Source organism: Methylobacterium sp. V23 (assembly GCF_002917135.1).
Taxonomy (GTDB): Bacteria; Pseudomonadota; Alphaproteobacteria; order Rhizobiales; family Beijerinckiaceae; genus Methylobacterium.
The window spans coordinates 1-57,671 of record NZ_PDHT01000002.1 but is presented as its reverse complement, the minus strand read 5'-3'; the positions used below and the strand labels follow the sequence as shown (position 1 = coordinate 57,671).

The window sequence follows — 57,671 nt, the reverse complement described above, 5'->3', positions numbered from 1 at the left end:
GACCGGATCGCCGCCGCCGGCCGGGTCGAAGAACGTCGTGCCGAAGTTCCGATCGGTGAGGAGCATCGTGATCGCGCCGGCGAGCACCGGAAGCGACAGCAGCAGGAGGAAGGCGGTCACCAGCATCGACCAGGCGAACAACGGCATCTTATGCAGGGTCATGCCCGGCGCGCGCATGTTCAGGATGGTGGTGATGAAGTTGATCGCACCGAGGATCGAGCCGGCGCCGGAGAGGTGGAGGGCGAAGATCGCGAAATCGACCGCCGGACCCGGGTGGCCGGCGCTCGACAGGGGCGGGTACACGGTCCAGCCGGTACCAGCACCCGAGGAGCCAGGAGCGCCCTCGACGAAGAGCGAGCAGACGAGGCTCAGGAAGCCCGCGACCGTCAGCCAGAACGAGACGTTGTTCATGCGCGGGAACGCCATGTCGGGCGCGCCGATCATGAGGGGCACGAACCAGTTGCCAAAGCCGCCGATCAAGGCAGGCATCACCATGAAAAACACCATGATGAGACCGTGGCCGGTCACGAACACGTTGTAAGTGCCGGGATTGGCGAAATACTGGAGCCCGGGCTCTTCCATCTCCATGCGGATACCGAAGGAGAGGAACGCGCCCATGATGCCCGCGCAGAACGCGAACAATAGGTAGAGAGTGCCGATATCCTTGTGGTTCGTCGACAGGAACCAGCGGGAGAAGAAGGACGGCATGTGGTGGTCGTGGGCGTCGTGGTGCCCCGTATGTGCAGCGGCGTTCGCCATGGATGCAGACCTTAGTCCAGGTTTCTCGTGATCATCTCGATGGGTGGAGCCGGGCGCCGCTCAAGGGCCCGGGTCCGAAATCCGCGCCCTTACCGGGCGTCGGCGAACTTCGACGGGTCGTCGATGCGGGCGAACTTAGTCTTACCTTCGGCGAGCCACTTGGCGTAGGCCTCTTCGCTCACGACCTGAACCGTAATCGGCATGTAGGCGTGACGCGCGCCGCAAAGCTCGGAGCACTGGCCATGGTAGGTGCCTTCGCGCTCCGCCTTGAACCAGAACTGGTTCAGGCGGCCCGGAACGGCGTCGATTTTGAATCCGAAGGACGGCATCGCCCAGGAGTGCATGACGTCGGCGGCAGTGACCTGGATCTTTACGATCTTATTCACCGGCACGACCATGTCGTTGTCGGTACCCAACAGCTTCGGCTGCTTGTCCTCGTCGAGGTTGGCATCGAAGGTGAAGCCGCCGCCGTTCTCCACAGCCGGGTACTCGTAGGACCAGTACCACGCATGACCGATGACCTTCACCAAGACGTCGGCCTTGGGGTCGGAGAGCTGCGTGCGCAGGAGGCGGAACGACGGGATCGCGACGGCGACCAGGATCAGCACCGGGACGATGGTCCAGGCCACTTCGATCATGGTGTTGTGCGTGGTCTTCGAAGGCGTCGGGTTCGCCTTCTCGCTGAACCGGAAGACGCAATAGAGAATCAAGCCGAGCACGAACAGCGAGATACCGAACGACAGCCAATGCATGCCGTGTTCGAACGAATGAATGTCCCGGGCGTTCTCGGTGACCGCGACCTGGCGGTCCATCTGCCACGGAACGGGCTGGCCGATGCCGGCCGCGAGCGCGGATGAGGAAGAAGCGAGGAACGCGCCGAGCGCGGCAAGCCCCCATGATGACCGGTGTTGCGCCTGCGTCGTCCGCATGTGCCTCTCGTGGCTCCCCGTGATTGTGATCGTCGATGCCGCGCGTCTTGCTGGGTTTGTTCTAAATCGCAAGTGCATTTCGCGGATCGCGGGCCTTTCGAGGGAATGACCCACGTCTGGCCGATTGGCGTGTCAGACCACAAGGGCGTGAAGCGCGCAACCGCAACAGCGTCGCATCATGCGGCTTGAAGGTCTCGACTCAGGCCGCTGACGGTCTATCGAAATGTCGCAGGCTAGGCGACGCGCCCCTGGGAATGCTTCAGCCCAGATGAGGAGGCGTAGCCTGGCTCCAAGGCTTGCGAAGGGGCCGTCCGTGATCGATCGACTCGAATTTATCCTCGCTCTTGCGCGTGAGCGTCACTTCGGCAGGGCAGCTCAGGTCTGTAATGTCTCGCAGCAGACCCTCTCGGCCGGGGTGAAGCAGTTGGAAGAACGGCTCGGTGTGCTTCTCGTGCAACGGGGTTCGCGTTTTCAGGGATTCACTCCGGAGGGTGAGCGCGTCCTTGAGTGGGCTCGCCGCATCGTTGGTGATGCGAGGGCGATGCGCGAGGAAGTTGCGAGTCTTAGGCGCGGGCTCGCGGGAACGTTGCGCCTCGCGGCAATCCCGACTGCGACCCCGATCGTCGCCGCGCTCACGACGCCGTTTCGAGCGCGCCACCCGAACGTCCGCTTTTCTGTCCACTCCACCACCTCTGGAGAAATTGGGCGCCTGATCGCCGATCTCGAGATCGACGCCGGGATCACGTATCTTGAGAATGAGCCCCTCGGTCGGCTGACGGCTGTCTCACTCTATCGAGAGCGCTATCGCCTCCTGACCGCGATCGACGGGGTGTTCGGCGAACGGGAAACGGTCACATGGGATGAGGTCGCGAGCCTGCCTCTGTGTCTGCTGACCCCTGATATGCAGAACCGGCGGATCATCGATCGGCAACTGCTGAATGCAGGAACGACGGTCGCCCCGCTGCTCGAGTCCAACTCGATGATCGTTCTGCTAACTCACGTTCGTACCGCCAAATGGGCGAGCATCATGCCGGCGGTACTCGCCGACACCTTCCGTTTGAGTGACCGCGTGAGAGCCGTGCCAATCGTCGATCCGGATCTCAGCCACGTTGTCGGCCTCGTGGTGCCGGAACGCGAACCGATGACGCCCCTTTGTGCTGCGCTGATCGTCGAGGCGCGGAACGTTGCCGCGTCGATCAATGAAATGATCGACGCCTTGTAAAAAGACCTTGAGAACGCATTAAATCGGCCCCTGTTTACCGTCGCTTTTCGCGTCGCAACATCGTTCGCTGACAAAAAACCGTTGTCGCTTCACGGATCAGCGCGATTGATCGTTGGTTGGCGATATACCACCCTGGAATGAGAACAATCTCAGTCCGGGTAGGAACAATGGTGCCGAACGAGCCCTGGAGCGAGCCGCGTGCCGCCGGGATCATTGCCGAACACGTCCACCTCGAAGGGGCGACACTTCCGATCCTCCATGCGTTGCAGGGGACCTTCGGCTACGTCGATGAAGGCGCGGTGCCGCTTATCGCCGACGCACTGAACCTGTCGCGCGCGGAGGTGCATGGCTGCATCACCTTCTATCACGACTTTCGTCGCGCACCGGCCGGGCGCCACCAAGTTAAGCTCTGTCGGGCCGAAGCGTGCCAAGCCATGGGCTCGGACGCCCTGCATGCCGCGATCCTGTCACGTCTTGGGGTCGACTGGCACGGAACCACGGCCGACGGTCAGGTCACCGTGGAGCCCGTCTACTGCCTCGGTCTCTGCGCCAATGGGCCCGGAGCCCTGGTGAACGACGAGCCTTTGGCCCGGCTCACCGCCGCTTCCCTCGAAGCCACCCTGACGGAGATGAAGTCGTGAGCATCACGATCACCGTTCCGCGCGACGCCGTGGCGCTGGGGCTCGGTGCCAACCGCGTCGCCCGCGCGCTGTTCGCCGGCGCCGAGCGCCGCGGCCTCGACGTCACCATCGTTCGCACTGGCTCCCGAGGCCTCCTATGGCTTGAGCCGATGATCGAGGTCGCGACGGCGGAGGGCCGTATCGCTTACGGGCCGGTGACGCCAGCCGATATCGACAGTCTGCTTGATGCGGGCCTCGTCGAGGGTGGTGAGCACCCTCTCCGGCTCGGGCGGCCGGAGGAAATCCCCTATCTGGCGCGTCAGCATCGGCTCACCTTCCAGCGCTGCGGCGTGGTGGATCCGGTCTCGGTGGAGGATTACCGGGCGCATGGCGGCTACCGGGGCCTGGAAGCCGCCCTTAAGCTCGACGCTGCCGGCATCGTCGCGGAAGTGCGCGAGTCCGGCCTTCGCGGCCGGGGTGGCGCAGGCTTCCCCGCCGGGATCAAGTGGAACACTGTGATGCTCGCCCAGGCTGAGCAGAAATACGTGGTCTGCAACGCCGACGAGGGCGATTCCGGCACCTTTGCCGATCGCATGATGATGGAGGGCGACCCCTTCAATCTCATCGAGGGCATGACCATCGCGGGCTTCGCGACCGGTGCTACCCGTGGCTACATCTACCTGCGCTCCGAGTATCCGCAGGCGTTCTCGACCCTCAAGGAAGCGATCGCCAACGGTATCAAGGCCGGGCTCCTCGGCGATAACGTGATGAATTCCGGCAAGGCCTTCCATCTGGAGGTTCGCCTCGGGGCCGGTGCCTACATCTGTGGTGAGGAGACGTCCCTTCTGGAGAGTCTGGAGGGCCGCCGCGGCATCGTACGTGCCAAGCCGCCGATCCCAGCGCTGAAGGGCTTCCTCGGCCAGCCGACGCTCGTGAACAACGTGATGACCTTCACGGCCGTACCCTACATCCTGCAACACGGCGCCGAGGCTTACGCCGAGTACGGCATGGGCCGCTCGCTCGGGACCCTTGCGATCCAGCTGGCCGGCAACGTCAAGCACGGCGGCCTGATCGAGTACGCCTTCGGCATCACGTTGCGCGAGATCATCGAGGATTTCGGTGGCGGCACACGGAGTGGTCGTCCCATACGCGCGGTTCAAGTGGGGGGGCCCCTCGGTGCGTACTTCCCGGACCACCTCCTCGATACGCCTCTCGATTACGAAGCGATGGCGGCCAACAAGGGCCTCGTCGGCCACGGCGGGATCGTTGTCTTCGACGACACCGTCGACATGGCAAAGCAGGCGCGGTTCGCGTTCGAGTTCTGCGCAGCGGAATCCTGCGGCAAGTGCACGCCCTGCCGCATCGGCGCGACCCGCGGCGTCGAGACCATGGACAAGGTCATCGCCGGCATACGGCCGAGCGAGAACCTCGCCGTCGTCGCCGACCTCTGCGAGGTGATGACCGACGGCTCTCTCTGCGCCATGGGCGGCCTGACGCCGATGCCCGTCATGAGTGCGATCACCCATTTTCCTGAGGACTTCCAGCAGCGCGGGCCGATGTCCGTCGCGGCTGAGTAAGGAGGCGCGATCCATGGCCCTCATCAAAGAGATCGATTACGGCACCCCGATCCGCATCTCGGACCAGACCGTGACGCTGACGATCGACGGCATGAGCGTGACAGTGCCGGCGGGCACGTCGGTAATGGCGGCCGCGATGCATGCCGGCACGCAGATCCCCAAGCTCTGCGCCACCGATTCCCTCGAGGCCTTCGGCTCTTGCCGCCTCTGCCTCGTGGAGATCGAGGGACGGCGCGGCACGCCCGCCTCCTGCACGACGCCGGCCGAGAACGGCATGGTGGTCTCAACCCAGACCGATAAGCTCGCGAAGCTTCGCAAGGGCGTGATGGAGCTCTACATCTCCGACCACCCCCTCGATTGCCTGACCTGCGCCGCCAACGGCGACTGTGAGTTGCAGGACATGGCGGGTGCGGTGGGTCTCCGCGATGTACGCTATGGCTATGACGGGGCCAACCACGTCAAGCCGACCTCCGAGCAGTACCTACCCAAGGATGCGTCGAACCCGTACTTCACCTACGATCCGTCGAAATGCATCGTCTGCAATCGCTGCGTTCGCGCCTGCGAGGAGACGCAGGGCACGTTCGCCCTCACCATCTCCGGTCGCGGCTTCGACAGTCGCGTGGCTGCCGGACCGACCGACTTCTTCAACTCCGAGTGCGTGTCGTGCGGGGCCTGCGTCCAGGCTTGCCCGACCGCAACCCTGCAGGAGAAGTCGATCATCGAGCACGGCCAGCCGGACCATTCCGAGATCACCACCTGCGCCTATTGCGGCGTCGGCTGCTCGTTCAAGGCCGAGATGCAAGGCACCCGCATCGTCCGCATGGTGCCCTACAAGGGCGGCAAGGCGAACGAGGGCCACTCCTGCGTGAAGGGCCGGTTCGCCTACGGCTACGCCACGCACAAGGACCGGATTACCAAGCCGATGATCCGTGAGAAGATCACCGATCCATGGCGCGAGGTGACCTGGGACGAGGCGATCGATCGCGCCGCCTCCGAATTCAAGCGAATACAGGCGAAGTACGGCAAGGATTCGGTCGGCGGTATCACCTCATCCCGCTGCACCAACGAGGAGGCCTACCTCGTGCAGAAGCTCGTGCGCGCCGCCTTCGGCAACAACAACGTCGACACCTGCGCCCGCGTCTGTCATTCCCCCACCGGCTATGGGCTGATGTCGACGCTCGGCACTTCGGCCGGAACACAGGACTTCGCCTCCGTGGCGCATTCCGACGTGATCCTCGTCATCGGGGCGAATCCGACCGATGGTCATCCCGTCTTCGCATCCCGCATGAAGAAGCGCTTACGCGAGGGGGCCAAGCTGATCGTTGCCGATCCGCGCAAGATCGATCTCGTGAAGTCGCCCCACATCAAGGCGGACTTCCACTTGCCACTCAAGCCCGGCTCGAACGTCGCCTTCATCAATTCGATGGCGCATGTCATCCTCACGGAAGGCCTGGTCGACGAGGCTTATGTTCGCGAACGCTGCGACCTCGGCGACTTCGAAGCCTGGGCCCGCTTCGTCGCTGACGCGCGCCATTCGCCGGAGGCGCAGGCGGCGTATACGGGCATCCACCCGGTCGAGCTGCGTGCCGCCGCCCGCCTTTATGCGAAGGGGGGAGCCGCCGGCATCTACTACGGCCTCGGCGTCACCGAACACAGTCAGGGCTCGACCATGGTGATGGGCATGGCGAACATCGCCATGGCCACGGGCAACATCGGCATGCTCGGCGCCGGCGTGAATCCACTGCGCGGCCAGAACAACGTGCAGGGCTCCTGCGACATGGGCTCGTTCCCGCACGAACTGCCGGGTTATCGCCACGTCTCGGACGATGCCACCCGTGCGACCTTCGAGGCCCTGTGGGGGGTGTCGCTGGACCAGCACCCGGGTCTGCGCATCACCAACATGCTCGACGAGGCCGTCGATGGCGCCTTCAAGGGCATGTACATCCAGGGCGAGGACATCGCCCAGTCGGATCCCGACACGCACCACGTCACCGCCGGCCTGAGGGCGATGGAATGCATCGTCATTCAGGACATCTTCCTCAACGAGACGGCCAAATATGCCCATGTCTTCCTGCCGGGCGCCTCGTTCCTGGAAAAGGACGGCACCTTCACAAACGCCGAGCGCCGCATCTCCCGCGTGCGCAAGGTGATGCCGCCGCTCTCCGGCGTCGGGGACTGGGAGGGCACCATGCTGCTCTCCAACGCCCTCGGCTATCCGATGAGCTACAGCCACCCCAGCGAAATCATGGATGAGATTGCGTCCCTGACACCGAGTTTCTCCGGCGTCAGCTTCGCCAAGCTCGACGAGCTCGGTTCGATCCAGTGGCCCTGCAACGAGGCTGCCCCGACCGGCACGCCGATGATGCACGTGGACCGCTTCGTGCGCGGGCTCGGCAAGTTCATGATCACCGAGTACGTGCCTACAGAGGAGCGCACCGGCCCGCGCTTCCCGCTCATCCTCACCACCGGCCGCATCCTGTCGCAGTACAATGTCGGCGCACAGACCCGTCGAACGGAGAACTCGCGCTGGCATGAGGAAGACGTGCTGGAGATCCACCCTTTCGATGCGGAAGTACGCGGTATCGTCGAGGGGGACCTCGTTGCGCTCGAAAGTCGCTCCGGTGATATCGCATTGAAAGCGATCGTGTCCGAGCGCATGCAGCCCGGCGTGGTGTATACCACCTTCCACCACGCCAAGACCGGCGCCAACGTGATCACCACCGACTACTCGGACTGGGCAACCAACTGCCCCGAGTACAAGGTCACGGCGGTGCAGGTTCGGCGGACGAATCGGCCCTCCGACTGGCAGGCGCGGTTCTTCGAGGAGGATTTTTCGTTGACCCAGATTGCGACCCAGCTGAATGCGGCCGAGTGACCAGACCAGCCTGATGGCGAACGAGGGGGATGCGGCGGTCGAGACCGCCCGGCGCGTCCCGACCCTGGTCGTCGCCTACGACGATCCGGAGCCGCGCAGCGGGACCCGGCCGCTGGCTGTCGAGATGCCGGTCAATTTGGTTTACGGATCGGTGCCTTACGCCGTGATGATGACGACGCCGGCTGACCTCGTAGACTTTGCCTACGGGTTCAGCTTGACGGAGGGAATCATCGCGGCCGCCGATGAGATCCGCTCGGTTCACGTCGAGGTTGACGCGGCGGAGGGCGGAATGCGCCTTCTCGTCGATTTGGTGCCGGGGCGGCTGAGGGAACACCTCGCGCGCAAGCGCGCCATGTCGGGGCGCACCGGTTGCGGCGTCTGCGGAATCGACGATCTCGGGTCGCTACCGAGGGCCGACGCGCCCCTGCACGGCGCGGGTCGGGTTACCGTCGCGGCAATCCAGAGGGCGCTGATGGCCATGGGCGACGCGCAAGTGCTCAATGCCGAGACGCGGGCGGTCCATGCTGCGGCTTGGGCCGATCTCGACGGTAACTTGGTGGCATTGCGTGAAGATGTCGGGCGCCACAACGGCCTCGACAAGCTGATCGGCGCACTGATCCGACGACACACCGATCCCGCGGATGGCTTCGTCGTCATCACCAGCCGCTGCTCCTTCGAGATGGTCGAGAAGGTGGCAAGCCTGGGCGCGACGGTACTCGTCGCAATCTCCGCCCCGACTTCGCTGGCGATCGACCGAGCGCGCCTGAATGGCATGACGCTCTGTGCCATCGCTCGCTCAGACACCCTGACGGTCTTCACAGGCCGTGAACGCCTCGACTTGCCCGCGCAGCCCTAGCGTCACACGACTCCCGTTCCCTCGACAGAGTTTTCGTACTCATGAGCGCCCTGACGTCCGACGAGAAGCTGGTCCGCATGGCCAATCAGATCGCCACTTTCTTCCGATCCTATCCAGACGAGGAAGCTGTGGCCGGGATCCACAAGCACATCGTGGCGTTCTGGACGCCGAAAATGCGCAGAGCTCTCGAGGGCTATGGCCCCAATTCAGATAGTGGACTCGATCCACTTGCGCTGCGGGCCCTGCAGGACACGCCGGCTGCCGATAGTCCCGTTCGAGCCGCGACTCGCGACCCGCATCTGCAGGGTGCCGGCGCCAGCGACGCTGGCTGATCTGATCGCAATTCCGGAAGCGAGCACCTGGACTTCAGTTCTTTTCGGTCTCCTTCGTGGTGCCGGGCACGATCGTCGCTCCACCGATCACACGAATCGGTCGCTTGGCATCGGCCGGCACATCCTTCCAGTCCTGCGCCACCGGCTTCTCTGCCGGGGGCGGCTGCACCGACGCTGGCGTCATGGCGGCGGCTGGTGTCTCGGTCTTCGGAGGAGTAACCGCTGCGGTTATGCCAGCGGGACCAGCCTCAGCCTTCGGTAAAGTGGGGGGCACATCGGACAGCTTCTGCACTCCGGGAGCGACCGCCGGCGGAGCCGCCTTTCCCGCCGGGGCGAGGCGAACGGTTTTCCGGCGTATGTCGGACTTCGGCTTTGCCTCTGACCCGTGGGAATCGGGATTCAAACCCATGGGATTCTGATCGCCAGGCTCAGGCCTCGCCTGTGGAACGGCCCGTGACCCGGTTACCGATCGAGCCGCGAGATCCGGGCGCCCGACAGGTTCAGGACGCGTCCGCCGAGCCTGATCCTGCGGGAAGGGGATGTCTGCGGGAGGAACGATTCGCTCGGCTTCTCGAATTCGCCGACGAGGAGCCTCGTCGTCTTCCGTCCAGCCATAGCCAGGTTCACGGCGCACAACGCGCGGGATCGCGTCGAGCCCAGTGTCGAGGCGCTGGCGTCCGACGATTCGGCCGTCGCGCGCATCGACGAAGAGGCGCAGGCGTTCGCCATACGGGTTGGATGCCTCGACGACATACGCCTGCCCATCGAAGCGCGGACGCGTAACGTCCGTGAATCCGCGGTCACTGAGGCGCCACACGACAGCACGGGGCGGGAGAAGGAGATCAGGCTCGTAAGCGTATTGCGCCTGAGCGACGCTCGCAGCCCAAAGCGTCAGGAGACCCGCCGACAGACCGCGGAATGAGGAGGATGCACGCATGGGCTTCCTGCGAGACGAGACCATCGCGATGAAATTCAGAGTGATGTCGGCGCGGAGGCCTGCTGTTGGCGCAGGTCCTCCGCTCCAAGGTCCGCCGGGATTCGGGACAATCCCCGCACGCCGCTTGTGCTCGGCACGCCGTGTAGACAGCCGGAATGGGGCAAGATTGCGGGGTGACGACCGTGGGCTTCGCTCCGACGGACATCGGTCGTTCCAATCTAGCAGGGACCTGCGGCAATGAGGCCTTCCGTCTGCTCGAACCGTGCGCTCGAAAACCGCAGCGTGCTAACCGGCACACCCTTGCTGGACCGATTAAAATCTGTCACTTTTCATCGGTAGGACAGTAGAGCTGTCCCATTCCCGGCGGGGTGCCTGTCCGGATGGCTGTGAGGATCTCGCTCAGGTGACGTTGCCGGCGGCCAAACGAGATTCGAAGCCGGTCGCCATCATGGCGATCCGGGCCCGCACGGCTTGACACCAAGCCGGCGTCGAGCCCGCGAGTTGCGGGCGCTTCCTGACCGAAGAACCCGCCCAGAGCCGACGCTGTCGAGAGACAAAACCCGGACGCCTCTCAGGCTCTGGGCATGAAACATGCTCGCATGCGGGCAGGTCGGAGGCGAAAGATGGTGGACGTGGTCGCATCTTCTGAGTTCGGGGCGCTGCAGGCGTCGGTTCCCGCCACTCGCGACGGGACCGCGCCGCTCATCGTACGTGACCAGGCCCTACCGAAAGTCCAGGGGCTCTACGATCCGGCTCGTGAAAGCGACGCCTGCGGCGTCGGCTTCGTCGCCGACATGCACGACCGGCGCACCCACGCCATCGTTCAGCAGGGCCTGCAGATCCTGAAGAACCTCGACCATCGCGGCGCCGTCGGCGCCGATCCGAAGATGGGCGATGGCTGCGGCATCCTCGTGCAGATCCCGCACGCCTTCTTCAAGGCCGAGTGCGAGGCCCTCGGCATCACCCTGCCCGAGCCCGGCCATTACGGTGTCGGTCAGTTCTTCATGCCAAAGGACGAGGAGGCACGTCGCCTCGTCGAAGAGATCGTCGAGAAGGCTCTGGCCGACGAGGGTCTGCCGTTCCTTGGCTGGCGTGACGTCCCGGTCGATCCGAGCGACCTTGGGGTGATGGTCAAGGAGACGGAGCCTTGTCACCGGCAGATCTTCATCGGCCGTCCCACCACGGTGGCGGATGAGGACGCTTTTGAACGTCGACTGTTTACTGCTCGAAAGGTGATCTCGAACAAGGTCTACGGTCTGAAGGACGAGCGCGCGAACACCTACTATCCCGTGTCTCTTTCGACCCGCACTATCGTCTACAAGGGCATGGTTCTGGTCGATCAGCTCGGCGACTACTACCGCGACCTGCAGGACGAGCGCTTCGTTTCGGGGCTCGCCCTCGTGCATCAGCGCTTCGCCACCAACACCTTTCCGACTTGGCGCCTGTCGCACCCCTACCGGATGGTCGCGCACAACGGCGAGATCAACACGCTGCGCGGCAACGTCAACTGGATGGCGGCGCGCCAGGCGAGCGTCGATTCTGAGCTGTTCGGCAACGACATCTCGAAGCTCTGGCCTATCTCCTATGAGGGACAGTCCGACACCGCGTGCTTCGACAACGCCCTCGAGTTCCTTGTTCAGGGTGGCTACTCGCTGGCACACGCGATGATGATGCTCATCCCGGAAGCCTGGGCCGGCAATCCCCTGATGAGCGAGGAGCGCCGTGCGTTCTACGAGTATCACGCTGCCCTGATGGAGCCGTGGGACGGCCCGGCTGCCGTCTGTTTCACTGATGGCCGGCAGATCGGCGCCACCCTCGACCGCAACGGCCTTCGCCCGGCCCGCTACCTCGTGACCGACGACGGCCTCGTGGTGCTGGCTTCCGAGATGGGCGTGCTGCCGATTCCGGACGAGAAGATCGTCGAGTCCTGGCGCTTGCAGCCCGGCCGCATGCTGCTCATCGACCTTGAGAAGGGGCGCATCGTCTCCGACGAAGAGATTAAGAGCGAGCTTGCCGCCGCGCATCCCTACGCCGAGTGGGTCAAGAACACCCAGATCGTCCTCGAGGACCTGAAGCCGGTGATCCCACGGGCCTCGCGTTCCGACGTGTCGCTCCTCGATCGCCAGCAGGCTTTCGGCTACAGCCAGGAGGATCTCAAGCTCCTCATGGCGCCGATGGCTGTGACTGGCCAGGAGGCCGTCGGCTCCATGGGTACGGACACGCCGCTCTCGGCGCTGTCTGACAAGCCGAAGTCGCTCTACTCCTACTTCAAGCAGAACTTCGCGCAGGTCACGAACCCGCCGATCGACCCGATTCGCGAGGAGGCCGTGATGAGCCTCGTCTCGTTCATCGGCCCGCGTCCCAACCTGCTCGATATGGAAGGCGCTTCCCGCAAGAAGCGTCTCGAGGTTCGCCAACCGATCCTCACCAACGGCGATCTAGAGAAGATCCGTTCGATCTCCCATTTCGAGGACCGGTTCGATACCAAGACCTTGGACATGACCTTCCCGGCCGAGACCGGTGCGGCGGCCATGGAAGGCGCTGTCGATCGCCTCTGCGACCGGGCCGAGGTTGCCGTACGCGGCGGCTACAACATCATCATCCTGTCGGATCGCGGTGTTGGGCCGGATCGCATCGCGATCCCGGCCCTCCTCGCGACGGCCGCCGTGCACAATTATTTGATTCGCAAGGGGCTAAGGACTTCGGTCGGTCTCGTGGTCGAGTCGGGTGAGCCGCGCGAGGTGCATCACTTTGCGTGCCTAGCCGGCTACGGCGCCGAAGCGATCAACCCGTATCTCGCCTTCGAGACACTGATCGCGATGAAGGACGAGTTCCCGCCGGACCTGACGCCGGACGAGATTGTCTACCGGTACATCAAGTCGATCGATAAGGGCCTCCTCAAGGTTATGTCCAAAATGGGCATTTCGACCTATCAGTCCTATTGCGGCGCGCAGATCTTTGACGCGATCGGCCTGAACTCGTCCTTCGTGGCACGCGACTTCTTCGGCACCGCGACGACGATCGAGGGCATCGGCATGGCCGAGGTCGCGCAGGAGACCGCGCGGCGCCACGGCGACGCCTTCGGTGACTCGCCGATCTACCGCACCGCCCTCGATGTCGGCGGCGAGTACGCCTACCGCTTGCGCGGCGAGAGCCATACCTGGACCCCGGATTCCGTCGCAACGCTCCAGCATGCGGTGCGCCTTGGCCTACCCGATCGCTACCGTGAATACGCCCGGCTGGTGAACGAGCAGGAGAACCACCTCAAGACCATCCGCGGCCTGTTCCGCATCAAGCAGGCGGCCGAACTCGGCCGTGCGCCGATCGAGATCGATCAGGTCGAGCCAGCAGCCGACATCGTCAAGCGCTTCGCCACGGGCGCCATGTCCTACGGGTCGATCTCCAAGGAAGCACACGAGACCCTCGCTATCGCGGTGAACTCGTTTGGTGGTCGCTCGAATTCGGGTGAGGGCGGTGAGGAGGTCGAGCGCTTCAAGCCGATGGCGGACGGCCGCTCGCGCCGCTCGGCCATCAAGCAGGTCGCCTCTGGTCGCTTCGGCGTCACGACGGAGTATCTGGTCAATTCCGACATGATGCAGATCAAGGTCGCACAGGGCGCGAAGCCGGGCGAGGGGGGGCAGCTGCCTGGCCACAAGGTCGACGCCAAAATCGCAAAGGTCCGTTATGCCACCCCTGGCGTCGGCCTGATCTCGCCGCCGCCGCATCACGACATCTATTCGATCGAGGATCTGGCGCAGCTAATCTTCGACCTCAAGAACGTGAACCCATCCGCCGACGTTTCGGTGAAGCTTGTCTCCGAGGTCGGTGTCGGCACGGTCGCCACGGGCGTGGCGAAGGCACGCGCCGATCACATCACGATTTCGGGCTTCGACGGCGGCACCGGTGCGGCTCCACTGACCTCGATCAAGCACGCGGGCGGCCCTTGGGAAACGGGCTTGGCCGAGACCCAACAGACGCTGGTGCTCAGCCACCTGCGCGGGCGCGTCGTGCTCCAGGCGGATGGCGGCATCCGCACGGGCCGTGACGTCTTGATCGCGGCGCTGCTCGGAGCCGATCAGTTTGGCTTCTCTACCGCGCCGCTGATCGCGGCCGGCTGCATCATGATGCGCAAGTGCCACCTGAACACCTGCCCGGTCGGCGTGGCGACGCAGGACCCCGTCCTGCGCAAGCGCTTCAAGGGCACGCCCGAGCACGTGATCAATTACTTCTTTTTCGTGGCCGAGGAGCTGCGCGAGCTGATGGCGTCCATGGGCTTCAGCAAGCTCGAGGACCTAATCGGGCGGGCCGACTTCCTCGACACCCTCGAGGTGATCAATCACTGGAAGGCGCGCGGCCTCGACTTCTCGAAGCTGTTCCACCGTCCGGAGGTCCCCGAGCATGTCGCGATCCGGCATACGGAGAAGCAGAAGCACCCGATCGATACGGTGCTCGACCGTCGCCTGATCGCCGGCGCTCAGTCGGCCCTCGATGGCGGAGAACCGGTGGTGGTGCGGGATGAGATCCGGAACTCGGATCGTACGGCCGGCGCCATGCTTTCAGGAGCCGTGGCCAAGCGGTACGGCCACGAGGGTCTGCCCGACGACACCATTCAGGTGGAGCTGTCGGGCACTGCCGGCCAGAGCTTCGGCGCTTGGCTGGCGGCTGGCGTCACCCTGGTGCTTACCGGCCACGCCAACGACTACGTCGGCAAAGGTCTATCTGGCGGCAAGCTGATCATCCGTCCCTCCGACGCCCTGCGGGCGCCGGGCTCGCACACCATCATGGCCGGCAACACCGTTCTGTATGGAGCTATTGCCGGTGAGGCCTACATCCGCGGTTCGGCCGGCGAGCGGTTCGCCGTCCGTAATTCGGGCGCCATCGCGGTGGTCGAGGGCATGGGCGACCATGGCTGCGAGTACATGACAGGCGGTGTGGTGGTGTCGATCGGTGAAACCGGACGTAACTTCGCGGCCGGCATGTCGGGCGGCATCGCCTATGTCCTCGACGAGGACGGCTCGTTCTCGGCTCGCTGCAACCTTTCCATGGTCGATCTCGAACCCGTCGAGGAGGAAGACGACCTCATGCGTCGGTTCCACCAGGACGGTGACCTGGAAACGAAGGGCCGCGTCGACATCCTGGCCGACATGTCTGGCCACGATGAGGAACGCCTGTCTCAGCTGATCACCAATCACCTGAAGTACACGGGCTCTCCGCGTGCCAAGGCGATCCTCGATGATTGGGCTGGCTACCGCACCAAGTTCGTCAAGGTGATGCCGGTGGAGTACCGGCGTGCCCTGCGCGAAATGGAGATGGCGCGGATGCCGGTGGCGGCCGAGTAGGCGCGGCACGACTGATATTCTATCGAGGCGGCTCCCGGTTCATCAATGAACCGGGGGTTGCATGGGTCAGCACCGAGAGATGGCTGACGCATGAGGCAGGTCGGTCGAAGATCGATCTGCCGGGAGAGAGCGGATTAGGCCGTAGGGGCCGCCTTCCGCGCGACGGATCAGACAGACTCGCGAAAGACGGTCAGACGATGGGCAAGGTCACGGGTTTCCTCGAATTCGACCGGCAGGAGCAGAAGTATCAGCTCGCCGCTGATCGCGTTCGCCACTTCCGCGAGTTCACACTGCCTCTCGACGAGCATGATCTCAAGAAGCAGGCGGCCCGCTGCATGGATTGCGGTATCCCGTTCTGCCACGGTCCAACGGGTTGCCCGGTGCATAACCAGATCCCCGACTGGAACGAGCTCGTCTATCAGTCCGACTGGGAGGAGGCGGCACGCAACCTTCATTCCACCAACAATTTTCCGGAATTCACCGGCCGTATCTGCCCGGCTCCCTGCGAAGAGGCGTGCACGCTGAATCTCGAGAACCAGCCGGTGGCGATCAAGACCATCGAGCAGGCGATCGCGGACCGCGCCTGGAACAACGGCTGGGTCAAGCCCGAGCCCGCCGACCATAAGACCGGTAAGAAAGTCGCAGTGATCGGTTCCGGACCAGCGGGATTGGCGGCGGCGCAGCAACTCGCCCGTGTCGGGCACGAGGTCCACGTCTTCGAGCGCGAGCCGAAGGCCGGCGGCCTGCTTCGCTATGGAATTCCCGACTTCAAGATGGAGAAGCGCCATATCGATCGGCGCGTGAAACAGATGGAAGGCGAGGGGGTTCGCTTCCATTACGGCGTGAATGTCGGGGTGACTAAACTGCTCGATGAGCTCACCGCAGAGTTCGACGCGGTGCTCTTCGCTGGCGGCGCGGAGGACCCGCGGAATCCGCAGCTCCCGGGCCAGGAGCTGGAGGGCGTGCACTACGCCATGCCGTTCCTGGTCCAGTCCAACCGTCGCGTCGGTGCCGAGCCGATGCCGGGGAACGGCGAGGCTCCTATCCTCGCCACGGCGAAGAACGTCGTCGTCATCGGTGGTGGTGACACTGCTTCGGATTGCGTTGGCACCTCGTTCCGTCAGGGCGCTTTGTCCGTGACACAGCTCGACATCCGGCCGCGCCCGCCGGAGCGCGAGGACAAGCTTTCGGTCTGGCCATACTGGCCGACCAAGATGCGCACCTCCTCCAGTCAGGCCGAGGGCGCCGAGCGCGAGTTCCAAGCGGCCACGCTGCGCCTGGAGGGCAAGAAGGGCAAGCTCACCGGCGTGGTCTGCACCCGCGTCGACGAGAAGCGTCAGCCTGTCCCGGGCGGTGAGTTCACGTTGCCCGCCGACCTCGTGTTCCTGGCAATCGGCTTCGCTGGCTCGGTCCGCAAGGGCCTCTTGGAAGAGTCCGGCGTGGTCATGGACAAGCGCGGCAACGTCACGGCGAACGAACTCGACTACCGGACTTCGAACGAGAAAATCTACGCAGCCGGTGATATGCGGCGTGGACAATCCCTTGTGGTCTGGGCGATTCGCGAAGGCCGCCAAGCGGCGCGCTCGATCGACGAAGCTCTGATGGGCGCGAGCATACTGCCGCGCTGAGGGGGATGTCGAACCGGATTACGACGTCTCGCCGTCGCAGTCCGGAACACGCCGGGTCTGCGCATCATTGCTGTCCTGACACCTAAGATGTCGGGACACGCGCATGACCGAACCGATGGCCGAACCCAAGATCGAACCCTACGATGGCCCTGCGGGAGGGTGGGGTTCTGCGGGCTCCCTCGCCGAGATTCTAACGCGCGAACAAATCCCCGTCTCGGGCGCGGCCCTGCTGATGAAGCAGAACAAACCCGACGGTTTCATGTGCGTTTCGTGCGCTTGGTCGAAGCCGGCCAAGCCCAACACGTTTGAGTACTGTGAGAACGGGGCGAAGGCGACGGTTTGGGAGCAAACCGCCAAGCGGGTCGGGCCCGACTTCTTCCAGCGCTACACCGTGACGGAACTCCTGAGCTGGACGGACTACGCTCTTGAGGAGAAGGGACGCCTGACCCATCCCCTCCGCTATGACCCGGACAGTGACTGTTACGTAACGGTGTCGTGGGAAGAGGCTTTCGCGGAAATCGGGCGGGAGCTGCGTGCCCTCGATCCGAATGCGGTGATCTACTACACATCCGGCCGTGCCTCACTTGAGACGTCGTACATGTACGCGCTGATGGCGCGGATGCATGGCACCAACAACCTGCCCGACTCCTCGAACATGTGCCATGAGCCGACCTCGGTCGGCCTCAAATCCTCGATTGGGTCGCCGGTGGGCACTACCATCCTAGAGGATTTCGAGTCCACCGACCTGATCCTCTTCTTTGGACAGAACGTCGGTTCGAATGCCCCACGTATGCTCCACCCTCTCCAGGAGGCACGGAAGCGGCGCGTTCCGATCATCACGTTCAATCCGCTGCGGGAGCGCGGACTGGAGCGGTTCACGAACCCGCAATCGCCCACCGAAATGCTGACCCGCAGCTCGACCGAGATCTCGACCCAGTACCATCAGGTGAAGGCCGGAGGAGACCTCGCGGCGATCACCGGCATGTGTAAGGTCCTGATCGCCGCTGACCGAGAGGCGAGGGAAGTCGGTCGCCCGCGTATCCTTGACGTCGATTTTATCGCTGAACACACCCACGGCTTCCGCGATTTCGTCGCGTTCTGCGATTCCCAGTCATGGACAGACATTGAAACACGATCCGGGCTCACACGCGAGGCTCTGGAGGCTGCCGCTACGGTCTATGGGCGCGCCCGTTCCGTCATCGCGGTCTACGGCATGGGCCTGACCCAGCACCGACGTGGCACCGAGGGTGTCCAGATGCTCGTGAATCTCATGCTTCTGCGCGGCAATGTGGGTCGGCCAGGAGCTGGACTCTGTCCAGTCCGTGGTCATTCTAACGTCCAAGGACAACGTACAGTTGGCATTACGGAAAAGCCTGAGCTGGCCCCCCTCGATAAACTGAAAGACCTCTACGGCTTCGAGCCACCGCGCGAGAAGGGTCGCAACACCGTCGAGGCCTGCGAGGGCATCGTCACCGGCGAGGTAAAGGCTTTCATCGGTCTCGGCGGCAACTTCGTCCGTGCCGTGCCCGACACCGTTCGGATGGAAGAAGCTTGGCGCCGATTGCGCCTATCGGTGCAAATTTCGACCAAACTGAATCGCTCGCATCTCGTCCATGGTGCCGTCTCCTATATCTTGCCCTGCCTCGGCCGCATCGAGGTCGACATGCAGGCGAGCGGCCCCCAATCGGTCTCGATGGAGGATTCGACTTCCTGCTTTCACGGCTCCCGCGGACAGACGAAGCCGGTGAGCGATCAGGTGCGCTCCGAGCCGTGGATCGTCGCCGAGATGGCGAAGGCGCTGCTGCCGTCGAACCCGAAGGTCGATTGGGACGGTTGGGTCGGTGATTACGCTCGGGTTCGGGCTGCAATCGAGGCCACCTACCCAGATGTCTTCCACGACCTGAACGGCCGGATGTTTCAGCCGGGAGGCCTCCACAAACCTCTCGCGGCGCGTGACCGCAAATGGGAAACCGAAACCGGTAAGGCCAATTTCACTGTTCCGGGCGGTCTGGAAGCCGACCCAGACATGCGCAGTAACCGGCGTGACGTGCTCGACCTGATTACCCTGCGCTCGAATGATCAGTTCAACACGACGATTTACGGCTACGACGACCGCTTCCGTGGAGTGAAGGGCACGCGGATGGTGCTCTTCATGAACAGCAATGACATGGAACGTCTTGGTCTCGCTGACGGCCAGATGGTGGATCTTTCTGCCGACGCCGATGACGAGTTCTTGCGCGAGGTCAACGGATTACGGATCATCAAGTATGGCATCCCGGAGGGTAACGTCGGCGGCTACTATCCGGAGCTGAACGCGCTCATCCCTCTCTGGCATCATGACAAGCAGGCTAAAACGCCGGCTGCCAAGGCGATCCCGGTGCGGATCCGGAAGGGGACGCCGATCGCCGTCGCTGACTGACACGAAGCCGATTTTCCGGCGCCGGTCCCCTCGACGGCCGGCGCCGCAGACCCATAATCGACAGGATGGAACGCTTCGACGACGCCCATGGCCGCCGCCAAGCCATTATTGACCGGATGCTCGCCCACGCCCTGCGCTCGGCCTCGAACGAGCGAAGGCAGAGTCATGACGGATTACCGGAAGACATGCGCGCCGTAATCGACGTGCTTCTGGCCAAGGCTCAGGCTCAGCGCCAACGGCGTCTGACCTTTGACGATTTGGAGGAGGCGTTGCCACCGCGAGATGTCAGTGCGGAGGATTTAGAAGCAATTTTTTGGATCCTGTCAGAGCACGGCATTGCTATCGAAGACAGTGATCCAGGTCGAGACTGAACAGTCGAGTCGTATCTGGGATCGACAAGCGATCTTTCCAATCCAGCCTCTCGTGCGTGGTACGAATAGCAGCCCCGGCTCGTCATCTCTCGCCTCTGTCGAAGAACCGCACTATAAGCCGCGCTTCTCCGCGGGGCCCTCCGCCGTGCGGAGCCGACCGAAAGGCGGAACGGAGACGATTATGGCTGAGCGTTGGACACCGAAGACCTGGCGGAACCTGCCGATTCAGCAGGTGCCGGCCTATCCGGACGCTTCCGCGCTAGAATCAGTTGAGTCACAGCTCGCAAGCTTTCCACCCCTCGTTTTTGCAGGCGAAGCGCGCAAGCTTAAGTCGGCCCTCGCTCGTGTCTCGACCGGCGAAGCGTTCCTGCTGCAGGGAGGAGATTGCGCCGAGAGCTTCGACGAGCATTCGGCCGACAACATTCGCGACTTCTTCCGGGTGTTCCTGCAAATGGCTCTCGTGCTTACCTTCGCGGGCGGTTCGCCTGTGGTGAAGGTGGGTCGGATCGCCGGTCAATTCGCGAAGCCTCGGTCTTCACCAAACGAGACGATCAACGGAGTGACCCTGCCAAGCTATCGTGGGGACATCGTGAATGGTTTGACCTTCACGGAGGAGGCGCGCGTGCCCGACCCGCGTCGTCAGCTCGAAGCGTACCGCCAGTCGGCGGCAACGCTCAACCTATTGCGTGCATTTGCAACTGGTGGGTACGCAAATTTGGAAAATTCGCACCGGTGGATGCTCGGTTTCGTGAAGGATTCACCGCAATCCTCGCGGTACGCCGACTGCGCCGAGCGGATGACCGAGACTCTCGATTTCATGCGGGCCATCGGCATCAATCCGGAGACGCACCAAGAGGTTCGCACCACGGATTTTTACACCAGCCACGAAGCTCTACTCCTGGGCTACGAGGAGGCACTCACCCGTATCGATTCAACGAGCGGCGACTGGTACGCGACGTCAGGCCATATGCTCTGGATCGGTGATCGAACCCGCCAGCCGGATCATGCCCATGTCGAATACGCGCGCGGTATCAGGAATCCGATCGGTCTCAAGTGCGGTCCCTCGATGACCGCCGAGGATCTGATCCAACTTGTGAACCAGCTCAATCCAGCCAACGAGGCGGGGCGCCTGACGCTGATCTGTCGTTTCGGTGCCGACAAGGTAGGCAACCACCTTCCCGGCCTGATCCGGGCTGTCGAGCGTGAAGGTCGCAAAGTGGTGTGGGTCTGTGATCCCATGCATGGCAACACGATCTCAGCCGGAGGTTTCAAGACGCGTCCGTTCGAGCGTGTGATGCAGGAGATCGAAGGCTTCTTCGGCGTCCATCGTGCTGAGGGTACCATCGCGGGCGGTATCCACTTGGAGATGACCGGCAAGGACGTGACGGAGTGCACCGGAGGCGCGCGGGCGCTGACGGCCGAAGATTTGCGCGATCGCTATCACACCTACTGCGATCCACGCTTGAACGCTGAACAGGCTCTGGAAGTGGCATTCCTGACAGCGGAACTCGTGAAGCGAGAGCGCTCGGCGTTCGAACGCCCGCGCCTCGACGCTGCCGAGTAGCGCTCGGTTTAGCCGACGACGTCGGAGGAGCCGTTCAGGGTCTTCCGACGTCTCGTCCTCAGGAGTGAGAGCCCGGTTGCAGCATTGCATCTCCGAAATGCTGCACCAGGCTCATTTCGAGTTTCCCCGTCATCCCTGACAGAATCGCCAGTGCTTCTCGCGGTGGCATCGGCTTCTTGTAAGAGCGGCGCTCTGTGAGAGCCGCGTAGATGTCGCAGATCGTCAGCAACCGAACGGTGTCGCTGATCTCCGATCCTACAAGGCCATCCGGATAACCCGATCCATCCAGCATCTCGTGGTGATGGCGCACCGCGCCAAGGGTCGCCGCATCACATCCGCTTTCACGTAGGATGTCGTAACCGATCACCGGATGGCGGCGCATGACGACCAACTCGTCGGCATCGAGACGCCCGGGTTTGTTCAGGATCTCAAGCGGGATTTGCGCTTTGCCGACATCGTGCAGCAGGGCGGCACGCACGAAATGTTCGCGATCGTCGGTGCGAAAGCCGAGATGTAACACGAACTGAGCCGCAACGCCGGCAACGAGCAGACAGTGTTGATACGTTGCATCATCATGGGTCCAAACGGTCTCAAGCCAACGTGTCAGGCCGCCTTCTTTGACGGCAGCGAGGATCGGATCGAGCCCGGCATCGACCTGTGCCAGCGAAATCGGGCCGCCTCCCCGGACGCCGTCGAAGAGGCCGTTCAGAATTTCCTTGGCGCGCGTTACGTTCTGAAGCACAGGCTGTGAAACAAGATCCGCTTCTTCTGGCTTGATCTCCGCCTGAAGCGCCTGCACCACGAGGTGCGGCGCGGTATAGGCGGGAAAGCAGATCGTTGCGCCGAGGTTGCGGGCCTGACGCAAGTCATGGTCTGTCGTCGATCGAAGGAGGCAGATGACCGGCAGATCGGTCACTTTGCCGTCGTGCAGAAAGTTACGAAGACGGCTCACTGACTCGCGTCGGCTTAGAGTAAGATCGGACACGATCGCGATGGGACGAACGCTCACCGGATGATCGTCGCTGGCGGCAATGACCTCGCACGATCCGATCGTTCTGATCAGCGTTTCTAACGCGGCGCTCCGATCTGGACGATCAGTGAGCAGGTAAATGGCTCCTTGCGCCATGACGTGCAGCCTTCCTTCGACGACCTTGATCACGCATCCCGACTACGGGATGGATTCTGGCGGCACAGGTTGTTTTCGAGACACCGTTTTCAACTAGGCAAGCTTACGAAGATACTTCAATTACAAGGGAAGGCTGTCAGAAATATTTCATCCAGTGACATCCGCGCATAAAATACACTGCATCGCTGGACTTGTCATATGATACGATTGCGGGAGCCCAACGTAGTACCATCATTGCCACTAAGTGTTCTCAACGCGTAAACTCCCGATTACAAACATTAGGAACCGTCAACAACCCTGAGTCGCGTATCTATAAAAAATTCAATCTTAGGCGGAAATAAAAATAACTGTGAGACTGGGCGAAATCGAAGCTCGTTCTTGTTTCCCCTTAGTCAGAGCGAATTCTTATAATCCAATATATCTAGACCAAAACGATTTGTATAATTGGTTTGAATTTTATTAATATTGTTATGTTGATAGCTTTCTATCGATTTAAAAACTTTAACACTAGGTAGCTTGGTTCGTTAGCGAGCTTTTATCTTCGCTGATACAGCTCGTTGGCGCATGATTGGTCGCGGTTTCCAATTTAAGTGATTATGACAGACGCTTCCCGCGCATGATCCATGATGGACGAGACGAGCGAGCCCCCATGTGGCGGCTCTGGCACAGCCCTTATTCTTGTTGAGGCGCCGGTCTGCCGACTAGGCAAGTGAGCGCACACCGAAACGGAATCTCTGCGTTTGTTCACGCTACGTTGTGGTTCGTGATGTCCATGTATCTCGTGCCCGCATCCCTGTGGTGTGGAAATCCGCGGCGTGGATGATGCCAATCAGACGCTTCGCTTCCTCGAACATCGTGTCCTGCATCCTGTGAAGATCGCCATCATCGCGCATCTCAAGTTCCCGATCGCACAGCCGTTCTCGGGAGGGTTGGAGATGCACACACACCTGCTCGCGTCAGCCCTCCAGGCTCGCGGCCACGATGTGACGCTCTACGCGTCTGAGGGGTCGCAGGGCGACTTTCGGTTGGTCGCCGTCTGCCCTCCAACGGGATGCGCGTTCGACGATGTTTCGGAAGCCCGGATCGATGCAGCTGAGAATTCTGCCTATGTCAGGATCATGGATGCCGTCGTGTCCGGTGGATACGATTTCGTCCACAACAACAGCCTGCACTTCCTCCCCCTGCTGCGCGCTGGTGAACTCGCCGTTCCGATGGTGACGGCCCTGCATACGCCACCTTTTGAGCCCTTCGTCCGCGGCGTGCGGGCGCGGGCGCGAGATATGTCGTTCGCGGCCGTCTCTCCGTCGCTCGCCCGTGAATGGCATGACCTGATTGGCGATCCTCAGGTGATCGGCAATGGCATCGATCTCACGGCCTTTGCCTACGCAGCGAAGCCGCTGGGCGAGCCGCACGCGATTTGGATGGGCAGGCTCGTGCCCGAGAAGGGGCCTCATCTAGCCATCGATGCGGCGCGCGCCGCCGGCCTGCCCCTGAAGTTTGCGGGGCCACGCTCTAATCCGGCCTATTGGGATAATGAGATTGCGCCGCGCCTCGGCGAAGACGTGACCTATCTTGGGCATCTTGGACACGACGCCTTGGCGGCTCATGTCGCGAAAGCCCATGTCGCTCTCTGCACGCCGCGCTGGGAGGAGCCCTTCGGGCTCGTTCTTGCGGAATTCCTGGCCTGTGGGACGCCGGTGGCGGCGTTTCGGCGCGGTGCGATCCCCGACATCCTCGATGCCTCTTGCGGTGTCTTGGCAGCGGCGGATGATGTCGCCGACCTCGGTCGCGCTGTGAAGCAGGCCATCGGCCTCTCCCGCGCCGATTGCCGGCGCCGGGCGGAGCAATTGTTCGATGCCGACACCATGACCGATCAGTACGAAGCCCTCTACGCGCTGGAACTTCAAAGGGCAGCCAATACCGCGGTCGCTGCCCGGGTCAGCAATGCGTGAGCCGGATCTGTCCCTCGCTCGCGCGGTGGTCTGTGTTCCCGCCCGGAACGAGGCGGAGGTACTGCCCCGTCTGATACGGTCTCTCGACCAGCAGAGCGGCACCGGGGACGGCGTGTGTTTGCGCGTCGTGATTCTCGCCAACAATTGCACCGATGACACGGTGGCGACCTTGTATGCCTTGGAACGGAACGCTCAAATTCCGCACCTCGCACTGCGGATCATCGAGGCGACGATCGCATCACCCGACGCCCATGTCGGCACTGCGCGGCGTCGTGCCCTTGATGCGGGTGCCGCCTGGTTGGATCAGGAGGGCGTCACCGAGGGCGTCCTCATCAGTACGGATGCCGACGCTGTGGCACCCGCGGACTGGGTGACGGCAAATCTCCGCGCGTTGCGAAACGCCGAACTGGTGGGCGGACGCCTCGTACTTCACGGCGAGGCGCCGGCGGGTGACTCTCGTCTCGCTGCGCTCCATGCGCGGATTGAGGAGTACTGGGTGGCAGTGCGTCGCCTCGAGGAGGTCCTTGACCCGCCCACCCACGATCCAGCCCCCCGCCATGGCGATCATGTCGCCGCCAGCCTTGCCCTGCGTGCCGATCTCTATCGTCGCGTCGGTGGGTTGCCGATGCTCCCTTGTGGTGAAGACAACGCTTTGGTGGCACGGGTGCGCTGGTACGGCGGACGCGTCCGGCATTGTCCCGGGGTCTCAATCGCCGTCTCCGATCGGGGAACCGGCCGCGTGACTGGCGGAATGGCGACTGAGATGCTTCGCCGGACACGGGTGGCTCAGGGGCTCGAAACCTATAGGCTGCCGTCGGCGGCTCATTGGCGTGCGCTGATCGAGCGACGCCGCAGGCTTGCGCAGTGCTTCATGCACCCGGATGGGACAGCGGCGGCTCTGCGCGCGATGGGCGTTTCCGACGCCGATCTTGCCGCCATCGATTGCGAGACGTGCTCGAACGGAATCGCGCTCGTCGAGCGGGTCGAGGCTCAGGTGGGTGAGGGCATTCCTCAGGCGGTCCCAGTTCCTCTCGATGAGGCTTTGACCGGTCTCCAAGCGATGCTGCGCGGATCACAGCCTGCGCGTACTGCGCAGGTCGCATGAGTCGGCGTCCGGTCGGCTACTACGTTCACCACCAGGGCGCCGGACATTGGCAGCGCGCCTGCCTGATCGCTCGGGCGCTCGATCGCCCGATGACGTTGGTCGGAACGCTTTCGAATTTCGACACTGCCGAGGCACCGGGTTCAGTTCTCGATCTGCCCGATGATCGGGTTGGCAGCGACTTCGATGGGCGAGACGGATCAGCCGAGCGCCCGCATGGCTTGCACTACGCGCCTATAGGCGCCGACAATGTGCGCGCGCGAATGAGCCGCCTCGCGGCTTGGATGGACGCCGCAGATCCCGCGCTGATTATCGTCGATGTGTCGGTGGAAATTGCCCTGTTCGCACGCCTCATGTCCTTGCCGACCTTGGTCGTTCGGCTTGCCGGTACACGCACGGACACCCCGCATCTCGAAGCCTTCCGAAGCGCTGAGCGCCTGCTCGCGTTCTTCCCGCCCGAACTCGACTCGGCCGAGATGCCGGAATGGGTTCGCGCCAAGACGTTCTATGCCGGACTGCTCTCCGGTGAGCCTGCCGCGAGCCGGTCGACGAAGGCGGATGGATCGATCCTCGTCATCTATGGGCGCGGCGGGACGGGCGGGCACAGGGCGGATCTTGTTGCGGCCGCAACGGCCGTGCCAGATCGCCACTGGCACGTACTCGGTCCCGTCAACGGCGGGGGGACGGATATTCCGCCGAACCTGCACCTGCACGGATGGGTCGGCGATCCAGCCCCCTATCTCGCCCGAGCCGATCTGGTGGTCGGCGGTGGTGGCGACGGGGTCGTATCGGCGGTCTCGGCGGCGGGAAAGCGCTTCATCTGCCTTCCCGAACCACGAGCGTTCGATGAGCAGATCGAAAAATCGCGCGCCCTTTCCGCGATGGGCGCGGCACTGCATTGCGAGTCCTGGCCCGAGCCTGCCGCGTGGCCGGCGATCATCGCGGCCGCGGAACGGCTCGATCCGGGCGTCATCGGCGGACTGACTCGGCCGGGCGTGATCGCCCGCACCGTCTCTTTCATCGGCGACTTGGCGGATCGCCTCGACGCTCGTCGCCGTTAGGCGCCGAGATCTCAGAAGGGACGGTCCGCGGAAAGCCGCGTCGCGGCAATCTCTTCGGCAGCGGGTTGGCGCAAGACGATGAGATCGTCGCGCCACCGCGTGTTGATGAGTCCGCGCGCGGCAAAGGCGTCGAGCCACCCGTCCATGGGCCAGAGACCGTGCTGTGCGCGAAAGCGCGTCGCGTTCCGGACGATGTCGTCGAAGTGCTGCAACGGCGGATCGCAGGCGAGGTGGTGCTGGTGGAAGGCTTGCCCGCCTGCGCTGAACAGCACCGGGATTCCGAGGGCATCGGCGCGAAAGGCGAGGTCAGTGTCCTCCGCGCCGTAGCCGTCGAACGCCTCGTCGAAACCGCCGAGGCGGTCGAAGGTCGTTGCCCGGACTCCGAAGGCCAAGGACCAGAACAGCCCAGCATTGACGGTCCGGGTCAGTCCCTCGGCGGGGAACTGACGGACGGGATGGGCGTGGCCTACCGCGCGCAGTCCGGCCTCCGTCCATCCGTCCCCGACGGCGCCCGCTGGCAGATAGCGGATCTCGCAGCAGATCAACCCATCAGCCTCGGCCAGATCGGCGCTGAGGCGCGGCACAAGATCCGCCGAGGGAATGCAATCCACGTCGAGGAAGATCAGCCGCTCGGTGCCGGCGGCTTGGCGGCCGGCATTGCGGGCCCGAGCCAGGGGCAGGCCGTCACTGCCGAGAACGATACGGCGGATGGGAAAACCGTAATCCGGCAGGGGCGCGGGTTCGGCACCCATCTCGACGATGACGCAGGCCTCCGGATGCGGACCTCGCGCGACGCCTTCGAGCAGGCGGGCGAGGTGGGCGTCGCGGCCCTTGTTCAGGGTGATGAGGGTGGTGTCGGCGATCACGGGGTGGGTGCGTCCATGGCAACGAAGATCTCGTAGGGGCCGGTGAAGCGGGCGACCATCGCCGGCTCCAGGCGAAAACCCGTCAGGTCGTCGGAGATGAGATCGGTGGTCTGGGAGCGATGGGCGCCGATCGCGGCGGTCTTCGCGGCGCGGTGGGCACCGACATCAAGGCGCAGACCGGTGGGAGCCGGGCCGACCTCGGTGCCCTCGGGCAGGGTCCAACCCCAGACGGGATAAGCGAAAATCCGGATCGGACCGAGATGCGCCCGCGCCAGGCGGACGATAGCGGCGGCGGCTTGGTGGTCGCAATGGGGATCGTGGCCCCAGGTCACGCAGACGGCGCCGGCATCGGCATCGCGGGCGATCGCGGCGATCCGGGCGGCGGCCGCTTCCGCGATCGGACCGGCGCTCGGAACACCGGCATCGGGCAGGCGGAGAAAGGTCACGGACTCCTGAAATACGCCCAGTATACCAACAGCGTCGACCGTCTCCGTTTCGCGCAGGTCACGCAGTTTGGCCGGCGGATAGAGCACCGAATGCGTGTGCGAGCCGCAACCGTCGCTGACGATGACGACGCGGACCTCGCGACCCCGGGCGCGGGCCTCGGCCATGAGGCCGCCGCAGCCGAGGCTCTCGTCGTCGGGGTGGGGCGCCACCACCACGACGCCCTTGCCGCCGGTCAGGGCGTCGAGATCTGCGACCGGCAGGCGTTCGGCGGCGGCGAGGAAGGCGTCGGCATGCATGGGCGGGCTCGGCAGGAGCGTTCGGGAAACGCGAGCCGTCCGTTTAGCGGCCCCTGTCTGATCGATGTCTGAACGATCGGCCGCCCGGCATGCGGTCAGAGAGCGGTCCCGCTCTCCGCCGCGAAGGCGGCGATGCCGCCGGCGGTGGTGAGCCAGATTGCGTCGCGGCGGGCCGCGATGTGGGCGAGGGCGCGCCGCAGGGGCCGCAGGCGGTGCGGCTGGCCGACGATGTAGGGATGCAGGGCGATGCCCATCACCAGGGGGGCGGTGCGCGACTGCTCCAGCATCTCGTCGAAGGCCTCGACGATGGCGTCGGCGAATTGCTGGCCGGTCTCCTTGCGCGCCACGATGGCGGGGATGTCGTTCAATTCCTGCGGATAGGGCACCGCGAGGATGCGCCCGCCGTCGCGGGTGGAAAACCAGGTCGGCTGGTCGTCGTGGCACCAGTCGAGCAAGTAGGTGTAGCCCGCCTCGGCGAGGAGGTCCGGCGTCCGATGGCTCTGCGAGATCCAGGGTCCGAGCCAGCCCTTCGGCGGCTTGCCCTCCTGCGCGGTCAGGATCGCGGTCGCCTCGGCGATGAGGGCCCGCTCCTCGGCCTCCTCCCGGTCGCCCTGGCGCTCGGTGTTGGTGCGGCCATGCCCGACGATCTCGTCGCCGCGCGCCCGGAACGCCTCGATCAGGCCGGGACAATCGGCGTAGAGCCGACTGTTGACGAGAACGCTGGCGGGCATCTCCAGGGCGTCGAGGGTCTCCTTGATCCGCCAGGCGCCGACCCGGTTGCCCCAGTCGCGCCAGGCGTAATTCAGCACGTCCGGTTGCGGGCCGCCCGGCGCGAGTTCGGCGCCCAGGCCCCGGCCGAAATCGAAGCCCTCGAGGTTGAGCCCGAGATAGACCGCGAGGCGCTTGCCCCCGGGCCAGTCGTAGACCGGCCGGTCGGGCAGGGCGCTGTAGGCGTAGCGGCCGTGATGCGGCGCGGGCGTGTCGGTCATCGGGGGTCTCGACGGCGAATCTCGGGAGAACGATCAGGAGGGGTTCAGCAGCGCGGGCTTGCGCCGGGTCACCCAGCGGGTCGCGGCATCGTAGGCGGCGCCGAGCTGGAGGCAGGCGCGCTCGCCGTTGTTGGGGCCGACGATCTGGATGCCGGACGGGCGCCCGGCCGGGTTGAAGCCCGCCGGCACGTTGAGGGCGGGCAGGCCGCTCATGGTCACGGGGATCGTCGCCTCCATCCAGCGGTGGTAGGTGTCCATCGCCCGGCCGCCGACGACCTTCGGCCAGCGCTCCTCCACGTCGAAGGGGAAGACCTGGGTCGAGGGCATGAGGAGGAAGTCGTAGCGCTCCTGGAACCGGCGCACGGCCTCGTACCAGGCGGTGCGGCCCTCCTGGGCGGCGGCGACCTGATCGGCGGTGAGCGCGAGCCCGCGCTCCACCTCCCAGACCGCCTCCGGCTTCAGCTGCGCCCGGTAGGCCGGCTCGTCGTAGAGCGGACGCAGGTTCGAGGCGGTCATCCAGGCCCGGAGGGTGAGCCAGTCGCGCCAGACCTTGCCCATGTCGAAGCGCGGGCGATCCCACTCGACCTTGGCGCCCAGCGTCTCGAAAGCCGAGAGGGCGCTGCGATCGAGGTCGAGCACGCCCGGCTCGAAGGGCAGGTAGCCGCCAAGATCGTCGAACCAGGCGATCCGGGCACCGCTGAAGTCTCGCTTCAGGTCCTCCGTGAAGATCGCGGGGTCCTGCGTGTTGGCGTAGGGCACCCGCGCGTCGTAGCCGGCCTGGACCGAGAGCAGCAGTCCGATATCGGCCGGGGAGCGCCCGATCCCGCCCGAGACCCCGAGGCCGGGGGTGAAGGCGTCCTTGGTCTCGATCGGGATGCGCCCGTAGCCGGTGCGCAGCCCGAACAGGTTGTTGAAGGCGGGCGGGTTGCGCAGGGAGCCGGCATGGTCGCTGCCGTCGGCGACGGGCTGCATGTGGAGGGCCACCGCCACCGCCGCGCCGCCGCTGGAGCCCCCGGAGGTCTTGGTCGGATCATAGGCGTTGCGGGTGGCGCCGTAGACCGGATTGAAGGTCTGCGAGCCGAGGCCGAATTCCGGCATGTTGGTCCGGCCCGTGAAGATCGCGCCGGCCCTGCGCAGGCGCTTGACCATAATCGAATCGGCCGCCGCGATGCGGTCGCGAAAAATCGGCGACCCCTGCGTGAAGGGCAAGCCCTTGACGGCATCGATGTCCTTCACCGCGTGGGGAAATCCATGCAGCGGTCCGAGGAATTCGCCGCGTGCCGCCTGTTCGTCGCGTTCCTCGGCCGCGGCCAGGAGCTCGCCCCGGTCGCGCAGCGCCACGATGGCGTTGACCGTGGGATTGAGCCGATCGATCTGATCGAGACAGGCGGTCATGACCTCGACGCAGGAGACGCGCCGGGCGTGGATCGCGGCCGAGAGCTCGACGGCCCCGAGGCTGAGGATGTCGTTGTCGGAGGCTTCGCCCGCCGCCGGTTCGGCCGCGGCGATGGATGGGTCTGTGTTCATGCTCTGGCTCTGGAACGCGCTCGCACGGGCCACCGACCCTCAGGCCGGCAGACGCCGCTCCTGGAAGGCGTGGCAGGCCACGCCCTCGACCAGGGCCGGGACCTCGATGCGGCAGCGCTCGTCCGCGAAGGGGCAGCGCGGGTTGAAGGCGCAGCCCGCGGGGGGATCAATGGGGTTCGGGATCTCGCCCGAGACGGGGATGCGCTTGCGCCCGGTGAGCCCGATATCCGGAACCGCATCGAGCAGCATGCGCGTGTAGGGATGTTTCGGAGCACGGAAGAGTTCCCGTCCGTCTGCGATCTCGACCACGCGCCCCAGATACATCACCCCGATCCGGTTCGCCATGTGGCGCACCACGGCGAGGTTGTGGCTGATGAACAGGTAGGTCAGCCCCAGGCGGTCCTGCAGGTCGCGCATCAGGTTGAGGATCTGGGCCTGGACCGAGACGTCGAGGGCCGAGGTCGGCTCGTCTCCCACCAGGAACTCCGCCTCCGAGGCCAGCGCCCGGGCGATGGCGATGCGCTGGCGCTGGCCGCCGGAGAATTCATGCGGGTACTTCACCCCGTCGTCGGGATGCAGGCCGACGAGGCTGAGGAGTTCGCCGACGCGGCGGGCGATGGCGATGTCGCCCTGGAGCAGGTTGAAGGCCCGGATCGGCTCCGCGATGATCCGGCGGACGCGCCAGCGCGGGTTCATCGAGGCGTAGGGGTCCTGGAAGATCATCTGGATGCGGCGGCGCAGGCGCCGGCGATCCGCGGCCTGGCGCGGGTCGGTCATCGAGATTCCGGTGATGCGCACGTCGCCGGCGCTCGGCGGCAACAGGCCCACCACCATGCGGGCGACCGTCGACTTGCCCGAGCCGGACTCGCCGACGAGCGCGAAGGTCTCGCCCCGACGGATCTCGAAGCTGACACCGTCGACGGCGCGCAGGATCTGCCGCGGCTGGCGCTCGATGACCCGGGCGAGCCAGGGCCGCGACACGTCGAAGGTGCGGCGCAGGCCTTCGATCGCGACGTAGGGGGTGTCCGGCGCGCGGGTGCCCGGGATCGACGGCGGCATCACGGGCGCATTCATGCGGCGGAGGCCTCCGAACGATCGTAGAGGTGGCAGGCGACCCGGTGTGCGCCCACCGGAATCGGATCGGGCCGCTCCACCACGCAGCGGGCGAAGACGGAAGGGCAGCGCGGGTTGAAGGCGCAGCCCTTCGGGATGTTCGAGAGCCGCGGCATCGAGCCGGGGATCTGGGCGAGGCGGTCGGTCTCCTGGGCCAGGGTCGGGATCGCCCCCATCAGGCCCTTGGCGTAGGGATGCAGCGGGTTCTGCACCACGTCGCGCACGGGGCCGATCTCGGCGATGCGGCCCGAATACATCACGGCCACCCGATCGGCGGCCTCCGCGATCACGCCCATGTCGTGGGTCACCAGCATCACGGCGGTGCCGCGCTCGCTGCCGAGGCGCTTCAGGAGCGCGATGATCTGGGCCTGAACCGAGACGTCGAGGGCTGTGGTGGGCTCGTCGGCGATGATGAGCTCCGGCTCGGCGGCCAGCGCCAGGGCGATCACCACGCGCTGGCGCATGCCGCCGGAGAATTCATGCGGGTAGCCGTCGATCCGCCGCTCCGGCGCCGGGATGCCGACCTCCGCCAGGAGGTCGATGGCGCGATGGCGCGCGGCCTTCTCGGACAGGTCGGTATGGGTGCGGATGGTCTCCACGATCTGCCGACCGACGCGATAGAGCGGGTTGAGGCTCGTCAGCGGGTCCTGGAAGATCATGCCGATGCGCCGGCCCCGGATGCGCCGCATAGCCTCGGGCGACAGGGTGTCGATGCGCTCGCCCTGCAGCCGGATCTCGCCGCCCACGATGGCGCCGGGGGGATCAATCAGGCCGATGACGGCCGAGCCGGTCACCGACTTGCCCGCCCCGGATTCGCCGACGACGCCGAGGATCTCGCCCCGGGCGATGTCGAACGAGACGTCGTCGATGGCCGTGAGGGTGCCGCGCCGACCCGCGAAGGCGACGCGCAGGTTGCGGACCGAGAGAACGGGCTCTGTCATGTCAGATCTGTCATGGCGTCGCGGTTACTGCAGCTTGGGGTTCAGGGCGTCGCGCAGCCAGTCGCCGAGCAGGTTGATCGCCAGGACGAGGCCGGCGAGCGCCAGGCCCGGGAAGGCGACGATCCACCACTCGCCGGAGAACAGGAAGCGGTTGCCGGTGCGGATCAGGGTGCCGAGGGAGGGCATCGAGTCGGGCAGGCCGGTGCCCAGGAAGGACAGGGTCGCCTCGGTGATGATGGCCAGCGCCAGGTTGATGGTGGCGATGACGAAGACCGGGCCGAGGACGTTGGGCAGGACGTGCCGCACCATGATCACCGGCGAGGACAGGCCGATGAGCCGCCCGGCCTGGACGTAGTCCTTGTTCTTCTCGACCAGAACCGAGGACCGGACGGTGCGGGCGTACTGCACCCAGAACGACAGCCCGATCGAGAGCACGATAAGCCCGATGGCGGCGTTCGTGTCCATCTGGCTGCCCAGGGCTGCCTTGGCGACGCCGTCCACCACCAGGGCGATGAGGATCGCCGGGAAGGTGAGCTGCACGTCGGCGATGCGCATGATCAGCGTATCGACGAAGCCGCCGAAATAGCCCGCGATCAGCCCGAGCAGGATGCCGAGGACACCCGAGACCAGGACGCCGAGGAGCCCCACCACCAGGGACAGCCGGAGGCCGTAGAACACCGCCGAGAGCACGTCGCGGCCCTGGTCGTCGGTGCCGAGGGTGAAGGGCGCGAGGCCATCGGCGTACCAGATCGGGGGCAGGTTGGAGTTGATGAGCTCGAGCTGGGCCGGGTCGTAGGGATTCTGCGGCGAGATCCAGGGGGCCGCCAGCGCCAGGAGGGCGAAGAGCAGCGTCACCGCGAAGGCGCCCATGGCCAGCTTCGAGCGGCGGAAGCTGGCATAGACGTCGGAATCGAGGAAGCGGGCCAGGGCCGAGCGCTTCACGGGCGCCGGCGGGAGGAGGGGGGACTCCTGCACGGACGCGCTCATGAGGCCCGTCCCGTGGACAGGTGCAGGCGGGGATCGACGATGGTGTAGAGCACGTCCACCACGAGGTTGATGACGACGAAGATGGCGGCGACCAGCAGCAGGTAGGCCGCCATGATCGGGATATCGACGTTCTGCACGGCCTGGACGAAGAGCAGGCCCATGCCGGGCCACTGGAACACCGTCTCGGTGATGATCGAGAAGGCGATGACCGAGCCGAGCTGCAGGCCCGCGATGGTGATGACCGGCACCAGCGTGTTCTTGAGGGCGTGGCCGAGATGGATCGAGCGGGTGGTGAGGCCCCGTGCCCGGGCGAAGCGGATGTAGTCCGTGCGCAGCACCTCCAGCATCTCGGCGCGGACCAGGCGCATGATCAGGGTCATCTGGAACAGGCCGAGGGTGACGGAGGGCAGGATCAGCGCGCGCAGGCCCGAGGCGGTGAGGAAGCCGGTGGTCCACCAGCCCAGCCGCACGGTGTCGCCGCGGCCGAAGGAGGGCAGCCAGCCCAGCGTCACCGAGAACAGGAAGATCAGCAGGATGCCGATCAGGAAGGTCGGCAGGCTGATGCCCACGAGCGAGATGGCGAGGAAGATCTTGGCGAGCCAGGTGTCCCGCCGCAGGGCGCAGTAGACCCCCATCAGGATGCCGACGGTGAGCGCGAACAGCGTCGCGCAGAGCGCGAGTTCGAGGGTGGCGGGCATGCGCTCGGCCAGGAGCGACGAGACCGGCTGGCGGAACTGGTAGGAGGTGCCGAACTCGCCGCGCGCGACGTTGCCGGCGTAGCGCAGGAACTGGACCGCCACGGGATCGTCGAGCCCGAGATCCTTCCGGATGGCGACGCGCTCGGCATAGGGCGTGTCGACGCCCACGATCTGGTTCACGGGATCGCCGGCGAACCGGAACATCGAGAAGGCGATCAGGCCGACCGCGAACAGCACGGCGATGGACTGGAGCAGGCGCTGGAGGATGAACGCGATCATCGGCGGGCGATCCGGCCGTGCCGATCGCCGAGACCGGCACGCAGAGCGATCGCGGACCGCGGCGCGCCGTCGGTCCGGGGCGCCGCAGCCGCGCCCGGACTCCAGAACCGCCCACGGTGTGACGTCCGGCACCAGCTCCGTTTCCGGATCCCGGGCCCCGCCGCGCGGCCCCGGGATGACGGGGGGCTGCACGCGCCGGTTCGGCGTACAGACCAGCGGATGCAATCGCCCTTTCCCCGCCAGGCGGAGACGCGGGGCGATGCGACGTCCTGAAACCGTTCGGCCATAGCGGTCACGGCTGCTTCGAGACCCAGTACAGCATCAACATGTTGTCCGGGCGCTGGACCAGGGTGACCTTCTTCGAGACGCCCCAGGCCAGGGCCTGCTGGTGCAGCGGGATGAAGCCCCAGTCGGCCTGGATGGTGTCGAAGCCCTCCTTGATCTCGGCGTTGCGCTTGGTCTGGTCGCTCTCGGCCTCGACGGAGTCGGCGAGCGCATCGACCTTCGGGTTGCAGTAATTGCCGAGGTTCCAGTTGCCGCGGCCGGGCTTGGAGCCGTTCCGGCAGCCGGCGATCTCGAACAGGATGTTGTGCGAATCCTGGGAGGAGGGGGTCCAGCCCACCAGATAGAACGAGGTGTCGTAGGCGGGGGCCAGCACCTTGGCGAAGTACTTCGCCTTGGGCTGCGCATTGAGGTTCACCTTCACGCCGACCCGGGCCAGCATGGAGACCACGGCCTGGCAGATCGCCTCGTCGTTGACGTAGCGGTCGTTCGGGCAATCCATGCCGAGGGAGAAGCCGTCCGGATAGCCCGCCTCGGTGAGCAGCGCCTTGGCGCGCTTGGGGTCGTATTCGGGCCGCTTGAACTCGGACGCGCGGGGGAACAGCACCGGGGCGATCAGCAGGGCGGAGGGCACGGCCTGCCCGCGCATCACGCGCTTGGCGATCGTCTCCTCGTCGATGGCCCGGTAGAAGGCCTCGCGCACGCGGACGTCCTTGAATGGGTTCTTGCCCTTGACGTTCGAGTCTTTCAGCTCGTCGCGCGCCTGGTCCATGCCGAGGAAGATCGTGCGCAGCTCCGGCCCGGCCATCACGGTGGCGGTGCCGCTTCCGTTGACGCGCTGGGCGTCCTGCAGTGGCACGGGGTCGATCCAGTCGACCTCGCCGGAGATCAGGGCGGCGACGCGGGTGGCGTCGTTCTGGATGGTGGTGAAGACCGCCTCGTCGAGGTTCGAGTCCACCTTGCCCCAGTAGTTGGGGTTCTTCTTGAACACCGTGCGCACGCCGGGCTGGTGCTCGGTGATGATGAACGGCCCGGTGCCGTTCTCGTGCAGGGCGGCGTAGCTGGTGGAGGTCGCGCTCGGCAGGGTCGGGGCGACGGCGCCGTTCTTCTCGGCCCAGGACTTCGACATGATGTACCAGGTCGAGAACTGGTACAGGGCGATCGGGTTGGGGCTCTTGAGCTTCATGTCGACGGTGTGGTCGTCGATCTTCACCCACTCGGCGTCGGACGGCACGTTGGTGGTGAAGTTCGAGCCCGGCGCCCGGACGCGGTTGGCCGAGAAGATCACGTCGTCGGCTGTGAAGTCCGAGCCGTCATGGAATTTCACGCCCTTGCGTAGGTGGAAGCGCCAGCGCGTCGGCTCCGGATTCTCCCAGGACTCGGCCAGCATCGGCGCGAGGTTCAGATCCTTGTCACGCGTGATCAGCGAGTCGAAGACCGCGCCGTGCATGCCGATCGTGAAGCTCTCCTTCAGGGAGTAGGGGTCGAGCGACTTGATGTCCCCCTGGAAGGCGAAGCGGAAGACGTTCGCCGCGGCGGCCGGCGCGGTGGCGGACAGGCCCATGACGGCGGTGAGGGCGGTGGCCGAGACGAACGCTTTGACCGTGGACTTCAACAAGGCACCCATCCTCTTCGAGTCTGCTTCACACGCGACTGCCGACACCTTGGCATCGACCGTACCTTGGCATCGACGGTACCTTGGCATGGATCGGGCCAAGCCCGAACCCGGTTCTCGGCGCCGTCCACGCCGATGCTGTGGACCCGCCATCGCCCATCGACCGGGCCGCTCTGTGCTCAAAAATCGGTCAATAGCCACGGATCGGTCAAGTCCCAACCTGCTGCGGCCGGGACGCGCCGGCGTCGCGGCTGAACAGGGGCGCGGCGAGGCCGGTTGACGGAGCATCCCCGTTCACCCGTGACGCCCAGGACACCGGACCGCATGTTCGCCACCCGCAAGCCCCTCGACCAGCAGGTCGTCGTCATCACCGGCGCCTCCAGCGGCATCGGCCTCGCCACCGCCCGGATGGCGGCCGCGGCCGGCGCCAAGGTCGTCCTCACCGCCCGCAACGGCGAGGTCCTCGCCGAGGTCCAGCGCGCGATCGAGCAAGGCGGAGGCGAGGCGATCCACGTGGTCGCGGATGTGGGCGAGCGGGCGCAGCTTCAGGCCGTGGCCGACCGGGCCATCCAGCGCTTCGGGCGCATCGACACCTGGGTCAACGATGCCGGCCTGTCGATCTTCGGACGCCTCGAGGAGGTGAGCGACGCCGACCACCAGCGCCTGTTCCAGACCAATTTCTGGGGGCTCGTCTACGGCTCCCTCGTGGCCCTGCCGCATCTCAAGACGACGGGCGGGGTGCTGATCAACCTCGGCAGCGTCGCCTCCGACATCGCCTTCCCGCTGCAGGGGATGTACTGCGCCAGCAAGCACGCGATCAAAGGCTTCACCGACGCCCTGCGGATCGAGCTGGAGCAGGAGGGCGCGCCCGTGGCGGTGACGCTGATCAAGCCCGCCTCCATCGACACGCCGTTTCCGCAGAACGCGCGCAACTACACCGACCACGAGCCGAAGCTGCCGCCGCCGATCTACCGCACCGAGGAAGTCGCCAACGCCATCGTCCAGGCCGCCGTGCATCCGCAGCGCGACATCTACATCGGTGGCGGCGGCCGCCTGATGAGCAGTGCCCAGCGCATGGCGCCCCGGACCTTCGACCGGATCGCCCGTACGATGACAGCGCAGCAGCAGCGCGACGAGCCCGCCCGCCACCGCGGCGGCGCCCTCTACGGGGCAGGGTCGGGCGGCCGCGTCGCCGGGGAACACCCGGGCTACGTCATGCGCCGCAGCTTCTATACGCGTTCCGTCCTGCATCCCTTGACGACCGCCGCGGTGGTGGCCGGTGTCGGACTGGCGGCGGCGAGCCTGCTCGGGGGCCTGCGGCGCTCCTGAGGGGCGGCGCACCGGCGGGTGCAGCGGCATGACACGGGCCGGATGCCGGGAGACCGGCCGGGACGACGCTCCCCGATCGCGGGCGCCGCTCCATATGGTCCGGCACCCGGCGCGCGACGGAGCCGGCTCACCGGCGCTCGGTCGGGTCGAGTGGCGTATCCGGTGAACTGTTCCTGCGGCGCCGGTGGTGAGAGAGGATTTGGGGAGTTCGACATGGCCGATCTCGACCACACGCTACAGCGCTTCCAGGGCCTCCTGGTGGCCGAACAACCCGTCGATCTCGGCGAGGCCGAGGATGCGATCTGGGCCTATCTCTCGCAGGCCCAGGGCCTGTCCGCCCAGGTCGAGGCCCTGGAGCGGCTGCAGGAGGCGGTCCGGCCGTGGGACAGCCATTCGCCGTTCCTGCCGCAATTGCGGGCCGCGCTCGATCGGCATCGCAGCCGCCTCGCCGAGCCCTCGGCCTGACGGCGACCGCCCCGCATGCGCCTCCTCAGCTACAACATCCGCCATGGGCGCGGCACCGATGGGCGCGTCGATCTGGAGCGCGTGGCCCGCGCCATCCGGACGAGCCGCGCCGACATCGTCGCGCTGCAGGAAGTCGACCTCGGCCGCGCCCGGACCGGCGGCGTCGACCAGGCTGGGGCCCTCGCCCGGCACCTGGGCATGCGGGCGCACTTCCACGCCGCCCTCCAGGTCGAGACCGAGCGCTACGGCGACGCGATCCTCACGACGCATCCCTCCCGTCTCGTCAGGGCCGGAGGCCTGCCGGGGCTCGCCGGTCGGCCGGGTCTCGAGCCGAGGGGCGCCCTGTGGGTGGAGGTCGCCTGTGATGGGCACCGGCTCCAAGTCCTCAACACCCATCTGGGCCTCGCCGCGGCGGAGCGAAGCGCGCAGCTCGCGGCACTGCTCGGTCCCGACTGGCTCGCGGCCGCATCGGCGGCGGGACCGGTGGTCCTGGCGGGAGACTTCAACGCGACGCCGTGGTCACGGGCCTATCGCCAGCTGACCGCGCAACTCAGCGACGCCCGCGCCGCCGCGCGCAGCCGGGTGGGGCGCGCGACCTTCCCGAGTCGCTGTCCGGTGCTGCGTCTCGACCATGTCTTCGTCGGTCCGGGCCTCCGGGTGGACCAGGTGGCGGTGCTGCGCGACGGGGCCGCGCGCTGCGCATCCGATCATCGTCCGCTCCTGGCGACGCTCGACTTCGCCGAGGTGCCGCGGGCGGTGCTGCTGCCTCAGGAAGCCCTGGCCGTGGCGCCGGAGGTCTGAGCCGCCGGCGCCTCCGCCGGGCGCTCGCCCCGCCGGAACTGCTCCAGGGCGGCGGCCCGGCGCCAGGGCCGCCAGGCATCGCGCACACTGGCCGGGTCACCGAGATGCCAGGCCTCCACCAGGCGCGCGAGGGCACCGCGCCGGGAAGGCACCAGCGGGCAGAGCCGGCGCGGCGCCACGAGGGACGGATCGTCCAGCACCGCGCGCAGGGAGCCGCGACGGTGCACCGCCTCCTCGAAATCCTTGCGCGGGCAGCCGGCGTGGTGCGCGAGCAGGCCGTCCCGTAGGCGCAAGATGGCGGATCGCGCGAGAGGCGCGTCCTCGCTCGGCAGGACTTCGATGGCCAGGTCGCACTCGCTGTCGTAGCCGAGGGAGCGGTTGTTGAGGTTGGTCGACCCGATGCGCATCAGGCGATCGTCGAAGATGCCCACCTTGGAATGGACGAGGATCGGGCGTCCCTCCGCCGTATGCGGTGCCAGGATGCGGAGGCGGTCGAAGCGATCCGCCGCCCGAAGCTTGCGGATGAGTCCCCGTCGGGCGCTGTCCATGGTCAGCCGGTCGAAGGCGTTCGGGCTGCGCTCGGCCACCACGATGATGATCTCCGGTCCCTCGGCCTCGCCGAGACGCTGCATCAGCGCCGCGCCGATCAGGGGCGACGTCAGGTACTGGTTCTCCAGGTAGATGACGTGGGCGGCGCCCCGGATCGCGGTGGCGTACAACGCGGCGTTCTCGTGCAGGGCCGCGCGCTTCGGGCCGGCGGGCCGGGTGCGCGACAGGGCGATCGATGTGGCGTGGAGGAGTGGGGTCACGGAGGCCGGCCAGGGCGTCCCGTCCCGTGCGGGCGGGGGAGGCAGACGCTCGCCGGTGGCCTCGTGCCAGCGTTGGCGCGCGAGGTCACCCAGGGCCGCCGCCGCCGGGCCCTCGACCGCCATCATGATGTCGTGTCGCGGCGGATAGGTCTCGCCGCTGGGAAGGCGCCGGCGAGGGTCGCCGTCCCGATGGGCCGGCGTATCCCAGCGATTGGCTTCGAAGTCGCCCCCGCCGCAGAAGGCCACCGCGTCGTCGACGACGAGGATCTTCTGGTGCTGGCAGGCGCCGAAGGGCAGCGTCGCATCGACCCGGTAGCCGATGCCGGGTCCCAGCAGGGCGCGCACCGCCTCCGGTGTCAGGTCCCGTCCGGCCGAGAGCGGCCAGGGCATGTCCCAGATCAGGATGTGGATCGCGAGGTCCGGCCGGCAGGCGCGCAGACGGTGGAGCAGGTCCACCAGGGTTTCCCCCTCCGGGGCGTGGCTGCCATCGGGCGCGAGGCGCAGGCGCGGGTCGAAGCTCCAGCCGATCAGCAGGATCGAGTGGCGCGCCTCCAGCATGGCGCTGCGGGCGGCCGCGAAGTAGGCGGCGCCGTCATGGAGGACGGCGAGCCGATCGGCCTGCTCGATGCGCCAGCAGGTCTGGCCCGGCCGAAGCCAGCGCGCCTCGGACCGAGGCGGAGCCAGCGCGCCCGGATCGGCGGCCCGGGACGAACGGGACGCCGGATGCAGCCCGCGCGCGGCGAGCTTCGCCTGCACGCGGCGGCGCGTCACCGCGACGGCCCCGAAGGTCGCCACCAGGCCGAGCCCCAGCGGGATCCAGTGGGCGGCCGAGTCGGCCGCCGTGCGGCCGATCACGCCGAGATAGACGCAGAGGATCGTCCCCGGGATCATGCCGAGGAGGGTCGAGACGAAGAAGTCCCGCACACGGACCCGCGTCAGGCCGAGAATGTAGTTCTGCACGTTGAAGGGCACGAAGGGACTGACCCGCATCAGGGTCAGCAATTGCCATCCGCCGTCGCCCACCGCCTCCATCGTGGCGACCATCGTGGGACGTCGGGCGATGACGCGCTCGACGCGTCGTCTCAGGACGAAGCGCGCCGCGAGGAAGGCCAGGACGGAACCGACGGTCGCCGCCCCGAGGACGATCGGGAGCGACCACCACCCGAAGGCGAGCGCTCCGGCGATCGTCAGCGGGGTGCCCGGGATCACCAGCAGCGTGGCCAGGACGAAGAGGGCCGCGAAGGCGACGGGGCCGAGGGGCCCGAGACTCGCCGCCCAGGCGCCGAAGGCCTGGAGCCAGTCCTGAACCGGCAGAAGGAACCAGACCGCGGCCGTTGCCGCGAGACCGAGCAGGATGAGAAGCCAGGAACGCATACCGGTTGATGTCAAACGGCCGCGCTTGCGTCACGCCGAAAAGCGATGGACGACCCGTTTCGTTGCGTTCGTCTCACGGTGTCTGTCGCTCCACTGCCTGTGCCGCCGCGAAACACGGCACGAACACACAGCACCAACACACAGAATGCGTCGCGCGCCGAAGCGTTGCGCTGCAGCATCGACCTTTGCACCGTCGCGGCGCATCCGCTATCGCTCGCTCGCCCGCACCGAGGCTGCCGGGACAACGAGCCCGCACGCCGCGATCCCGGCCATGACCCGCGACAACGCAGGATTCCGAACCATTTCCCAGGACGCTGAGATCACCTTTCGCGGCCGCGGGCGCGGCCTCCTCCGCGACGCGGGCCTCCGGCTCGACGTCTGCCCGCTCTGCTCCCAGGCGAACACCCCGCGCGGGGCGGAGGCCGGGCGATGCGCCTGGTGCGCCTACGTTCCGTCCCTCGACGACGTGGAGCCGGTGCGCGCCGAGGACCCGTCCCACGCCGCCGAATAGCGTCGGCAACCGGTCCGCTGCGTAGGACCCGAGGCGCGGGGTCTCATTCCTCCTCGACCAGGCGCCGGTAGGCCGCCTCGGCGATGCCGTAGCTCCGTCCCGCGGCTTCCTGCAGCCGTTCCCGGTTCCGGATCGTGATCCGTCCGCGCCGGGCCCAGATATAGCCGGAGCCTTCCAGGTTCTGGACCGCCAGCGTCACGCCGGAGCGCTGAACCCCCAGCATCACCGCCAGGATTTCGTGGGTGAGGACGAGGTCGTCGCCCTCGACGCGGTCGTGACACATCAGGAGCCAGCGGGCGAGCCGGGTCTCGATGCCGAAGCTGGCGTTCACGAAGGCGGTCTGGCGCGCCTGGAACAGTTCCGCCTGGATGAAGCGCAGCATCTGCCGGCGCAGCGTGGCGCTGCGCTCCATCGCGGCCTCGAGGGCATCCCGATCGATGACGAGGGCGACGCCCGCGATCTGGACGACATGCTCATAGGGCGAATGGGTCGACCCGAGAATGACGCTGGCGGCGTCCACGAAACCCTCCGGACCGATCATTCCGACCTCGATCCGGGTCGTGCCGACCTGCAGGATGACCGAGACGAGGCCGGCCTCGACGAAGTAGGTCTGTGCGAGACCCGCCCCGGCCTGAACCAGAACTTGCCGGGCTGCCAGGTCCAGGCGACGCAGATGCGGTTGAAGCAACGCCAAATCGTCGGACGATAGGGTCCGCAGCAAACGGTTACGCGGCAAGACTTGCATTCGCTGAGGTCAGACCTTGTTCTCTCGGGTCAGAGAACCAAGCCTCTCCCGCCATGGCGCGGCCATAGCGAAGGTTGAGCACTAGATCAATCAAAGATGGCAGATCATCCTGCGAGCATCTAAACGCATCAGTAGTGGGTTCATAAACATAGGTTAAAGGTTTGAAATCATACAAATGCGGCTTGGGTGCTTACAACTGCTGAAGCGGCAGGATAAAAAATGCAAAGCCCTGCGGCCTGACCTCCGCAGTGAGCCGTAGGAGAGCAGCATGACATCGTCGGATCGGCGAGCCGACGGGGATCGCGGGGCAGGTACGCGGGGTCGACGGCGCAGTCTCGACCCGGAACGGCAGCGGAGTGGGTCGGCTCGCGCGGCCGAGGCCGGCCGTCCGGCTCTCCGGCGCGTGCCCGCACCCACGGATCGGGATTTCTGGCCGCGCCGCTCACCGATGTGTCCCCGACTCCGCGTGATGTGAGGGTCGATCGGTGCACCGCTGGTCGCGATCTCACGCGATCCGAAGATTGTTGCCAGGATTACGGACATCGTCTTGTCGTCTCATTCCTCGATCCCCCTCGCCGATTCCTCGAACCCGCTGGTGCGAAAGCTGGAGGGTTTCGGACCTCTCACCGAGGAGGAGCGGGCGGTGCTCCGGCGCATCAGCGCCAACGGTCACGTCATCGGCCCGCGCGTCGACCTGATCCGCGAGGGCGATGCCCCGGACGGCGTGATCCTGATCATGGAGGGCATCGCCTGCCGGCAGAAGCACCGCGCGAACGGGGCGCGCCAGATCACCGCCTACCTGGTTCCCGGTGACGCCTGCGACCTCGACGTGGCGCTGCTCACGCAGATGGACCACACCATCACCACCCTGTCGGCCTGCCGCGTGGTGCGGATTCCCATCGACGTCGTCAAACGGATCATGGACGAGCACCCGGCGATCGCCCGCTCCCTGCGCATGGGCACGCTGGTGGACGAGGCCACCCTGCGCGAATGGCTCGTCAACGTCGGCTGTCGATCGGCCATCGAGCGGATCGCCCACCTGTTCTGCGAATTGCTCGTCCGCCTGCAGGTGGTCGGCTTCGCGAGCGAAAATTCCTACGAGTTCCCGGTCACTCAGCTCGATCTCGCCGACACCGTCGGCCTCTCGAATGTGCACGTGAACCGGTCGCTTCAGGAACTCCGGCGCCAAGGTGTGATTGAACTCAAGGGCAGGACGCTGAAGATCCTGGATCGTCAGCGCCTGAAATCGATAGCGGAATTCAACTCGAAATACCTGCACCTGGGAACGCGGGCCGCGGCATGACCATGAAACTCGAGCCCGTTCAGATCGCGACGGGCAGCAATGACCGCGAGAGCCGGCTGGTTTTCGAGGATGGGATGCTCGTCGCCGTGCTCGTCCAACTCTCCAGCGAGCATGATTCCGAGGCGGGACATTGGTTTCTGGAAGCGGGCTTCGGGCGCGTCGAGAATGTGCACGCGCCGATCTTCGCGGATCTCGACGAGGCGCAGGCCTGGATCGGCCGGCAATTGTCGGAGCCCCGGTCCTTCGGCTGAGACATCGCGCGCTCTTTCGCGTTCTCGACCACGCTTCGTTGATGATCGCGGTGAAAACAGCCCTCGGCCGAGGCGAACCCCTGCCACGTTGATGTGTGTGAATGTGCCGGCTGCAACCGTCGGACATGCTCGACCCGTCGCGCCGTCTTCGGATCGACCGGGTCTCGCCGATACCTTGCCCCCCGATCGTATCGGCGAGACCATTTGATCGTCGAAGTACAGCGAGCGATGAAGTCGGCCTCGTCATCTTTGGATGGCTGTCGATGTTCTGCGATGCTCAGTTGCTTCGCAGTTATCGTCTCTGGATCTGACCAGATCACGGCAGCCTAGTGTCGTGTGAGCGCCACTGGCATGCGCTATGATTTTCACATTTGAAAGTCGGCGGCGCGAAAACCTATAATTTACTTTCGCGTCTCTATACTCGCGGCGCTGGCGCACCCCGGATGCGCACCGGAGCGGCGACGTGATGCAGGTAGTCCAGGTTCGCGCGAGACCGGAGACGACCCCCGGGCCGGCTGAGTCCGCTCTCGGGCCGGCACCCTATCTCGATGTGGTACGCCAGGGCTTTCTCGTCTTCGAGCGGGGCCGGCTGGTCCTTTGCACCGGGCCGGCGCGGGACGTGGTGGGCGGGTTCGGCCTGCCTGAACGTCCGAGCCTTCGTCAGGCCCTGCACACCCTCTGCCGCCTCCTGCCCCTCCGCCGGGATGCGCTGTTCGCTCAGGTCCGGTGCGCCTTGGACCGCTGCGAGGGCCTCGCCTTCGAGATCCTGCACGCGGGGCTGACGCTCGAGGTCGGCATCCAGCCCTTCGGCTGCTCCCGCGGGACCTGCCGGGGCTGGACCGTCACCCTCGAGGACGTCACCCTGCGCCGCGCCGCCGAGAGCGCGGCCAGCGAGCGGGCGCGCCTCGACCCCCTGACCGGCCTGCCGAACCGCCTGCACCTGCGCGAACGCCTGGAGGATGCCCTCGTCCAGGTGGAGACCTCCGACGGTGCCTGCGCGGTGCTCCTGGTGGACCTCGACCGGTTCAAGCCCGTCAACGACACCCTGGGTCACGCGATCGGCGATGCCCTTCTGGCCAAGGTCGCCGAGCGGCTCAGCGCCACGCTCCGTCCCTGCGATACCGTCGCGCGCATCGGCGGAGACGAGTTCGTCGTGGTCCAGCGCGGCGTGACGGACCTCGAGGAGACCCGGGTCCTGGCGCGTCGCATCGTCGACCTGATCGGCCGCACCTACATGATCGAGGGGCAGTTGCTCACCATCGGTGCCAGCGTCGGCGTCGCGGTGGCGCCGCGCGACGGCACCGACGCGGATCGCCTACTGAAATGCGCCGACCTCGCCCTCTACCGGGCGAAGCTCGAGGGGCGCGGGGCATTCCGCTTCTTCGAGGCCGAGATGGACGCCCGCATGCAGGCGCGCCGTCGCCTCGAACTGGACATCCGCCAGGCCCTCGGCCGGCGCGAATTCTCCCTCCACTATCAGCCGCAGCTCAACCTCGAGAACGACCGCGTCACCGGGTGCGAGGCGCTGCTGCGCTGGACTCATCCGGAGCGCGGCATGGTCCCGCCGGGCGAATTCATCTCGCTCGCCGAGGAGATCGGATTGATCGTCCCGATCGGCGAATGGGTCATCCGCCAGGCCTGCCGCGATGCCGCGACCTGGCCCTCGGCGATCAACGTCGCGGTGAACGTGTCGCCCGCGCAGTTCAAGGGCGATCGCCTCGTCGAGGTCATCGTCTCCGCGCTGGCGAGCTCCGGGCTCGCCGCGAGCCGCCTGGAGATCGAGATCACCGAGGGCGTGCTGCTTCAAGAAAACGAGCGCACCCTGCGGACCTTGCACCGGCTCGCGCCCTCGGCATCCGCGTCTCCATGGATGATTTCGGGACCGGGTACTCCTCCCTGAGCTACCTGCGCTCGTTCCCGTTCGACAAGATCAAGATCGATCGTTCCTTCGTGGCCGACATCACCCAGAAGCCGGACGGAGACGCGGTGATCCGTGCGATCGCGGGTCTCGGGCGCAGCCTCGGCATGACCACGGTGGCCGAGGGCGTCGAGACCGAGGACCAGATGCGCCGCATCCGCGCCGAGGGCTGCACCGACGTCCAGGGCTACCTCGTGAGCCGGCCGATCCCGGCCGAGGCGCTGCTGGCCCTCTTCACCGACCTCGGCCCACACGGCCTCGCCCAGGCGTGAGGCGGCCGCCCCCGACCGTGTCCAGCTTTTCCGGAGATCGGATATGAGCGACCTCTATCGTCTCGTCTATGCCAGCAAGAACCTTCTGAAGGTCCCCGACGCGGAGGCGAGCAGCGCCGTCGCGCAGATCCTCGCGACCTCGCAACGGAACAACGCCGAGGTCGGCGTCACCGGCGCACTGATGTTCAACGGCGGTGCCTTCGCGCAGGTGCTCGAAGGCCCGCGCCAGGGGGTGGAGCGCACCTTCGAGCGGATCCAGCGCGATCAGCGGCACGGCGACGTCACGGTGCTCGAATGCGGGCCGACCGAGGCGCGGGGCTTCACGAACTGGTCCATGGCCTTTGCCGGTCAGGCGGAGGCCGGACAGACGCTGTGGAACGATCTCGCCCGCGAGAGCGGCTTCGATCTGTCCCGGCTCGACGGCGACGCCGTGTTCCGGATGCTCCACGGTCTGGTGATCGAGGAGGAGGGCGTTCCCGGCACCGCGTCGATCGCCACGATGCCGACCGTCGCGGGCACGAGCGACGCGGATGCGCCGGCGCCGAGATCCGACATGGCCGGTCTCGACGTCGACCGCATCCGGGCCGAGGTGGCGGATCTGCGTCCGGCAAGCCCGTCGGTTCCGGCGACCCCGGCCATGCCGGCAACCGCGTCCGCTTCGACGGGCCAGCCGGCCGCGTCCGATCACGCTGCGCTGTCGGTGCTGCGGGAGGCGCTGGCCCAGGAGCGGCGCCGGACCACGGCGTTGCGTGAGGAGCTCGACGATCTGCGCATCGCGCAGGCCCAAGACCGCGCCGCGGTCGAGGCTGTCCGTCAGGAGCGCGACCTCTGGGTGGAACGGGCCCGCTGCCTCGCCTCCGCCCTGTGCCGCGAGGCCGAGGCGGTTCGCGGGACGCCCGACGCACCCGCGGTCGGTGCCTCCGTCCGCGCTGCCTGAGGTCGCCGGCCGTTCGCTTCCCGGTCGCGGTCGTCCGCCGCGAGGCCTCGTCTCGGGCGGGGTTCGAGCAAGTCAGACGCGGCGAGGCACTTCGGCTGCCCTGCCGCGCAGACGCGCGATCAGCGCGCGCCACCAGCCGCCGAAAGTCCGCTCGGACGACGGCCGCCGTCGCGCAGACCCGCGTGGAGGCCGGCAGGCGTGCAGGGAAGGGCTCATGCGGGGATCGGCGCGATACATCGAATGGGCTGCGAGCGAGTGTGATTACACGGGTGAACGGGTCGTCGCGGGGTCGGGTCGCCGAGCAGCGGCAGCCTCAGCCCCGGAGTGCAACGACCAGCAGGATGACGGTGGCGACCGCCGGAACGGCGCACAGGAGCACGTCGATGATCGGGCGCGGTTGCGGCTGATCCGACCGACTGAGGGAACGGCTCGTGACGCGGGACATCAGTTCGCCCGCGGGAACGCGAAGGCCGCCGCCATCCGGCGGGGCGAGGCGAGGCGGGTGGCGCTGGCCCGCGGCGTGTCCGCTGCCAGCGTTGTGCCCTGCGCCGCCGGGATCGACCGCGGTCCGGTCGAGATCAGGACGACGACGGCCAGCGCGACAACCGAGAGGACGCTGACACCACGACCGAAGATGGCTAACGACCGGGCTGACGGTCCCGTCGCGCCTGCGGACGTGTCCGCATGAAGCGGCGGCAAAGCATGCGTCGGATGGAAGGGCGTCAGCACGGCCATGGCGGCATTCCGGGTCGAAATCACTCCCATCTTCGTATGTGGGTAAATTTCCCACGTCAATCGGACTGGGTTGGGAACAGGTGTTCGAACGCACGCCGTGGGATTGTCTCCCACGGCACGATGCTTATGCTGGATCCATGGCGGATCCAACCGAGACCCTTTCCGAGGGAGCGAACCTGCACGCCCCAGTCGCGCGCTTGCTTCGGCCGCTCGTGCGCCTCTTCGTGGCACGCGGCATCACCTTTCCGGCGCTGACCACGCTCCTGCGCGAACTCTACGTGAACGTCGCCGAGTACGACTTCGCGCTGCCGGGCAAGGAGCAGACGGACAGCCGGGTCAGCCTGCTGACCGGGATTCACCGCAAGGAGGTCAGTCGCCTGCGCGGCGCCGGTGCCCCCGTCAGCGCCGTGCCGTCCTCCGTGTCGCGGACCAGCCGGATCATTGCGCGCTGGCTCGCCGATCCTGCCTTCACCGACGCGGACGGCCAACCCCGCCCCCTCACGCGGGCGGGCGACGGGACCGGCGCGTCCTTCGAGGAACTCGTCGCGGCCGTGACCCGGGATCTGCGCCCGCGCGCCGTCCTCGATGAGTGGCTCGACCGCGGGCTCGTGGTCGCCGATGCCGACGGCCACATCGTCCTCGCGGAAGCGGCCTACGTGCCGAAGGGGGGCGGGGAGTCCCAGCTCTATTACTTCGGTCGCAATCTGCACGACCACATCGCCGCGAGCGTCGCCAACATCACCGCGCCGACCCCGCGCTTTCTCGAACGGGCGGTCCATTACGACGGCCTGTCCAAGGAACTGGCCGATCGCCTCGAGGCCCGTGCGCGCGAGATCGCCATGGAGGCGCTGCAGCAGGCCAACCGCGAGGCCCACGCAGCCTGTGAGACCGATGTCGGTGGCACCCATCGCTGGAATTTCGGCGTCTACGTCTATGGCGAGGATGCGCCGTCCGCGGCGGCGAAGGCGTGAGGCCCGCCTCCATGCGTGCACCGAACCGTCGCGACGCTCTGCGCCTGCTCGCCGCGGCGCCTCTCGCGCTGGCCGCCCGCGCCGACCCGGTCCCGCCGATCCGCGATCAGGGCATCGGCGGGACCGGCGCGCGCCCCAGCCACCCGCTGGGAGACGGTTCGGAATCGGAGGGCGACCGTGGCCTGGGCGGCACCGGCGTGATCGGGACGATCCGCAAGTTCGGATCGATCATCGTCAACGACCTGCGCATCACCTACCCGCCGGACGTCCAGGTGCGGATCGACGGCCGGCCGGCGGCAGCGGGCGACCTGCGCATCGGGCACGTGGTGCGCGTCGTTGCCCTCGAGAGCGGCGGCACCCTCGCCACACGGCGTATCGACGTGACGAGCGAGGTGGTCGGACCCGTGGAGGCCGTCCGAAAGGGGGGGCTCACCGTCCTCGGGCAACGGGTCGCCCTTCCGGCGACCCAGCAGGATGGCTGGACCCTCGGCGAACGCGTCGCGGTGAGCGGTCTACGCCGCCCCGATGGCGTCGTCGTCGCCAGCCTGGTGGAGCGGCGGTCCGAAGGACCGGCTCGGGTGGCCGGTCCGATCCGCCGGGGGCCGGAGGGCAGTCTGATGATCGGGGATCTCCGCCTCGTCGGTGCCGATGCCGAACACGTCGGACGTCGCGCCATCGCCACGGGCGCCCCAACGGGGTCGAGTCTGACGGTGACCGGCATCGAGCCGTCGCGCGCGCTCTTCGTCCCAGGCCTCCGCCGCGTCTCGATCGAAGCCTATGTCGGCCGCAATGCTCGCGGTCTCCAGATCGGGTCCGGCCTCGCCATCACCGGTCGGCCCGACGCGGGACTGCCGCGCCGCGGCAGCGTGCGCGCGGTCGTCATTGCCGAGCCGGCCCGTGACGGCCGCCCCAAGGTCGAGAGCCTGCGCATCGACCGGCGCGGCACCGAGCGCCCCAGCCCACGGACGGCCCCCGATCGCGGATCGCCCCCAAGGTCAGAGGGTCGTGGCGTCGACGGGCGAGGCCTTGAAGGTCGGGGCATCGATGGACGCGGGCTCGACGGAGGCAGGCTCGACGGACGCTTGCCCGGGAGCCACCCAGGGGGCGGACGACGTCTCGACATCGATACGCGCTCGCCCCTGGGCGGCGAGCACGGACGGCCCGGGAGTGGTTTCGGGAGCGGACCGGGCGGCTTCGAGCGCCCCGGCGGGCTCGGGCGCGGTCCGGGGGGAGGACTCGGGCCCGGAGGCGGACTCGGGGGCCCGGAGGGGCCGGGTGGCTTCGGCGTGGGCCCCGGGCGTGGTCCGGCCGGACGCTGAATCGCCTCCGTCCCGGTACGCTGCGCGCGGCGTGCTCTCAGACGGCCGGGACGCCGAGGGCGATCCCGAGCCGGGCCCGGCATCGGGTCAGGCTCTGAAAGGCGCGGCCCGAGTCGCGGGCCAGGCGGATCAGGGCTGGGATCTGGCTGGGCTGCCGTGCGATCGCGGTGAGCACCGCGCGGATGTCGGGCTCGCCGTCGGGCTTCAGCGCCTGGGCGGCGAAGGCCGGGATCGCGCGGTCGGCAGGATCGCAGACGATGCGCAGGGCCGCGAAGGGCAGCCCATGCTCCGCGGCATAGGCCGCCGCCACATGGGATTCCATGTCGACCCCGGCGCTGCCGGTCGCGCTGCGCAGGGCCGCCTTGGCGGGCACGTCGATCACGGCGGCATCGACGCCGGCCAGCACGGCTTCGCGAACGGTCGAGCCGGATCCCGCGAGCGCACGCATCCAGGCCGCGGTGATGGCGGGATCGGCCGGATAGCTTTGCGTCGGCGTGACGATGGCGGTTGCGACCAGCACGTCGCCGGGCTGGAGGGCCGGGTCTAGACCGCCGGCGATGCCGATACTGACGACGGCGCGGCAGCCCGGCTCGGGCCGTGCGGCCAGGAGGGCGCGGAGACGTTCCGGATTGCCGCCGGCCCCAATTGCTTGAACGCCGGTGCCGGAGGCGAGCCGCGCCTCCTTCGCGAGGCCGGTCACGGCCAGGACCGGGAGGGTGCCGGGCGCGGTCATCGCACGCATGCCGTTGCTCGATCGACCACGAACCGGAGCCTTCGCATCACACCCCTGCGCCCCACAGCCCATCGACTCACATGCCGAAGGCGATCTTCCGGGTGTTGCTGCGCTGGAGGTTGCGATAGCGCGCCATGGCCCACAGGGGGAAGAACTTCGGGTAGCCGTGGTACCGCAGGTAGAACACCCGCGGGAAGCCGGTCGCGGTGTAGCGCTCCTCGGACCAGAAGCCGTCGGCGCCCTGGGTGCGGGTCAGGTAGTTGATGCCGCGGGTCACCGCCGGATCGTCGGCCTCGCCGGCCGCCATCAGGGCCAGCAGCGACCAGGCCGTCTGCGAGGCGGTGGAGTAGCCGGGCTCGAAGGCCGGGTCGATCTTGTAGGACGAGGCGTCCTCGCCCCAGCCGCCATCGGGGTTCTGGATGCGGATCAGCCAGGCGACCGCCTTGCGGATCTCGGGGGAGGCCGGATCGACGCCGGCGGCGTTCAGGGCGCACAGCACCGACCAGGTGCCGTAGATGAAGTTCATGCCCCAGCGGCCGTACCACGAGCCGTCCTCCTCCTGGTCGTTCAGGAGGTAGGTGACGCCGCGGTCGAGGGCCTTCGAGCTCTCCCGGGTCTCCCCGAGCTGCGCCAGCATGGAGACCACGCGGGCCGTGACGTCGGCGGTGGGCGGGTCGAGCAGCGCGCCATGGTCGGAGAACGGGATGTGGTTCAGGTAATGGTGGTTGTTGTCGGCATCGAAGGCCGCCCAGCCGCCGTCGCTCGACTGCAGCCCCTCGACCCACTCGCGGGCCCGGGCGATGGAGGCGCCGTAATCCGGCACATCGGCCACGAGGCCGTGCTGGCGCGAGGCCCGATCCATCGCCATCACCACCACGGCGGTGTCGTCGAGGTCGGGGAAGTGGGGGTTGGCGTACTGGAAGGCCCAGCCGCCGGGGCGCACGTTCGGCCGCCCCGCGGCCCAGTCGCCCCTGATGTCGAGGACCTGGAGCGGCTTCAGCCAGTCGAGGCCGCGCCGGGCCTGGTGCTCCGCATCCGGGCCGCCCGCCTCGAGGAGGGCGTGACCGGCCAGCGCCGTGTCCCAGACCGGGGACAGGCAGGGCTGCACGTAGGCCTCGTGCTCCTTGACGACCACGAGCTTCTCGATCGCCTCGCAGGCGATCCGCACCTGGGGATGGTCGGCCGGGTAGCCGAGCACGTCGTACATCAGCACGGTGTTGACCATGGCGGGGAAAATCGCCCCGAGGCCGTCGTCGCCGTTGAGGCGCTCGCTGACCCAGGCCACGGCCTTGTCCATGGCACGCGCCCGCCGCGTCTTCGGGAAATAATCCTGCGTGACCTGCAAGATGCGGTCGATGGTGCCGAAGATCGGCGTCCAGGGCCAGGTCGCGTGGGGGCTGCCGGGCCAGGTGCGCACGGTTTGCGGCGGCGCCACGAACAGCTCGGGGATGCCGATGCCGCGGGGATTGCGGGCGAGCGGCTTCTTGGCCTGGATCACCAGCATCGGCACGATCACGCAGCGCGCCCAGTAGGAGACCTTGTCGAGGTGGAACGGAAACCACCTCGGCAGGTGCATGATCTCGACCGGCATCACCGGCACCGCGCGCCACGGGACCTCGCCGAAGAGGGCCAGGAGGAAGCGGGTGAAGACGTTTGAGTTGGCGGCACCGCCGCGGGACAGGATCGCCTCGCGCGCCCGGCGCATATGCGGGGCTTCGATCGAATCGCCGCTCATCTTGAGGGCGAAGTAGGCCTTCACGCTGGCGCTCATGTCGAACGGGCCGTCGTGGACCAGGGCCCAGCCGCCGTGCTTGCCCTGCGTGCGGCGCAGGTAGTTGCCGATCTTGGTCTCGAGTTCGGGCGCGATTTCGGTGGCGCGGAACTGGTGGAACATGATGTATTCGGACGGGATCGTCGCGTCGGCCTCGAGCTCGAAGCACAGGTGCCCGTCGTCATGCGACAGCGCCGTCAGCGCCTGGGTCGCGCGCACGACTCCCCGCTCGACGTCCTCGAGTGAGATCTCCTGAGTCTTGGGGCGCTGCAGCGCCTCGACCTTCCTGAATGCGTCCCGCATCGTCCTCGCCTCACCGGCCGCGCAGGCGGCCGCCTTATCTCACGCCGCGCCGCGCGCTCGTGCCTGTCCGCACGTGCCGGTCCTCCGGGCGAGGGCCGATGCGGCGGTCGTTCCTGAACGGATGGCTCCCTCGATCGTCGATGGCAGACCGGTCGCGGTCCAATCCCCTGCCAGGACGAGATTCTCGTGGGCCGTCACGGCGCCGGAGCGTCGTGCGGCCTCGGCCGGCGTTGCCGCGAAGGTCGCCCGCTTCTCCTTGACGATCTGCCAGCTGGGCAGTTCGGGCGCAAGTCCGATCAAAGTCACGATCTCGGACCAGATCTGACGTCCCAAATCTTCGCGTGGCACATCCAAGAGCCGATCGGCCCCGCTGATGGTCACGGATAGACGATCCGGATAGGCAAATAGCCACTCCGTCATTCCGTTCACCACGCCGAGCAGTAACGGCGATCCCGGCGGCGGAACCACAGCAAAATGCGCGTTGACGATGGAGCGGTGGCTCTGCGGTGCCGGCAGGCCCGGCAGCAGGTCGCAGGCGACCCAGGGCGGCAGGGCGAGCACCACCGCATCCTCGGCGGCGAGCGTGATGGTCTCGTCGCTGAAGACGAGGCCGGCGATCCGGCCCTCGCCGAAGCTGAGGCTGCGCAGCCGGTGACCCAGGCGAAGGTCTGCCCCGCGCCGGGTGAGATAGTCGACCGCCGGATCGACGAAGGCCGCCGAGAGGCCGCCGACGGCGACGAGGGGCCGGCAGGCCTTGCCGCCGGCGCCGAGGGTCTCGCGCAGGATCGTCGCCGCGAGGCCCGTGTCGCTCTCCTTCGGATCGGTGTTGAGGGCGGCCAGCAGCACCGGGTGCCACAGGCGGTCGTAGAGCGTGCCCTCGCAGGCCATGCTCTCGCCGATGGTGCCGCCCTGGCCGGGGCCCTTGCCGGCCGCTGCCTTGAGGATGCCCAGGGGCGCGAGGTAGTCGCGCGCCGCCGTGCCGGGTACCCGGCGGGAAGCCTGCAGGACCCACCACGGCACGCGGCCCGCGTTGGGGCGCAGGGTCCAGCGCTCGCCGGTCTTGAGGTCGGCGAAGGGGAACGCCGCCTCGGCCGGACCGGACAGGGCGCTCTCCGGCGCACCGATGGTGCGCATGAAGCCGAGCGCCGAGGTGTTCCCCGACAGGAGCAGGTGGTTGCCGTTGTCGATTGTCAGTCCGAGCGTCGGATCGTAATACGAGCGGCAGCGGCCGCCGGGCTGCTTGGCCGCCTCGTGCACGACGACCCGCGCGCCGCGCTCCACCAGCGAGACGGCGGCGGACAGGCCGGCGAGGCCGGCCCCGATGACGTGAACCGTTCCGGCCATCAGACGATCCCGTGTCGCAGGACGACGCCCAGCAGGGCGAGCTTGCCCGGCTTGACGCGGGCGCGAGGCTTCTTCCAGCCGCGGGTCAGCACGGCGTCGAGGTAGAGCCGATAGGCCGCCGCCATGAGGCGCGGTGCCTTGGTCACCTTGCGCGGGCACCGGGCGATGATGTCCCAGGTCGCGCGGTAATGCGCCTCGGCCTCGCGGGCGACGGCGATGCAGACCTCGCCGATCCGCGGATGGTCGATGGCGGTTTGCGGCGTCGGTGCGGTCAGACCGATCGCGGCCAATTTCTCCCGCGGCAGGTAGAGGCGGTTCCGTTCGGCATCCTCGTCGATGTCGCGCAGGATGTTGGTGAGCTGAAGCGCGCGGCCCTCGTGGTAGGCGAGGGCGATGCCTTCCTGCTCGGCAACCCCGAAGATCCGCACCGACAGGCGGCCGACCGCGCTGGCGACCCGGTCGCAATAGAGGTCGAGGGTGGCCTCGTCGGGTGCGACGATGTCCTCGAAGGCATCCATCGCCATCCCGTCGATCACCGCCTGGAAATCCTCGCGCAGCAGGCCATAGCGGCGGATCGGCACGACGAGGTCCTGCACGCGCGGCGCGGGACGGCCCGCATAGAGCTCGTCGATGTCGGTGCGCCAGCGGTCGAGCTCCGCGGCCCGCACGGGCGCCGGGCCACCGTCATCGGCCACGTCGTCGACGGCGCGGCAGAACGCGTAGACCGCGTACATGGCCGCGCGCCGGTCGGGCGGCAGCAGCCGCATCGCCGTGTAGAAGGACGAGGATTTCGCCGGCAGCGCGTCGACCGCCGGTGCGGTGGAGTCGGTCGCGGGAGACAGGGTCGCGCTCATGACCGGCTCCCCTGAGCCACCTTCGGGTTCGCGACTTTCGCGGCCTGGGACCGTAGCGTGCGGCCACGCAGGGGCCGGCGGGCGAGGGTCGCGGCGATGCCGCCGAGGGCCGTCAGGGCGAAGGCGGCCTTGCCGTGGTGCACCTTCTCGCTCAGCGGGTCGCGCTCCATCAGCCCTTTGCACAACACGACGGCGAGGCGGTGGATGGCGGCGATCTCCAGGCTGAGGCGCAGGTCCGCGATGAGGTCGGGCAGGACCGCCCCCTCGTCGAGAAGCCCCATGGTGCGCTCGGCCAGCTCGGCGATCGCGCCGCGCAGGGCCGGCGAGGCCTTGTCGGCTCCGAGTTCGGAGATCGCGGCACCGTGCCCGTCGAGGGTGTCCTGCGGGATGTAGACCCGGTCGATCGCCCGGTAGTCTTTTCCGCAATCCTGCAGGTGGTTGATGATCTGCAGGGCTGCGCAGATCGCGTCCGAGGGTCCCCAGACCACGCTGCGGTCCTCGCCATGCATGTCGAGGACGTAGCGGCCCACCGGCATGGCCGAGAGGCGGCAATAGGCGATCAGCTCGTCCCAGTCGGCGTAGCGGCTCTTGCGTGCATCGAGGCGGAAGGCGTCGAGAAGTTCGAGGGCATGCGTCGGCGCGAGGCCGCGGGCGGCGAGTTCGCGGCGCAGGGGCTCGGCCGCGGAATCCGTCGGGCGGCTGCCGGTCAGGTCGTCGGCAAGGGCGTCGAGGAGCGCGATCTTCCGCTCCGGCGACAGGCCGGTATGGTCGGCCACGTCGTCACCGGCGCGGACGAAGTCGTAGAACGCCAGGATCGCGCCACGATGCTTCGGGTGGATCAGGTGGGATGCGACGGGAAAGTTCTCGTCGCGATAGCCTTTGCCGGTGCGTGCCTCGGTGGCCGTCTGGATCGTCGTGCTCATCACAGGCGTCCTTCCTGGCGGAACCAGGCAATCGCGTCGGACAGGCCTTCGCGATAGGGCCGGGCGGTGTAGCCGAGTTCGGCGCGCGCCTTCACGTCTGAGAAGAACATCCGGTAGCGGGACATCCGGATTCCGTCGATCGTGGCGAAGGGCGCCTTGCCGGTGAATCGGGCGATCTGTTCGGAGACGAAGGCGATCGGATAGACGACCGCCCGTGGCAGGTTCACCGTCGGAGGCTTGCGGCCGACCAGGCTGGCGATGTCGGCCAGCATCTGCGACAGGAGCACGTTCTCCCCGCCGAGGATGTAGCGCTCGCCGATCCGGCCGTGCCGGAGAGCCAGCAGGTGCCCGGCGGCGACGTCATCCACGTGAGCGAGATTGAGGCCGGTATCGACGAAGGCCGGCATCCGGCCCAGAGCCGCTTCGAGGATGATGCGGCCGGTCGGGGTCGGCTTGACGTCGCGCGGACCGATCGGCGTCGAGGGATTGACGATGACCACGGGCAGGCCGTTGCGCGCGGCCATCTCCTCGACCACGCGCTCGGACACCACCTTGCTGCGCTTGTAGGCGCCGATGGCGGTGGCGGGGGTGAGGGGGCGCGTTTCATCGGCCGGCGTGCCGTCGTCATGCGGCTTGATGGTGGCGACGCTCGACGTATAGACGACGCGCTCGATGCCGGCCCGGAGAGCCTCTTCCATCAGGATCACGGCGCCGTCGCGGTTGGTCGCGACGATCTCTTCCGGATCGGGTGCCCAGAGCCGGTAATCGGCCGCGGCGTGAACGAGATAGCGCTGGCCCTGGAGGGCGCGCGCCACGGCCGCGCGGTCGCGCATGTCGCCCTCGACGATCTCGACGTCGGTCCAGGTCAGGTTGGTGCGCGGCGAGGTGGCCCGGACCATGATCCGGACGGGGAAGCCGGCCTTGCGGAAGACGTCGACCAGGGCCGCTCCCAGGAAACCGCTCGCGCCGGTGATGAGAACCGGGCCGGCATCGAACGGGCCGGAGGGGGTCGCCTGTGGCATTTCTCTCGTAAGGGTCTGAGGATTTTATGCGTGCGCGGGGCCCGAAGCGGACTTCGGACCCGAGGATGGCGCGCTTTTGTCATCGAAACCGGTGTCGGACAAGCGCAACGGGGACACACCCGGGTCGCAAAGCCCGGATGCCTCATGCACTTGGATGGCCACTCAGGCGAGGCGCAGGCGCCCCGACTGTCCGGCCTTCCGTTCGGGCAGGGCTGCTTTGACGGTCTGGAGGATGCCGGCGGCGTCGAGGCCGGCCTCGGCGTACATGGCGT

The 57,671-nt window shown here is 66.9% G+C and carries 45 protein-coding genes and 1 pseudogene (1 of these 46 running past the window's edge); 24 read left to right on the top strand and 22 right to left on the bottom strand.

What is annotated here, in order from left to right; all coding sequences use genetic code 11:
* Both ctaD and coxB read right to left on the bottom strand, forming a co-directional pair.
* Positions 1–759, bottom strand: the start of a protein-coding gene (gene ctaD / locus CRT23_RS03420) for a cytochrome c oxidase subunit I (protein ID WP_055954879.1). Its footprint begins 873 nt before the window's first position; 759 of the gene's 1,632 nt are visible here — the first part of the coding sequence; it begins with the start codon at positions 757–759; its stop codon lies off the left edge, out of view.
* A gap of 89 nt (positions 760–848) precedes the next feature.
* Positions 849–1,688 (bottom strand): cytochrome c oxidase subunit II, encoded by an 840-nt coding sequence (coxB, locus tag CRT23_RS03415; RefSeq protein ID WP_103708613.1) that lies wholly within the window; start codon positions 1,686–1,688, stop codon positions 849–851.
* Between the two features lie 313 nt (positions 1,689–2,001).
* On the opposite strand from coxB, the gene CRT23_RS03410 reads away from it, so the two are divergent.
* From CRT23_RS03410 to CRT23_RS03385, 6 genes are all read left to right on the top strand, one after another.
* On the top strand, positions 2,002–2,910 hold the full coding sequence (locus CRT23_RS03410) for a LysR family transcriptional regulator (protein WP_103708612.1): 909 nt from the start codon (positions 2,002–2,004) through the stop codon (positions 2,908–2,910).
* Between the two features lie 167 nt (positions 2,911–3,077).
* Positions 3,078–3,551 carry a formate dehydrogenase subunit gamma gene (locus tag CRT23_RS03405; RefSeq protein ID WP_103708611.1) on the top strand — a complete coding sequence of 158 codons (474 nt, stop codon included), beginning with the start codon at positions 3,078–3,080 and terminating at the stop codon, positions 3,549–3,551.
* Complete coding sequence (locus tag CRT23_RS03400; RefSeq protein ID WP_103708610.1) at positions 3,548–5,107, top strand: formate dehydrogenase beta subunit; 1,560 nt, start codon at positions 3,548–3,550, stop codon at positions 5,105–5,107. The genes CRT23_RS03405 and CRT23_RS03400 overlap by 4 nt, the downstream gene beginning before the upstream one ends.
* Before the next feature lie 13 nt (positions 5,108–5,120).
* Positions 5,121–7,982, top strand: a complete 2,862-nt coding sequence (gene fdhF / locus CRT23_RS03395; RefSeq protein WP_103708609.1) for a formate dehydrogenase subunit alpha — start codon at positions 5,121–5,123, stop codon at positions 7,980–7,982.
* Between the two features lie 13 nt (positions 7,983–7,995).
* Positions 7,996–8,838, top strand: a complete 843-nt coding sequence (gene fdhD / locus CRT23_RS03390) for a formate dehydrogenase accessory sulfurtransferase FdhD (RefSeq protein WP_245435941.1) — start codon at positions 7,996–7,998, stop codon at positions 8,836–8,838.
* Positions 8,839–8,879: 41 nt separating this feature from the next.
* Entirely contained in the window at positions 8,880–9,170 is a 291-nt protein-coding gene (locus tag CRT23_RS03385; RefSeq protein ID WP_103708607.1) for a formate dehydrogenase subunit delta, read from the top strand.
* Positions 9,171–9,204: 34 nt separating this feature from the next.
* Here CRT23_RS03385 and CRT23_RS03380 read toward each other — a convergent pair whose 3' ends face one another.
* Positions 9,205–10,107 carry a hypothetical protein gene (locus tag CRT23_RS03380; RefSeq protein ID WP_103708606.1) on the bottom strand — a complete coding sequence of 301 codons (903 nt, stop codon included), beginning with the start codon at positions 10,105–10,107 and terminating at the stop codon, positions 9,205–9,207.
* 623 nt (positions 10,108–10,730) lie between these two features.
* On the opposite strand from CRT23_RS03380, the gene gltB reads away from it, so the two are divergent.
* The 5 genes from gltB to CRT23_RS03355 all read left to right on the top strand — a co-directional run bounded on the left by gltB (position 10,731) and on the right by CRT23_RS03355 (position 21,428).
* Positions 10,731–15,446 carry a glutamate synthase large subunit gene (gene gltB / locus CRT23_RS03375; RefSeq protein WP_103708605.1) on the top strand — a complete coding sequence of 1,572 codons (4,716 nt, stop codon included), beginning with the start codon at positions 10,731–10,733 and terminating at the stop codon, positions 15,444–15,446.
* A gap of 197 nt (positions 15,447–15,643) precedes the next feature.
* A complete protein-coding gene (locus CRT23_RS03370; protein WP_103708604.1) occupies positions 15,644–17,074 on the top strand; it encodes a glutamate synthase subunit beta in 1,431 nt (476 codons plus the stop codon).
* 115 nt (positions 17,075–17,189) lie between these two features.
* On the top strand, positions 17,190–19,493 hold the full coding sequence (locus CRT23_RS03365) for an FdhF/YdeP family oxidoreductase (protein WP_103708768.1): 2,304 nt from the start codon (positions 17,190–17,192) through the stop codon (positions 19,491–19,493).
* Positions 19,494–19,558: 65 nt separating this feature from the next.
* Positions 19,559–19,864 (top strand): RNA polymerase sigma factor region1.1 domain-containing protein, encoded by a 306-nt coding sequence (locus CRT23_RS03360; RefSeq protein WP_103708603.1) that lies wholly within the window; start codon positions 19,559–19,561, stop codon positions 19,862–19,864.
* A gap of 181 nt (positions 19,865–20,045) precedes the next feature.
* Positions 20,046–21,428, top strand: coding sequence for a 3-deoxy-7-phosphoheptulonate synthase class II (locus tag CRT23_RS03355; protein WP_103708602.1), 1,383 nt, complete (start codon positions 20,046–20,048; stop codon positions 21,426–21,428).
* Between the two features lie 58 nt (positions 21,429–21,486).
* On the opposite strand, the gene CRT23_RS03350 is transcribed toward CRT23_RS03355, so the two are convergent.
* Positions 21,487–22,587 (bottom strand): HD domain-containing phosphohydrolase, encoded by a 1,101-nt coding sequence (locus tag CRT23_RS03350; protein WP_348628832.1) that lies wholly within the window; start codon positions 22,585–22,587, stop codon positions 21,487–21,489.
* An 836-nt stretch (positions 22,588–23,423) separates the two neighbouring features.
* Here CRT23_RS03350 and CRT23_RS03345 point away from each other — a divergent pair.
* The 3 genes from CRT23_RS03345 to CRT23_RS03335 all read left to right on the top strand — a co-directional run bounded on the left by CRT23_RS03345 (position 23,424) and on the right by CRT23_RS03335 (position 26,669).
* On the top strand, positions 23,424–24,506 hold the full coding sequence (locus tag CRT23_RS03345) for a glycosyltransferase family 4 protein (RefSeq protein WP_103708767.1): 1,083 nt from the start codon (positions 23,424–23,426) through the stop codon (positions 24,504–24,506).
* 112 nt (positions 24,507–24,618) lie between these two features.
* The gene (locus tag CRT23_RS03340; protein ID WP_245435959.1) at positions 24,619–25,611 is read left to right on the top strand and encodes a glycosyltransferase family 2 protein; all 993 of its coding nucleotides are present in this window, start codon (positions 24,619–24,621) and stop codon (positions 25,609–25,611) included.
* Positions 25,608–26,669 carry a glycosyltransferase gene (locus tag CRT23_RS03335; RefSeq protein ID WP_103708599.1) on the top strand — a complete coding sequence of 354 codons (1,062 nt, stop codon included), beginning with the start codon at positions 25,608–25,610 and terminating at the stop codon, positions 26,667–26,669. Before CRT23_RS03340 ends, CRT23_RS03335 begins: the two co-directional genes overlap by 4 nt.
* Before the next feature lie 11 nt (positions 26,670–26,680).
* Here CRT23_RS03335 and CRT23_RS03330 read toward each other — a convergent pair whose 3' ends face one another.
* The 9 genes from CRT23_RS03330 to CRT23_RS03290 all read right to left on the bottom strand — a co-directional run bounded on the left by CRT23_RS03330 (position 26,681) and on the right by CRT23_RS03290 (position 36,658).
* Positions 26,681–27,532 carry a galactosyltransferase-related protein gene (locus tag CRT23_RS03330; RefSeq protein ID WP_103708766.1) on the bottom strand — a complete coding sequence of 284 codons (852 nt, stop codon included), beginning with the start codon at positions 27,530–27,532 and terminating at the stop codon, positions 26,681–26,683.
* Positions 27,532–28,278, bottom strand: a complete 747-nt coding sequence (locus CRT23_RS03325; RefSeq protein WP_103708598.1) for a PIG-L deacetylase family protein — start codon at positions 28,276–28,278, stop codon at positions 27,532–27,534. The genes CRT23_RS03330 and CRT23_RS03325 overlap by 1 nt, the downstream gene beginning before the upstream one ends.
* Positions 28,279–28,373: 95 nt before the next feature.
* Positions 28,374–29,267, bottom strand: a complete 894-nt coding sequence (locus CRT23_RS03320) for a polysaccharide deacetylase family protein (protein ID WP_103708597.1) — start codon at positions 29,265–29,267, stop codon at positions 28,374–28,376.
* A 33-nt stretch (positions 29,268–29,300) separates the two neighbouring features.
* Entirely contained in the window at positions 29,301–30,794 is a 1,494-nt protein-coding gene (locus tag CRT23_RS03315; protein WP_103708596.1) for an amidase, read from the bottom strand.
* Between the two features lie 39 nt (positions 30,795–30,833).
* A complete protein-coding gene (locus tag CRT23_RS03310; protein ID WP_103708765.1) occupies positions 30,834–31,853 on the bottom strand; it encodes an oligopeptide/dipeptide ABC transporter ATP-binding protein in 1,020 nt (339 codons plus the stop codon).
* 11 nt (positions 31,854–31,864) lie between these two features.
* Positions 31,865–32,848 (bottom strand): ABC transporter ATP-binding protein, encoded by a 984-nt coding sequence (locus CRT23_RS03305; protein WP_103708595.1) that lies wholly within the window; start codon positions 32,846–32,848, stop codon positions 31,865–31,867.
* A 24-nt stretch (positions 32,849–32,872) separates the two neighbouring features.
* Positions 32,873–33,835, bottom strand: coding sequence for an ABC transporter permease (locus CRT23_RS03300; protein ID WP_055954827.1), 963 nt, complete (start codon positions 33,833–33,835; stop codon positions 32,873–32,875).
* The gene (locus CRT23_RS03295; RefSeq protein ID WP_055954824.1) at positions 33,832–34,812 is read right to left on the bottom strand and encodes an ABC transporter permease; all 981 of its coding nucleotides are present in this window, start codon (positions 34,810–34,812) and stop codon (positions 33,832–33,834) included. Before CRT23_RS03295 ends, CRT23_RS03300 begins: the two co-directional genes overlap by 4 nt.
* 292 nt (positions 34,813–35,104) lie before the next feature.
* Positions 35,105–36,658: an ABC transporter substrate-binding protein gene (locus CRT23_RS03290; protein ID WP_103708764.1), complete on the bottom strand. Its 1,554-nt coding sequence runs from the start codon at positions 36,656–36,658 to the stop codon at positions 35,105–35,107.
* Positions 36,659–37,033: 375 nt separating this feature from the next.
* On the opposite strand from CRT23_RS03290, the gene CRT23_RS03285 reads away from it, so the two are divergent.
* The 3 genes from CRT23_RS03285 (at position 37,034) to CRT23_RS03275 (ending at position 39,304) form a co-directional block, all read left to right on the top strand.
* Positions 37,034–38,038 carry an SDR family oxidoreductase gene (locus CRT23_RS03285; RefSeq protein WP_103708594.1) on the top strand — a complete coding sequence of 335 codons (1,005 nt, stop codon included), beginning with the start codon at positions 37,034–37,036 and terminating at the stop codon, positions 38,036–38,038.
* Between the two features lie 213 nt (positions 38,039–38,251).
* Positions 38,252–38,503: a hypothetical protein gene (locus CRT23_RS03280; protein WP_055954818.1), complete on the top strand. Its 252-nt coding sequence runs from the start codon at positions 38,252–38,254 to the stop codon at positions 38,501–38,503.
* 15 nt (positions 38,504–38,518) lie between these two features.
* Positions 38,519–39,304: an endonuclease/exonuclease/phosphatase family protein gene (locus tag CRT23_RS03275; protein WP_103708593.1), complete on the top strand. Its 786-nt coding sequence runs from the start codon at positions 38,519–38,521 to the stop codon at positions 39,302–39,304.
* Here the strand turns inward: CRT23_RS03275 and CRT23_RS03270 are convergent.
* A complete protein-coding gene (locus CRT23_RS03270; RefSeq protein WP_103708592.1) occupies positions 39,271–41,487 on the bottom strand; it encodes a VTT domain-containing protein in 2,217 nt (738 codons plus the stop codon). The genes CRT23_RS03275 and CRT23_RS03270 overlap by 34 nt on opposite strands.
* Positions 41,488–41,758: 271 nt before the next feature.
* Here CRT23_RS03270 and CRT23_RS03265 point away from each other — a divergent pair, with 271 nt between their 5' ends.
* On the top strand, positions 41,759–41,998 hold the full coding sequence (locus CRT23_RS03265) for a hypothetical protein (RefSeq protein ID WP_103708763.1): 240 nt from the start codon (positions 41,759–41,761) through the stop codon (positions 41,996–41,998).
* A 43-nt stretch (positions 41,999–42,041) separates the two neighbouring features.
* Here the strand turns inward: CRT23_RS03265 and CRT23_RS03260 are convergent, their stop codons facing one another.
* Positions 42,042–42,686, bottom strand: a complete 645-nt coding sequence (locus CRT23_RS03260) for a Crp/Fnr family transcriptional regulator (protein ID WP_348628831.1) — start codon at positions 42,684–42,686, stop codon at positions 42,042–42,044.
* 604 nt (positions 42,687–43,290) lie between these two features.
* Between CRT23_RS03260 and CRT23_RS03255 the strand changes: the two genes are divergently transcribed.
* From CRT23_RS03255 to CRT23_RS03240, 4 genes and pseudogenes are all read left to right on the top strand, one after another.
* Positions 43,291–44,046, top strand: coding sequence for a Crp/Fnr family transcriptional regulator (locus tag CRT23_RS03255; RefSeq protein ID WP_245435937.1), 756 nt, complete (start codon positions 43,291–43,293; stop codon positions 44,044–44,046).
* Positions 44,043–44,297, top strand: coding sequence for a hypothetical protein (locus tag CRT23_RS03250; RefSeq protein WP_103708590.1), 255 nt, complete (start codon positions 44,043–44,045; stop codon positions 44,295–44,297). Before CRT23_RS03255 ends, CRT23_RS03250 begins: the two co-directional genes overlap by 4 nt.
* A gap of 550 nt (positions 44,298–44,847) precedes the next feature.
* Positions 44,848–46,487, top strand: a pseudogene (locus tag CRT23_RS03245) (EAL domain-containing protein).
* Positions 46,488–46,530: 43 nt separating this feature from the next.
* A complete protein-coding gene (locus tag CRT23_RS03240; protein WP_103708589.1) occupies positions 46,531–47,424 on the top strand; it encodes a BLUF domain-containing protein in 894 nt (297 codons plus the stop codon).
* 444 nt (positions 47,425–47,868) lie between these two features.
* Here the strand turns inward: CRT23_RS03240 and CRT23_RS03235 are convergent, their stop codons facing one another.
* A complete protein-coding gene (locus tag CRT23_RS03235; RefSeq protein ID WP_146056315.1) occupies positions 47,869–48,159 on the bottom strand; it encodes a hypothetical protein in 291 nt (96 codons plus the stop codon).
* 137 nt (positions 48,160–48,296) lie between these two features.
* Here CRT23_RS03235 and CRT23_RS03230 point away from each other — a divergent pair, with 137 nt between their 5' ends.
* Together CRT23_RS03230 and CRT23_RS03225 are read left to right on the top strand one after the other, a co-directional pair.
* Positions 48,297–49,130 (top strand): DUF6502 family protein, encoded by an 834-nt coding sequence (locus CRT23_RS03230; protein ID WP_055954791.1) that lies wholly within the window; start codon positions 48,297–48,299, stop codon positions 49,128–49,130.
* Positions 49,131–49,141: 11 nt separating this feature from the next.
* The gene (locus CRT23_RS03225) at positions 49,142–50,449 is read left to right on the top strand and encodes a DUF5666 domain-containing protein (RefSeq protein ID WP_103708587.1); all 1,308 of its coding nucleotides are present in this window, start codon (positions 49,142–49,144) and stop codon (positions 50,447–50,449) included.
* Positions 50,450–50,486: 37 nt separating this feature from the next.
* Here the strand turns inward: CRT23_RS03225 and CRT23_RS03220 are convergent, their stop codons facing one another.
* The 6 genes from CRT23_RS03220 to hpnA form a co-directional block, all read right to left on the bottom strand.
* A complete protein-coding gene (locus tag CRT23_RS03220) occupies positions 50,487–51,191 on the bottom strand; it encodes a phosphorylase (protein ID WP_103708586.1) in 705 nt (234 codons plus the stop codon).
* A 67-nt stretch (positions 51,192–51,258) separates the two neighbouring features.
* Positions 51,259–53,256: a squalene--hopene cyclase gene (gene shc / locus CRT23_RS03215; RefSeq protein WP_103708585.1), complete on the bottom strand. Its 1,998-nt coding sequence runs from the start codon at positions 53,254–53,256 to the stop codon at positions 51,259–51,261.
* A 39-nt stretch (positions 53,257–53,295) separates the two neighbouring features.
* Positions 53,296–54,600 carry a hydroxysqualene dehydroxylase HpnE gene (hpnE, locus tag CRT23_RS03210; protein ID WP_103708584.1) on the bottom strand — a complete coding sequence of 435 codons (1,305 nt, stop codon included), beginning with the start codon at positions 54,598–54,600 and terminating at the stop codon, positions 53,296–53,298.
* Positions 54,600–55,454, bottom strand: a complete 855-nt coding sequence (hpnD, locus tag CRT23_RS03205) for a presqualene diphosphate synthase HpnD (RefSeq protein ID WP_103708583.1) — start codon at positions 55,452–55,454, stop codon at positions 54,600–54,602. The genes hpnE and hpnD overlap by 1 nt, the downstream gene beginning before the upstream one ends.
* Positions 55,451–56,377: a squalene synthase HpnC gene (gene hpnC / locus CRT23_RS03200; RefSeq protein WP_103708582.1), complete on the bottom strand. Its 927-nt coding sequence runs from the start codon at positions 56,375–56,377 to the stop codon at positions 55,451–55,453. The genes hpnD and hpnC overlap by 4 nt, the downstream gene beginning before the upstream one ends.
* A complete protein-coding gene (hpnA, locus tag CRT23_RS03195; protein ID WP_103708581.1) occupies positions 56,377–57,399 on the bottom strand; it encodes a hopanoid-associated sugar epimerase in 1,023 nt (340 codons plus the stop codon). The genes hpnC and hpnA overlap by 1 nt, the downstream gene beginning before the upstream one ends.
* Positions 57,400–57,671: the final 272 nt, after the last annotated feature.

Bases quoted from the DNA above. Each gene is read 5' to 3' on its own strand.
- coxB (WP_103708613.1), bottom strand. From the start codon at position 1,688: ATGCGGACGACGCAGGCGCAACACCGGTCATCATGGGGGCTTGCCGCG.
- CRT23_RS03405 (WP_103708611.1), top strand. From the start codon at position 3,078: ATGGTGCCGAACGAGCCCTGGAGCGAGCCGCGTGCCGCCGGGATCATT.
- fdhF (WP_103708609.1), top strand. From the start codon at position 5,121: ATGGCCCTCATCAAAGAGATCGATTACGGCACCCCGATCCGCATCTCG.
- fdhD (WP_245435941.1), top strand. From the start codon at position 7,996: ATGGCGAACGAGGGGGATGCGGCGGTCGAGACCGCCCGGCGCGTCCCG.
- CRT23_RS03385 (WP_103708607.1), top strand. From the start codon at position 8,880: ATGAGCGCCCTGACGTCCGACGAGAAGCTGGTCCGCATGGCCAATCAG.
- CRT23_RS03380 (WP_103708606.1), bottom strand. From the start codon at position 10,107: ATGCGTGCATCCTCCTCATTCCGCGGTCTGTCGGCGGGTCTCCTGACG.
- gltB (WP_103708605.1), top strand. From the start codon at position 10,731: ATGGTGGACGTGGTCGCATCTTCTGAGTTCGGGGCGCTGCAGGCGTCG.
- CRT23_RS03370 (WP_103708604.1), top strand. From the start codon at position 15,644: ATGGGCAAGGTCACGGGTTTCCTCGAATTCGACCGGCAGGAGCAGAAG.
- CRT23_RS03365 (WP_103708768.1), top strand. From the start codon at position 17,190: ATGGCCGAACCCAAGATCGAACCCTACGATGGCCCTGCGGGAGGGTGG.
- CRT23_RS03360 (WP_103708603.1), top strand. From the start codon at position 19,559: ATGGAACGCTTCGACGACGCCCATGGCCGCCGCCAAGCCATTATTGAC.
- CRT23_RS03355 (WP_103708602.1), top strand. From the start codon at position 20,046: ATGGCTGAGCGTTGGACACCGAAGACCTGGCGGAACCTGCCGATTCAG.
- CRT23_RS03335 (WP_103708599.1), top strand. From the start codon at position 25,608: ATGAGTCGGCGTCCGGTCGGCTACTACGTTCACCACCAGGGCGCCGGA.
- CRT23_RS03325 (WP_103708598.1), bottom strand. From the start codon at position 28,278: ATGCATGCCGACGCCTTCCTCGCCGCCGCCGAACGCCTGCCGGTCGCA.
- CRT23_RS03320 (WP_103708597.1), bottom strand. From the start codon at position 29,267: ATGACCGACACGCCCGCGCCGCATCACGGCCGCTACGCCTACAGCGCC.
- CRT23_RS03315 (WP_103708596.1), bottom strand. From the start codon at position 30,794: ATGAACACAGACCCATCCATCGCCGCGGCCGAACCGGCGGCGGGCGAA.
- CRT23_RS03310 (WP_103708765.1), bottom strand. From the start codon at position 31,853: ATGCCGCCGTCGATCCCGGGCACCCGCGCGCCGGACACCCCCTACGTC.
- CRT23_RS03305 (WP_103708595.1), bottom strand. From the start codon at position 32,848: ATGACAGAGCCCGTTCTCTCGGTCCGCAACCTGCGCGTCGCCTTCGCG.
- CRT23_RS03300 (WP_055954827.1), bottom strand. From the start codon at position 33,835: ATGAGCGCGTCCGTGCAGGAGTCCCCCCTCCTCCCGCCGGCGCCCGTG.
- CRT23_RS03295 (WP_055954824.1), bottom strand. From the start codon at position 34,812: ATGATCGCGTTCATCCTCCAGCGCCTGCTCCAGTCCATCGCCGTGCTG.
- CRT23_RS03290 (WP_103708764.1), bottom strand. From the start codon at position 36,658: ATGGGCCTGTCCGCCACCGCGCCGGCCGCCGCGGCGAACGTCTTCCGC.
- CRT23_RS03285 (WP_103708594.1), top strand. From the start codon at position 37,034: ATGTTCGCCACCCGCAAGCCCCTCGACCAGCAGGTCGTCGTCATCACC.
- CRT23_RS03280 (WP_055954818.1), top strand. From the start codon at position 38,252: ATGGCCGATCTCGACCACACGCTACAGCGCTTCCAGGGCCTCCTGGTG.
- CRT23_RS03275 (WP_103708593.1), top strand. From the start codon at position 38,519: ATGCGCCTCCTCAGCTACAACATCCGCCATGGGCGCGGCACCGATGGG.
- CRT23_RS03270 (WP_103708592.1), bottom strand. From the start codon at position 41,487: ATGCGTTCCTGGCTTCTCATCCTGCTCGGTCTCGCGGCAACGGCCGCG.
- CRT23_RS03265 (WP_103708763.1), top strand. From the start codon at position 41,759: ATGACCCGCGACAACGCAGGATTCCGAACCATTTCCCAGGACGCTGAG.
- CRT23_RS03250 (WP_103708590.1), top strand. From the start codon at position 44,043: ATGACCATGAAACTCGAGCCCGTTCAGATCGCGACGGGCAGCAATGAC.
- CRT23_RS03240 (WP_103708589.1), top strand. From the start codon at position 46,531: ATGAGCGACCTCTATCGTCTCGTCTATGCCAGCAAGAACCTTCTGAAG.
- CRT23_RS03235 (WP_146056315.1), bottom strand. From the start codon at position 48,159: ATGGCCGTGCTGACGCCCTTCCATCCGACGCATGCTTTGCCGCCGCTT.
- CRT23_RS03230 (WP_055954791.1), top strand. From the start codon at position 48,297: ATGGCGGATCCAACCGAGACCCTTTCCGAGGGAGCGAACCTGCACGCC.
- CRT23_RS03225 (WP_103708587.1), top strand. From the start codon at position 49,142: ATGCGTGCACCGAACCGTCGCGACGCTCTGCGCCTGCTCGCCGCGGCG.
- CRT23_RS03220 (WP_103708586.1), bottom strand. From the start codon at position 51,191: ATGCGTGCGATGACCGCGCCCGGCACCCTCCCGGTCCTGGCCGTGACC.
- shc (WP_103708585.1), bottom strand. From the start codon at position 53,256: ATGCGGGACGCATTCAGGAAGGTCGAGGCGCTGCAGCGCCCCAAGACT.
- hpnE (WP_103708584.1), bottom strand. From the start codon at position 54,600: ATGGCCGGAACGGTTCACGTCATCGGGGCCGGCCTCGCCGGCCTGTCC.
- hpnD (WP_103708583.1), bottom strand. From the start codon at position 55,454: ATGAGCGCGACCCTGTCTCCCGCGACCGACTCCACCGCACCGGCGGTC.
- hpnC (WP_103708582.1), bottom strand. From the start codon at position 56,377: ATGAGCACGACGATCCAGACGGCCACCGAGGCACGCACCGGCAAAGGC.
- hpnA (WP_103708581.1), bottom strand. From the start codon at position 57,399: ATGCCACAGGCGACCCCCTCCGGCCCGTTCGATGCCGGCCCGGTTCTC.